The sequence below is a fragment of the Vibrio sp. B1-2 genome (assembly GCF_963888445.1).
GTDB lineage: Bacteria > Pseudomonadota > Gammaproteobacteria > Enterobacterales > Vibrionaceae > Vibrio > Vibrio anguillarum.
In genome coordinates, this window is the sequence record NZ_CAWPJH010000042.1 from 115,344 (window position 1) to 173,014 (window position 57,671).

General features: G+C 44.4%; 43 protein-coding genes and 1 pseudogene (2 of these 44 cut by a window edge). 17 read left to right on the forward strand and 27 right to left on the reverse strand.

Annotated features, from left to right (window positions below; all coding sequences use genetic code 11):
- The 5 genes and pseudogenes from fruB to AACQ75_RS15325 form a co-directional block, all read left to right on the forward strand.
- Positions 1-1,045, forward strand: the 3' portion of a protein-coding gene (gene fruB / locus AACQ75_RS15305) for a fused PTS fructose transporter subunit IIA/HPr protein (RefSeq protein ID WP_170888981.1). 98 nt of this gene lie to the left of the window's left edge; only the last 1,045 of its 1,143 coding nucleotides appear in the window; its start codon lies off the left edge, out of view; its stop codon occupies positions 1,043-1,045.
- 10 nt (positions 1,046-1,055) lie between these two features.
- Complete coding sequence (gene pfkB, locus AACQ75_RS15310; RefSeq protein ID WP_013868484.1) at positions 1,056-2,009, forward strand: 1-phosphofructokinase; 954 nt, start codon at positions 1,056-1,058, stop codon at positions 2,007-2,009.
- Between the two features lie 18 nt (positions 2,010-2,027).
- Positions 2,028-3,770 (forward strand): PTS fructose transporter subunit IIBC, encoded by a 1,743-nt coding sequence (gene fruA, locus AACQ75_RS15315; protein WP_170888982.1) that lies wholly within the window; start codon positions 2,028-2,030, stop codon positions 3,768-3,770.
- A 572-nt stretch (positions 3,771-4,342) separates the two neighbouring features.
- On the forward strand, positions 4,343-5,026 hold the full coding sequence (locus AACQ75_RS15320; protein ID WP_029189833.1) for a DedA family protein: 684 nt from the start codon (positions 4,343-4,345) through the stop codon (positions 5,024-5,026).
- 403 nt (positions 5,027-5,429) lie between these two features.
- A pseudogene (locus AACQ75_RS15325) lies at positions 5,430-7,847 on the forward strand (M16 family metallopeptidase); the annotation flags it as partial.
- 75 nt (positions 7,848-7,922) lie between these two features.
- On the opposite strand, the gene AACQ75_RS15330 reads toward AACQ75_RS15325, so the two are convergent.
- From AACQ75_RS15330 to AACQ75_RS15345, 4 genes are all read right to left on the reverse strand, one after another.
- Entirely contained in the window at positions 7,923-9,017 is a 1,095-nt protein-coding gene (locus AACQ75_RS15330; protein WP_176429692.1) for a S1 family peptidase, read from the reverse strand.
- Between the two features lie 128 nt (positions 9,018-9,145).
- Positions 9,146-10,129 carry a trypsin-like serine protease gene (locus tag AACQ75_RS15335; RefSeq protein WP_170888984.1) on the reverse strand — a complete coding sequence of 328 codons (984 nt, stop codon included), beginning with the start codon at positions 10,127-10,129 and terminating at the stop codon, positions 9,146-9,148.
- A gap of 77 nt (positions 10,130-10,206) precedes the next feature.
- Entirely contained in the window at positions 10,207-11,340 is a 1,134-nt protein-coding gene (gcvT, locus tag AACQ75_RS15340) for a glycine cleavage system aminomethyltransferase GcvT (protein WP_170888985.1), read from the reverse strand.
- Between the two features lie 291 nt (positions 11,341-11,631).
- The gene (locus AACQ75_RS15345; protein WP_010320321.1) at positions 11,632-12,255 is read right to left on the reverse strand and encodes a helix-turn-helix domain-containing protein; all 624 of its coding nucleotides are present in this window, start codon (positions 12,253-12,255) and stop codon (positions 11,632-11,634) included.
- Positions 12,256-12,652: 397 nt separating this feature from the next.
- Between AACQ75_RS15345 and AACQ75_RS15350 the strand changes: the two genes are divergently transcribed.
- The 3 genes from AACQ75_RS15350 to gcvP all read left to right on the forward strand — a co-directional run bounded on the left by AACQ75_RS15350 (position 12,653) and on the right by gcvP (position 17,359).
- Positions 12,653-13,960: a serine hydroxymethyltransferase gene (locus tag AACQ75_RS15350; RefSeq protein WP_088729426.1), complete on the forward strand. Its 1,308-nt coding sequence runs from the start codon at positions 12,653-12,655 to the stop codon at positions 13,958-13,960.
- Between the two features lie 57 nt (positions 13,961-14,017).
- Positions 14,018-14,398: a glycine cleavage system protein GcvH gene (gcvH, locus tag AACQ75_RS15355; protein ID WP_013868476.1), complete on the forward strand. Its 381-nt coding sequence runs from the start codon at positions 14,018-14,020 to the stop codon at positions 14,396-14,398.
- A gap of 81 nt (positions 14,399-14,479) precedes the next feature.
- Positions 14,480-17,359: an aminomethyl-transferring glycine dehydrogenase gene (gene gcvP / locus AACQ75_RS15360; protein WP_170888986.1), complete on the forward strand. Its 2,880-nt coding sequence runs from the start codon at positions 14,480-14,482 to the stop codon at positions 17,357-17,359.
- 215 nt (positions 17,360-17,574) lie between these two features.
- On the opposite strand, the gene AACQ75_RS15365 is transcribed toward gcvP, so the two are convergent.
- Complete coding sequence (locus AACQ75_RS15365; protein WP_170888987.1) at positions 17,575-18,210, reverse strand: LysE family translocator; 636 nt, start codon at positions 18,208-18,210, stop codon at positions 17,575-17,577.
- A gap of 78 nt (positions 18,211-18,288) precedes the next feature.
- Positions 18,289-18,999, reverse strand: a complete 711-nt coding sequence (locus AACQ75_RS15370) for a type 1 glutamine amidotransferase (protein WP_094165532.1) — start codon at positions 18,997-18,999, stop codon at positions 18,289-18,291.
- A gap of 106 nt (positions 19,000-19,105) precedes the next feature.
- Here AACQ75_RS15370 and AACQ75_RS15375 point away from each other — a divergent pair, with 106 nt between their 5' ends.
- The 3 genes from AACQ75_RS15375 to AACQ75_RS15385 all read left to right on the forward strand — a co-directional run bounded on the left by AACQ75_RS15375 (position 19,106) and on the right by AACQ75_RS15385 (position 22,112).
- Positions 19,106-19,876 (forward strand): helix-turn-helix transcriptional regulator, encoded by a 771-nt coding sequence (locus AACQ75_RS15375; protein ID WP_094165533.1) that lies wholly within the window; start codon positions 19,106-19,108, stop codon positions 19,874-19,876.
- Positions 19,877-20,298: 422 nt separating this feature from the next.
- Positions 20,299-21,021 carry a ParB-like protein gene (locus tag AACQ75_RS15380; protein ID WP_170888988.1) on the forward strand — a complete coding sequence of 241 codons (723 nt, stop codon included), beginning with the start codon at positions 20,299-20,301 and terminating at the stop codon, positions 21,019-21,021.
- 266 nt (positions 21,022-21,287) lie between these two features.
- Complete coding sequence (locus AACQ75_RS15385) at positions 21,288-22,112, forward strand: TerC family protein (protein WP_017048214.1); 825 nt, start codon at positions 21,288-21,290, stop codon at positions 22,110-22,112.
- 67 nt (positions 22,113-22,179) lie between these two features.
- On the opposite strand, the gene AACQ75_RS15390 is transcribed toward AACQ75_RS15385, so the two are convergent.
- From AACQ75_RS15390 to AACQ75_RS15440, 11 genes are all read right to left on the reverse strand, one after another.
- Positions 22,180-23,880, reverse strand: a complete 1,701-nt coding sequence (locus AACQ75_RS15390; protein WP_170888989.1) for a methyl-accepting chemotaxis protein — start codon at positions 23,878-23,880, stop codon at positions 22,180-22,182.
- Between the two features lie 404 nt (positions 23,881-24,284).
- Entirely contained in the window at positions 24,285-25,136 is an 852-nt protein-coding gene (locus AACQ75_RS15395) for a helix-turn-helix domain-containing protein (RefSeq protein WP_170888990.1), read from the reverse strand.
- Between the two features lie 92 nt (positions 25,137-25,228).
- Entirely contained in the window at positions 25,229-26,050 is an 822-nt protein-coding gene (locus tag AACQ75_RS15400) for a GNAT family N-acetyltransferase (protein ID WP_170888991.1), read from the reverse strand.
- Between the two features lie 398 nt (positions 26,051-26,448).
- The gene (locus AACQ75_RS15405) at positions 26,449-27,642 is read right to left on the reverse strand and encodes an acetate/propionate family kinase (protein ID WP_026028183.1); all 1,194 of its coding nucleotides are present in this window, start codon (positions 27,640-27,642) and stop codon (positions 26,449-26,451) included.
- A 329-nt stretch (positions 27,643-27,971) separates the two neighbouring features.
- Positions 27,972-28,733 carry an iron chelate ABC transporter ATP-binding protein VctC gene (gene vctC / locus AACQ75_RS15410; RefSeq protein ID WP_013868453.1) on the reverse strand — a complete coding sequence of 254 codons (762 nt, stop codon included), beginning with the start codon at positions 28,731-28,733 and terminating at the stop codon, positions 27,972-27,974.
- 6 nt (positions 28,734-28,739) lie between these two features.
- Positions 28,740-29,720, reverse strand: a complete 981-nt coding sequence (vctG, locus tag AACQ75_RS15415; protein WP_170888992.1) for an iron chelate uptake ABC transporter permease subunit VctG — start codon at positions 29,718-29,720, stop codon at positions 28,740-28,742.
- Positions 29,713-30,648, reverse strand: a complete 936-nt coding sequence (gene vctD / locus AACQ75_RS15420; protein WP_026027432.1) for an iron chelate uptake ABC transporter permease subunit VctD — start codon at positions 30,646-30,648, stop codon at positions 29,713-29,715. Before vctD ends, vctG begins: the two co-directional genes overlap by 8 nt.
- A gap of 27 nt (positions 30,649-30,675) precedes the next feature.
- Positions 30,676-31,587, reverse strand: a complete 912-nt coding sequence (locus AACQ75_RS15425; protein WP_202599578.1) for a siderophore ABC transporter substrate-binding protein — start codon at positions 31,585-31,587, stop codon at positions 30,676-30,678.
- A gap of 195 nt (positions 31,588-31,782) precedes the next feature.
- Positions 31,783-32,964, reverse strand: coding sequence for a DUF3103 domain-containing protein (locus tag AACQ75_RS15430; protein ID WP_017045107.1), 1,182 nt, complete (start codon positions 32,962-32,964; stop codon positions 31,783-31,785).
- A gap of 239 nt (positions 32,965-33,203) precedes the next feature.
- Positions 33,204-35,648 carry a M9 family metallopeptidase gene (locus AACQ75_RS15435; RefSeq protein WP_170888993.1) on the reverse strand — a complete coding sequence of 815 codons (2,445 nt, stop codon included), beginning with the start codon at positions 35,646-35,648 and terminating at the stop codon, positions 33,204-33,206.
- Positions 35,649-35,835: 187 nt separating this feature from the next.
- Positions 35,836-36,597: a class II glutamine amidotransferase gene (locus AACQ75_RS15440; protein ID WP_170888994.1), complete on the reverse strand. Its 762-nt coding sequence runs from the start codon at positions 36,595-36,597 to the stop codon at positions 35,836-35,838.
- A 506-nt stretch (positions 36,598-37,103) separates the two neighbouring features.
- Here AACQ75_RS15440 and AACQ75_RS15445 point away from each other — a divergent pair.
- Both AACQ75_RS15445 and AACQ75_RS15450 read left to right on the forward strand, forming a co-directional pair.
- Positions 37,104-37,349 (forward strand): hypothetical protein, encoded by a 246-nt coding sequence (locus AACQ75_RS15445; protein WP_017043657.1) that lies wholly within the window; start codon positions 37,104-37,106, stop codon positions 37,347-37,349.
- A 195-nt stretch (positions 37,350-37,544) separates the two neighbouring features.
- Positions 37,545-40,301, forward strand: a complete 2,757-nt coding sequence (locus AACQ75_RS15450; protein ID WP_170888995.1) for an immune inhibitor A domain-containing protein — start codon at positions 37,545-37,547, stop codon at positions 40,299-40,301.
- 73 nt (positions 40,302-40,374) lie between these two features.
- Here AACQ75_RS15450 and AACQ75_RS15455 read toward each other — a convergent pair whose 3' ends face one another.
- The 3 genes from AACQ75_RS15455 to AACQ75_RS15465 form a co-directional block, all read right to left on the reverse strand.
- Positions 40,375-41,235: a lipase secretion chaperone gene (locus AACQ75_RS15455; protein ID WP_170888996.1), complete on the reverse strand. Its 861-nt coding sequence runs from the start codon at positions 41,233-41,235 to the stop codon at positions 40,375-40,377.
- 69 nt (positions 41,236-41,304) lie between these two features.
- A complete protein-coding gene (locus AACQ75_RS15460; protein ID WP_170888997.1) occupies positions 41,305-42,246 on the reverse strand; it encodes a lipase family alpha/beta hydrolase in 942 nt (313 codons plus the stop codon).
- A 267-nt stretch (positions 42,247-42,513) separates the two neighbouring features.
- Positions 42,514-44,736, reverse strand: coding sequence for a leukocidin family pore-forming toxin (locus tag AACQ75_RS15465; protein ID WP_170888998.1), 2,223 nt, complete (start codon positions 44,734-44,736; stop codon positions 42,514-42,516).
- Positions 44,737-45,242: 506 nt separating this feature from the next.
- Here AACQ75_RS15465 and AACQ75_RS15470 point away from each other — a divergent pair.
- Positions 45,243-46,493 carry an SGNH/GDSL hydrolase family protein gene (locus AACQ75_RS15470; RefSeq protein ID WP_094143499.1) on the forward strand — a complete coding sequence of 417 codons (1,251 nt, stop codon included), beginning with the start codon at positions 45,243-45,245 and terminating at the stop codon, positions 46,491-46,493.
- A gap of 38 nt (positions 46,494-46,531) precedes the next feature.
- Here AACQ75_RS15470 and AACQ75_RS15475 read toward each other — a convergent pair whose 3' ends face one another.
- Positions 46,532-46,987 carry an Lrp/AsnC family transcriptional regulator gene (locus tag AACQ75_RS15475; protein ID WP_026027548.1) on the reverse strand — a complete coding sequence of 152 codons (456 nt, stop codon included), beginning with the start codon at positions 46,985-46,987 and terminating at the stop codon, positions 46,532-46,534.
- 149 nt (positions 46,988-47,136) lie between these two features.
- Here AACQ75_RS15475 and AACQ75_RS15480 point away from each other — a divergent pair, with 149 nt between their 5' ends.
- Positions 47,137-48,090 (forward strand): DMT family transporter, encoded by a 954-nt coding sequence (locus AACQ75_RS15480; protein ID WP_170888999.1) that lies wholly within the window; start codon positions 47,137-47,139, stop codon positions 48,088-48,090.
- On the opposite strand, the gene yegD is transcribed toward AACQ75_RS15480, so the two are convergent.
- Positions 48,081-49,433, reverse strand: coding sequence for a molecular chaperone (gene yegD / locus AACQ75_RS15485; RefSeq protein WP_017045097.1), 1,353 nt, complete (start codon positions 49,431-49,433; stop codon positions 48,081-48,083). The genes AACQ75_RS15480 and yegD overlap by 10 nt on opposite strands.
- Before the next feature lie 107 nt (positions 49,434-49,540).
- Positions 49,541-49,798, reverse strand: coding sequence for a hypothetical protein (locus AACQ75_RS15490; RefSeq protein WP_170889000.1), 258 nt, complete (start codon positions 49,796-49,798; stop codon positions 49,541-49,543).
- A gap of 345 nt (positions 49,799-50,143) precedes the next feature.
- Here AACQ75_RS15490 and emrD point away from each other — a divergent pair, with 345 nt between their 5' ends.
- Positions 50,144-51,349 carry a multidrug efflux MFS transporter EmrD gene (emrD, locus tag AACQ75_RS15495; protein ID WP_013868437.1) on the forward strand — a complete coding sequence of 402 codons (1,206 nt, stop codon included), beginning with the start codon at positions 50,144-50,146 and terminating at the stop codon, positions 51,347-51,349.
- Between the two features lie 100 nt (positions 51,350-51,449).
- On the opposite strand, the gene AACQ75_RS15500 is transcribed toward emrD, so the two are convergent.
- Positions 51,450-52,418: an ABC transporter substrate-binding protein gene (locus tag AACQ75_RS15500; RefSeq protein WP_019282669.1), complete on the reverse strand. Its 969-nt coding sequence runs from the start codon at positions 52,416-52,418 to the stop codon at positions 51,450-51,452.
- A gap of 112 nt (positions 52,419-52,530) precedes the next feature.
- Between AACQ75_RS15500 and AACQ75_RS15505 the strand changes: the two genes are divergently transcribed.
- Positions 52,531-54,501 carry a PAS domain-containing sensor histidine kinase gene (locus tag AACQ75_RS15505; RefSeq protein WP_212755040.1) on the forward strand — a complete coding sequence of 657 codons (1,971 nt, stop codon included), beginning with the start codon at positions 52,531-52,533 and terminating at the stop codon, positions 54,499-54,501.
- A 22-nt stretch (positions 54,502-54,523) separates the two neighbouring features.
- Here AACQ75_RS15505 and AACQ75_RS15510 read toward each other — a convergent pair whose 3' ends face one another.
- From AACQ75_RS15510 to AACQ75_RS15520, 3 genes are all read right to left on the reverse strand, one after another.
- Complete coding sequence (locus tag AACQ75_RS15510) at positions 54,524-55,297, reverse strand: transporter substrate-binding domain-containing protein (protein ID WP_017045093.1); 774 nt, start codon at positions 55,295-55,297, stop codon at positions 54,524-54,526.
- Between the two features lie 50 nt (positions 55,298-55,347).
- Positions 55,348-56,895, reverse strand: coding sequence for a DUF3369 domain-containing protein (locus tag AACQ75_RS15515; protein ID WP_017048193.1), 1,548 nt, complete (start codon positions 56,893-56,895; stop codon positions 55,348-55,350).
- A gap of 236 nt (positions 56,896-57,131) precedes the next feature.
- Positions 57,132-57,671, reverse strand: partial view of an AraC family transcriptional regulator gene (locus AACQ75_RS15520; protein ID WP_029388320.1) — the 3' portion only. The gene runs 303 nt beyond the window's last position; 540 of the gene's 843 nt are visible here — the last part of the coding sequence; its start codon lies off the right edge, out of view — the gene reads right to left on this strand; it ends in the stop codon at positions 57,132-57,134.

Sequence of the window (57,671 nt, forward strand, 5' to 3'; positions counted from 1 at the left end):
GTTCGTCGAAGCAGGTTATGTCGATGGCATGCTTAACCGTGAAGCTCAGAATTCGACCTTTCTTAGTAATGGTATCGCGATCCCACACGGTACAACCGATACACGTCAACTGGTTAAGCAAACGGGTGTTGCTGTTCACCACTTCCCCAACGGCGTTGACTGGGGTAACGACGCAACCGTTTATGTCGCGATTGGTATTGCAGCGAAATCCGATGAACATTTGGGCATTCTGAAGCAACTGACGCAAGTGTTGTCCGCCGATGGCGTTGAAGAGAAACTGAAACAAGCGTCCAGTGCCAATGATGTGATTGCACTCCTCAATGGCGAAGTGCAATTTGAGCCTGATTTTGATGCTTCGTTGATCCAACTGCTTTTCCCTGCCAGTGATATGGTACAGATGAGCGCCGTCGCTGGCGGTTTGCTACGCAATACCGGCTGTGCTGACAATGAATTTGTTGCCGAACTGGTCACGAAAGAGCCAACCCACCTAGGCAAGGGATTGTGGTTAATCAGCAGTGACAAAGCGGTCAAACGCACGGGCATTTCGTTTGTGTCAACCGCCAATGCGTGTGAATACAATCAACTCAACGTCAAAGCCTTGATCGCGATTGCCGCTTGTAATAATGCCCACCAAAACATTCTGGATAAGCTCACGCAGCTTGTGCTTCAGCAACAACAAGAAACCTTGCTCAATGCGAATGCTGCCCAATTATTGGCTTTCTTCAGCAATGACAATGAGCAAACTCCAGCAAATGATGAGAGCGCAGCAAGCAAGGTTGCGATATTCAAAATCAAAAACGCACATGGTCTGCACGCTCGTCCAGGAGCGATGTTGGTGGCCGAAGCGAAGAAATTTGAAGCCAATATCAAAGTGTCTAACTTAGATGGCGACGGAAAAACAGCTAATGCGAAAAGCCTGATGAAAGTCATTGCGCTGGGCGTAAAACATGGCCACCAGCTGCAATTTTCAGCTGAGGGGCCAGACGCCGAGCAAGCATTAGAATCGATCGGTAAAGCGATTGCTTCTGGTCTAGGTGAAGGGTGAGGATTAAGCCATGACAAATAAAGTCGTCACTATCACGCTCAACCCAGCGCTTGATTTAACAGGTAGCTTGGATGTGCTGAATGTTGGCTCAGTGAGCCTAGTCAAACAAGGCTCGCTTCACGCCGCAGGTAAAGGGGTTAATGTTGCGAAAGTACTGAGCGATCTCGGTGCAAAGGTGACTGTGACCGGATTTCTTGGCCGTGATAACCAAGAGTTGTTCTGTCAGCTATTTGATCAGATGGCCGCAATTGATGAGTTTGTTCGTGTTGATGGTGCAACCCGTATTAACGTGAAATTGGTGGAGCAATCGGGTGAAGTGAGCGACATCAATTTCCCCGGAGTTGAAGTGACGCCGCTTGCCATTGAGCAGTTTGAACGCACTCTCGAGAGATTAGCCGCTGATCACGACTATTTTGTGCTCGCTGGCAGCTTGCCACAGGGCATCTCCCCAGCATTATGTGCTTCGTGGATCGAAAAACTGCACTCCATGGGTAAAAAAGTGCTGTTTGATAGCAGTCGTGATGCCCTCAAAGCGGGTCTTGACGCAAAGCCTTGGTTGATTAAACCAAACGATGAAGAGCTTTCTCAGTTTGTGGGGCGTGAACTACACACTCCTGAGCAATGCCAAGCTGCCGCCGCGCAACTGGCCGAAAAAGGCATTGAAAATATCGTGGTGTCGATGGGAGCAAATGGCGTGATGTGGTTGAACCAACATCAATGGCTGCATGCAAAACCACCACGTATGCAGGTCGTTAGCACTGTTGGCGCAGGCGATACTTTAGTCGCGGGCCTTTGCTGGGGACACATGCAGCAGATGGAAAAAACAGAACTGCTTACTTTTGCCACCGCCCTCTCTGCGTTAGCTGTTACGCAAGTCGGCGTGGGTATGTCAAACCGAAAACAACTCGAAACCCTACAACAACAAATCCAATTACAACCCGTTAGCTTAAGCGCTAACTCATAAGGACAGAAGGTCGTAACTATGAAGATTGCTATTATTACCGCATGCCCCAGTGGTATTGCAAACAGCATCATTGCTGCCGGGCTGCTTGAACAAGCGGCAAAATCGCTCAATTGGACCGCTGTGGTTGAATACCATTCCAGCATCATTCAAGGCCATACGCTCTCTAGCAGTGAAATCGACAACGCAGATGTGGTGGTTATTGCTCGTAATACACCAATAGATACCACCCGCTTTATCGGCAAAAAAGTGTACCAAAGTGACATTTCAGCCTGCACGTCTGATCCCGTTGCTTTTTTAAACAGCGCGATAAATGCAGCGACTATCCTAACTGAGCAAGAGGCAAAAACGGTGTCTGCGCCAGTCGTAACGCAAGCCGCTAAAAAAATCGTGGCGATTACCGCTTGTCCAACGGGTGTTGCACACACCTTTATGGCGGCAGAAGCGCTAGAAAACCATGCAAAACGCCTTGGCCACCAGATCAAAGTAGAGACACGTGGTTCTGTGGGCGCGAAAAACCAACTCACGGCGCAAGAGATTGCTGATGCGGATTTGGTGATCATTGCGGCCGATATCGAAGTGCCACTTGATCGTTTCAACGGTAAAAAACTGTACAAAACCAGTACAGGTCTTGCACTGAAAAAAACCGAGCAAGAGATCACCAACGCGTTTAACCAAGCGTCTATTTATACGCAATCGTCAGCGTCTAATAACAATCAAACCGAAGAGAAAAAAGGGGTGTACAAGCACCTGATGACTGGGGTATCTCACATGCTTCCTGTCGTAGTCGCGGGTGGTTTGATCATCGCACTCTCTTTTGTGTTTGGTATTGAAGCGTTTAAAGAGCAAGGCACATTGGCGGCAGCGCTGATGACCATTGGTGGCGGTTCAGCCTTTGCATTAATGATCCCTGTCATGGCGGGTTTTATTGCGTTCTCGATTGCTGACCGTCCGGGGCTTGCTCCTGGTTTGATTGGCGGGATGTTGGCAAGCTCTACCGGAGCCGGTTTTCTTGGTGGTATTGTGGCCGGTTTCATTGCAGGTTACGCCGCTAAATTCATTGCAGATAAAGTCTCCTTACCTCAATCGATGGAAGCGCTAAAACCAATCCTCATCATTCCATTTGTGGCGAGTCTCTTTACTGGCTTGGTGATGATTTACATCGTCGGTGGCCCTGTATCGAGCATCATGGCTGCAATGACTGAGTTCTTAAACAACATGGGCTCAGCCAACGCCGTACTTCTGGGTGTAATCCTAGGCGCGATGATGTGCTTTGACTTAGGTGGGCCGATTAATAAAGCAGCGTATACCTTTGGTGTTGGTCTACTTGCTTCGCAAACTTACGCACCAATGGCCGCTATTATGGCTGCGGGTATGGTGCCAGCGTTAGGTATGGGCCTTGCGACTTTCCTTGCCAGAGACAAATTCGAAGCCGGTGAACGTGAAGCGGGTAAAGCCTCATTTGTACTAGGTTTATGCTTTATCTCTGAAGGGGCAATTCCATTTGCAGCGAAAGATCCAATGCGCGTTATCCCAGCTTGTATGGCAGGCGGCGCGTTAACGGGTGCACTGTCTATGCTGTTTGGCGCGAAATTAATGGCTCCGCACGGCGGCTTATTTGTCCTACTGATCCCAAATGCGATTACACCTGTACTGATGTACCTAATCGCGATTGCGGCTGGTACGGCGGTGACTGGCTTTGGTTACGCCTTCCTTAAAAACCGCGCAAAAGCGAGCGAGAGCTCAACTGCGGCAGCAATATAATTTGCATCATTAATATTTAACTATCATGAGTGAGCAGCAGCGCTGCTCACTTTTTCACGCTTTTCCAGGGCTAAAATTCCTTTACACGCACCGCTGACACGCCGCATACTCACCCTCAGTTTAAGTAGCCTCGCGATAGTTATGATCCAATCATTGATGTTTGCCTTCTTGTTTAGCTTATTGAGCCTGTTCTCCTCGCTCAACCTCAATGCTACACAAAGCTTTTCGGCGAGTGAGTCTACGACAATCCAGCATGTTCATTTTTCCAGTCATACATTTTTTGTTGATCGTGATGCAGCGATATTAACCACAAGGCATGAATCGCCACGAGTCAGTGGGCTTCGGTTAATCTCAGATGACGACGAAGAGACGAGCGCAGAAACTACCCTACTTTTTTACACTCTCAGTACCACTGCGCTTGTCGTCATTTGTTCTCTGTATATAGGTCAATCAACTCACGTTTTTGTGCGTAAAGCACTGCAATTTTCCAACCTGTATTCACGCTTCGCCCACGCTTAACACCTTTTTCAATCGGACCAATTATTACTATTTACTGATTGAGGAAGCTTGTTATGAATACTTTTTTGTCTATTTTTTCTGCCTTATGGCATCAAGATCTGTTTGCGCTACAACAGGTCGATCTGTCGTTACTTTACCTCTGCATTGGATTACTTATCTTCGTTGAAAGTGCATTTATTCCAGCAGCGCCGCTGCCTTGCGATAGTGTGATTGTACTGTGTGGTAGCCTTGCGGCCGTTGGGGTACTCAACCTTTATGCTATTATTGGCGTGCTGGTTTTTGCTGGTTGGCTGGGCAGTGCGATCGCCTTTTATCAAGGCCACCAACTTAAAGAGTGGCGATTAGTCTCAACTTGGCTCAACAAAGTCTCAGAAAAACAGTGGCGCACTACCGATAACTTGATCCAAAGGTATGGGCTACTGGCCATGTTCATGGGGCGCTTTCTGCCGGTAGTTCGTTCTTTGCTGCCTATGGTAATGGGGCTGCGTAATGCAGTAACACCAACACGCTTCCTGCTCGTCTCACCACTGAGCGCGCTGGCGTGGATTCTGTTTTTGGTCGGCTCAGGCTTAGGTATTTCTCTTTTGCCCGATAAGCTTGCCAAAATAGCCAATCATGCGTTGATATTAGCACCACTGATGACACTGTTGATCGCTATCTCAACGGTACTGGTGGGTTGGTTAATGCGTAAACGTTCACTGCAAAAAGCCCCTCGTATCAGTGAAGAAAACCAGTAGATCACCGAACTAATCTCTCAGCAGTGTGAAGCTAATGCTTCCACTGTTGAAGAAATTAGCCAGCCTCTGTTTTATGGTGCTAGCTGACGTGTTAGAGATATCCAATACAAAGGTGGGTAAACTATTCAAAACCTAACACTACCGTTACACAATGTAATTAATAACATTCATTGTTACGAAAAAATTGAAACTTCTTTCTCAAAACCTGAGTTGACAGTCACATTCCCCAAAATAATTCAAACCTCATGACGTATATTGCCACCAAATACATGTCGAGGTTGTTATGAAAATATATCGTCTACTATTCGTTAGTTGCTTATTTCTGTTGGGATGTGCTTCAAATCAAGCGTTCACTCCGATCAAAGAAGATCCCTATTGGGCGAGCGCCGAGCTGGCCAATGGCATGAAATACCACATTTATCCCAATCAAAAAGAACCCGTTTCCATCCGCTTGATTGTTCACGCAGCCGCATTTCAAGAAAACAATCAGCAACAGGGCTACGCTCATTTTCTTGAGCATATGGCTTTTAATGGCAGCGCTCATTATGCCGGAAATGATGCGATCAAAACCTTTGAGCAATCAGGTGTCAGTTTTGGCCCTGACATCAATGCTTATACTGCTTATCAAGAAACGGTTTACAAACTGGATTTACCCGATAACCAAGCGGTAGAGCCAGCTCTAGTCTGGTTTAGAGATATTGCCGATGGTATAGAGCTTACTCCCACATCGGTTGAAAATGAAAAACGCGTGATCATGGGTGAGTTTCGTTTTTCACGTAAAGAGGAGAAGAGCTACGCTCAAAACGTTTATGAGCACATGATTGCTAATACTTTATATACGCAGCATGATCCCTTGGGCACCAAAGAGAGCGTGAACCAAGCGACCCCCGAAGGGATTGCCGATTTTTACCGCACTTGGTATCAGCCACAACTCACCGAAATCGTTATCGCTGGCAATATCACATTAGAGCAAGCCACGGCATTGATAGAAAAACATTTCGCGAGCTGGGAAAAAGGCAGCACGCCAATGCCGACTAGAAATCACAGCATTACGGCCAATAATACAGATTTTGTGGGTTACATTGGTGCCAATGACTCACCGAACATTAGCCTATTCATCGACCGTGGCGAGCAAAAAATAGCCAGCCGTGAACAACAAGCCCAGTGGTGGCTCGATGATATCGCCCAGCAACTGATACAACAGCGGTTATCCAGCAATTTTAGTGACGCCAACCTTCCGGCACTTTGGATTTATTCCCAAACTATCCCGTTTGAAACCCAGCGCTATTCGTTTGCAGAGGTCGGGTTTCCAGTGGACTCAAGAGAAGCATCGCAAAATCTCTTCTTCTCCACACTTGCTGCACTGCGTGATCATGGTGTGAGTGAGCAAGAGTTTCAGGCGATTTTCCGTCAGTATCAAGAGATGCTAGCGAACTTCGATAACAATTGGCAAAAAGCCACCGCGATAGATTTAGTCGAAGAAAAAACGCTGGCGAGCACGTTAGATCAACCGATCCAGTCACATTTAGACCGACGTTCGACGTTAACCGAATTTATCTCGACCACCAACAATGCCATACTCGATGAACACCTTCGCAAATTATTGTCTAGCGACTACCAGATCAATATTGGGTTGGATAAAAGTGAAGACAAAGAATCCGTCGTCGCGACACTGCCAACACTCAAAACCCTGTTTGCCCAAAAAGGGCAGCCACCGCTATTGCAAGAGGTCAATCAAGCTTTTGTAACACCTACGCAGATAGGTGCTATTTTGTCGGAATCTCAACCTCAAGAGCCGATGGATATCACCACTTGGATGCTAAGTAACGGTGTTGAAGTGTGGTATCGCAGAGACATTAACGCAGGGGAAAAAGTGTATGCCTCTTTGGCAAGCCTTGGTGGTAAAGCAAGCTTAGAGCCCGATTTGCGTAAAGCTTCTGAAGTGCTTATTCCGAGTGCCATACGCGGTGGAATTGGTAACTTTAGCGGCTCTCAGTTGGATAATCACCTGAGAAGACACGGCATCATATTGAATCCCTACATCGACTTTACGTCGCATGGTATCAGCCTTGAATCATCTAAAGATGAGTTAGCCGAAGCGTTTGCGGCCCTTTATACGGCGATGACAGCCATCAACATCGACGACAGCCATCTGCAGTTAACAAAACAAGAGTTTAAGCAAAATCGTGATTCTTTTCTTCGCTCACCCATTGGCCAGATGGCGCTCGCCATTAATCGCAATAGCTATCTGCCGGACACCACTCATTGGTTATACGAAGGATCGGACATCAATACGGTGAGTGTTGAGCAACTGATGCAAACCCATGATGATCTCTTTAAGAAAAATAGAGGCTTTAAACTCTTTATTACCGCAGACATTAAACCTGCCGAACTGAAACCGCTATTGCGTACCTATGTAGCGTCATTAACCTTCAGCTCTGCACCTGAGGTCGATTATCGCATTGATTATCGCGCAGACTTTCAGCCTCGAATCGACATGGCGATCAACGATGAAAAAAGCAGTGCCTATCTTGCCAGAGTGATCAGTAACGACCCGGAACACAAATCGGCTACTACTATCTTCATGGATGATATGTTGTGGCGTGTGGCAAACCGCCGCATGGTGAGTCAGGTGCGTGAACAGCTAGGGTTGGATTACGCTCCCAATGCTTTTTCGGTTTCAGCCGATAGTGAACCACATAACGATTGGCTATTTAGCGTGGATATTTCATCCAATGATGTCGATACCGCAGAGCAAGCCATTGATAAGCTGATTGACGGTTTATCCGTCGAAATAACGGAAGAGGAAACGCTCACCGCAGCAAAACAGTTGATTGCCGATCTCAAACCACTCAAAGACGACCCCAAGCAGATGAATTGGTTTATTCAACGTTATTCACTGCACGGGTACGGCATCGATGCGTTGTTTAACATAGAGCAAACGGCAAACCGAATCACCGCACAAGAGATGACGTTGAGAGCCAAGCAAATTTTTAATCACCACAACAGACGAACCAAAATTATTATGCGCCCGAAAGCGAAATAACAGCAGTAGAGTCAACCCTAGGATACTCAAACTGCCACCGCTCTCCTCTTGAGGGGCAACAGTTTGAGTATCAATCAGAACACGTACCCCATTTTGAGTGGCAACATAATATTTAGGCGCCTCTGCCCCTGTAAGAACGCGCTGAATCCAGCTCTGATAATCATAAAGCTCCGTAAATACCGAGGTGATCGGTTGGTTAGTATCGCCACATAGTGAAGGCCCAAAGCTGGTTAAACCAATTTGAATGTATTGCGAGCCATTAAACCAATAGACAGGCCCACCGGAATCGCCAGAACAGGTGGAGTTTTTATATGCACCGCTTACCGCACCATCAAAACAGATCTGCTTTGAGGTCAGTGCCGAGCCATAAAAAGCGCTACAGACGGCATTACTAACAAAAGTGAGGGTCGTTTCTTGCAACTGCTTATTAGCATTCGGGACATTACCCGCCACGTAGCCATGCCCAATCGCTTTGTAATTATTGCCAGCAGGGTAATCATTATTTAACTGAGTATTGAGTAGCGCAGAATAGTCCGCCACATTGAGCGGTGTTTCGAGCTTGATAATCGCAATGTCATCACGCCAGAGTGCGCTGGACGAATTGATGTAAGTACTGGGGTAATAAAAAGCCGCCGCGCGCGATATCTGAATATTCCCGTAGGGGAAATCGGCCACATTATCCAACTGAGGCACTACCACTGTGTAAAGCATGGTATCTTTTTTACCGTAGATACAATGAGCTGCCGTCAAAATAAACTGTGAATTGATAATACTCGCCCCACAAAAACTGTTGGTACTATACTGAGCGCTGCTTTGATATAAAAGGCTAGCAAAAGAAGGGTAAGTGGCACTGCTGGTATCCGAACCATTCACAATGTAAGGCTGGAAATCAACCGCATAAGCATTTGCTGATAGCATCGCACTGAACAGTATCCATTTGTACATCCATCACCTCGTCACTCATCTAGAAAGATACGCGTGTATCACTTTCAAGTTTAGCGCCCTAAGTGGAACCTGCTCAAAAAAGGCAATAAAAAAGCGACCTAAACAGGTCGCTCGAGATCAATAAGGGTTCAACGTCTACGAATGAAGCGGATAAACATCAGCAGTAAAGACCACCAGCCGAATGAACCACCACTGTCAGAAGGTGGGTTTAAATAAGCTTGGCGTTTCGCTTCTGTTGCGACAAATTTTGGTGGTTCAGAACCAAGCAGAACACTCTCTATCCAAGTAGAATAGTCAAGGATTTCCGTAAATACCGATGGAGCAGTAACCAGTGGGTCTCCACACTTGGTATTTGGCCCGAAGCTGGTTATACCAACTTGGATATAGTTACCGCCAATATGCCAAAATAACGGCCCCCCAGAATCGCCCTGACAGGTTGCATTTTGCAGCCCCGTAGAACCTATCGCCCCTTCCATGCATAAATTAGTGTCCGGTACACCAGTCCCATAATGACAAGAACTGTTAGGTACATAGGTTAACTCTGTTTGTTGTAGAGACGTTTTAGTATCGAGGTTAGAAGAGGTATTACCATGCCCAACGGCAATAAAGGTTTCACTTGATGAACGATAAGTGCTATCAGAATTTGCGGTAGGCCGCGTTAAGTAGTCAGCAGACGACACCATTGTCAAAGGTGTTTCAAGCTTGAGGATCGCAATATCATCCAATAAAGTGGTGTTGTTATAAGTTGATGGGTAATAGATCTCCGCCACTCGCGCTTTTTCTAATATGTTGTATGGAAAGTTTGTTTCAATTTGCAGCTTAGGTACAACAGAGGTGAAAAGCTGATTTGCACTATTACCATAAACACAGTGCGCAGCCGTCAATACGTATTGGTTATTGAGCAACGAAGCACCGCAATAGCTTCCTCTTCCATACGAACCGTTATAATCAATTTGATCAAAAAACAAGCTCGCTATAGAAGGAAACTCCGTCACGCTTGCATCCGTACCGTTTACTATGTAGGGCTGAGCATCAACGGCGAACACATTGCCAGAGACGGCGAGCGAAGATAAAAGTACTACCCATTTGTTCATCATGTCATTCCTTATCACTTTGAACCCAGATAGTACTTAATCCGTTATCGATATGAAACATCTTTAAATGCGCTTTTATTACATTTTATGATGCTTTAGCCGCGATAATAACGCTGAGCCACAAACGGCATTTTCTCAACCACCATAGGCAGCATTTTTCCGCGCACATCAGCAAAAATTTCTGTGCCTATCGCTGATAAATCAGCTCGGATATAGGCCATAGACACGGGCTTGCCAGCCGTCGGTCCCGCTGTACCACTGGTCACTACGCCTATATGCTGGCCATCGGCATCAAATAGCTCAGTGCCTTCACGTACTGGCGCTTTAGTTAAACCCACTAAACCTACACGTTTACGTGCAACATCTTTGCTTTCGATCTGCCCAAGAATAATGTCTGCACCCGGAAAACCACCCGCACGCTCACCTTCAGCACGACGCACTTTGCTTATCGCCCATAACAAGCTCGCTTCAACTGGCGTTGTGGTGGTATCAAGATCATGCCCGTAAAGACATAAACCACACTCTAAACGCAGTGAATCGCGCGCGCCCAGACCAATCCATTCCACTTCTTCATAAGAGGTCAGTTTACGCGCCAATGATTCGGCCTGCTCTGCTGGTACAGAAATTTCATAACCATCTTCACCGGTATAACCACTTCGGCTGACAATGCATTGAGCACCGTCGATGTCCATTAGCTGAATATCCATAAAGTGCATCGTCATCACTTGTGGTTGCAGGCGAGCTAACACTTCAGCGGCTTTTGGCCCTTGCAGCGCTAACAGCGCGCGATCGTCAATGACTTCGAGCTCAACACCTTGTGGCAAATGTGCTTGTAGATGCGTGATATCTTGTGCTTTACAAGCCGCATTAACCACAACAAACAGATGATCATCAAGGTTAGCAACCATCAAGTCATCCATGATGCCACCTTGTGCATTGGTGAAAAAGGCGTAACGCTGCTTGCCTGCTGGTAAGTCAATAATATCGACCGGAACCAATGACTCCAATGCTTGCGCGGCATTGGCTCCATGCAAACGAAGTTGGCCCATATGCGAAACATCAAACAAACCAGCCGCCTCGCGAGTATGCAAATGCTCTTTCTTTACCCCTAATGGGTACTGAACGGGCATGTCATAGCCAGCAAATGGCACCATTTTCGCTCCAACTTCGATGTGCAGCGCATGTAAAGGAGTAGTGAGTAATGTTTGATTTGCATGTTCTTGAGTCATTTTTATCTCCATTTCAGCCGACCCAGCAGGGAATTCACCACCAAATTTTGGCTATTATGTCCAAAGAAGAGGAAACCATGTTTCCAATAGTGAACAAGAATGCGCCCGTTCGGACGGATTAACAAGTTCAAAACAAGATGAATTGTCAAATTTAACAACCCAGTCACAATTAAAAGTCGCGAGATGCTTACCATCGCCTGAGCTAAAAGTGATTAAAAGCACACTGTAGAAGGTAAAACCAACAAATAGCAAACGATTGCTGTCACTATAAGAAACTTCGCGTTTTCACACTCATTTTGCCGTAACCCACAAAATCAATGCATCCTCTTCGCTGACAGAGACCAGCATGTGCCCCATGTTAGCGTCGTAATAAACGCTATCACCTTCCGCCAATCGAACCGGTTCATAAAATTCGCTATAGAACAAAACTTCACCCGTGAGGATCAACAAAAACTCCTCACCATCGTGACGAACCCAGTCACTGTACTCTTCAAATGCACGAGCTCGCACTCGGCTTTTAAACGGCATCATTTTCTTATTAGAGAGCTGCGTGGCGAGCAATTCATGCTCGTAAGTTGGGGTGGGATGCGGTTTGCCCTGACCAATACGAGAAATATCCCTACGACCTGTTGCCACAATTTTCTTTGGTGGCTCAAATAGTTGAGGCATATCTATCTGCAATCCATGAGCGAGTTTTTGCATCGCTTGGTAGGTTGGAGAAATCTGTTCGTTTTCGATTTTACTCAATGTAGATCGAGCTAATCCTGTCCGCTGACTCGCCTCTTCTAGCGTAATCCCAAGCTTAGAGCGGATCTCTTTAATACGTTGCCCAAGCTTAAGCGGCTCGATCGTTTGTTCACCAGTTTCCTTGGCCAAGGTCAACGATGGGTACTCATCATAAATGTCTTCAGACATGCTTTCCCTCGATTGTTATCTTCCTGATTTCGGCCATCATTGTGGCATAAAGCCAACGCAAGGTTAAAGAGGCTGCACGTAAATAAAACGTGCTCTTGCTTACAAAAAAAGAAACCATGTTTCCTATAGGAAATTTTTGATTGATTGTTTATAAGTCAAAGAGTATGTTACTGACTTGTTAGATAAAGAGATGCAGTTTACCACTTATTGTATTGCGGTTAGGGATTTAACAAGGTTTAAGTGGCTTTTCACCCCGTATTGTTGGGGTTGCAATCCAGTTTAAGGATAACTGACACTCTGCTTTGTTGTCGCCTAACGGCTTAACGATAAGGCAGCCACTAAAAAGGAATGACGGAATGTTTAGCCAATCCGTCGGATTATTGGAAGGTCATCTACCATGAATGCCAACGTGAACAAAAGTTACCCCAACCACTGCCTTGAGAGCTTTTTCTCAACCAACCTTGCTGCCACTGATGATGCTGTCTTTGCGGGTATTCAAGCCGAATACGTGCGCCAAAATGAACAAATTGAGCTGATCGCCTCAGAAAACATCGTTTCAAAAGCCGTTATGCAAGCGCAAGGTACTTGTCTCACCAATAAATATGCAGAAGGCTACCCCGGCCGTCGCTATTACGGTGGTTGCGAACACGTTGATACCGTCGAAACCATTGCGATTGAACGTGCAAAATCCCTATTCCATTGTCAATACGCCAACGTGCAGCCGCATTCAGGCGCACAAGCTAATGGCGCGGTGATGCTGGCTTTACTGCAACCGGGTGACACGATTTTAGGTATGTCTCTGGATGCCGGAGGCCACCTCACTCATGGCGCTCGGCCTGCTCTCTCTGGTAAGTGGTTTAATGCTATTCAATATGGTGTCGATAGCACGACCTTAGAAATCAATTATGATGATGTACGCAGCCTCGCGTTAGAGCATCAACCAAAAATGATCATTGCGGGCGGCTCTGCCATTCCTCGGGTGATTGATTTTGCCAAATTCCGAACCATTGCTGATGAAGTGGGCGCGCTCTTAATGGTCGATATGGCGCATATTGCCGGGTTAGTCGCCACTGGTGCTCACCCAAGCCCATTGCCGCATGCCCACGTTGTCACGACCACCACACATAAAACCTTGCGCGGCCCACGAGGCGGTATGGTTTTGACCAACAGCGAAGAGATCAGCAAAAAAATTAACTCGGCGGTTTTCCCCGGCCTGCAAGGTGGCCCGTTAATGCACGTAATTGCGGCCAAAGCGGTAGCACTAGGCGAAGCGTTAGGCCCTGAGTTTCATCGTTATATTGATTCGGTGATCGATAACGCAAAAGTTCTCGCCGAAGTATTGCAAACTCGCGGTTGTGACATTGTGACTGGCGGGACTGACACTCATCTCATGCTTGTTGATCTTCGCCCTAAAGGGCTGAAGGGGAATATCGCCGAACAAGCATTAGAGCGTGCAGGAATCACATGTAACAAAAATGGCATCCCATTTGATACCGAGAAGCCTATGATTACTTCGGGTATTCGTTTAGGTACGCCAGCTGGAACCAGCCGTGGTTTTGGTCGTGAAGAATTCAAACTCATCGGTGAGTGGATTGGCGATGTTCTCGATGGCCTTGTTGTGAGCCCAGAAGGAAACAGTGATGTTGAGCAACGTGTGCGCAAACAAGTTAAAGCGCTGTGCCAACGCTTCCCACTCTACCAATAGCCTTTTTAAATTAAACACAAGTTCAAATCAATACGATACTTTTTTGGAGATAAAGCAATGGACAATACACTGAAGTTTGCAGATAGCCACGAGTGGGTGCGCGACAACGGTGACGGCACAGTGACCATCGGTATTTCTGAGCATGCGCAAGAGATGCTTGGTGACGTCGTGTTTGTTGACCTACCTGAAGTAGATACAGAAATTGATGCTGGAGACAGTTTTTCTCTAGTTGAATCTGTCAAAGCCGCTTCAGATATTTACGCACCGATTACAGGTGTCATCGTTGAAATCAACGAAGAGTTAGAAGATAGCCCAGAACTCATCAACGAAGAACCGTATGAAGGTGGCTGGATTGTGAAAGTGAAGATGTCTGATGCTTCTGAACTCGACAATCTAAAAAATGCAGAAGAGTACCAAAACTCTATCGAAGAAGATTAATTAGCCCATCACGGATCAAAGCTGCCCAGCATGGGCGGCTTTTTTTTAAGGTCGCACACGATCTTTGAAAAGGTAAAGGAAATGACTGAATTACTTCACAGCCCACTGCTTAGCCAGTTAAGTACCGAAAATGAGTTTGTTGCACGCCACAACGGACCCAACCCAGCCGATCAACAAAAAATGCTCAACGCGATTAACGCCGAAAGTTTAGCCGCGTTAATCGAACAAACCGTTCCTGCGCAAATTCGTTTAGAAAGCCCAATGTCTCTTGCTGCGCCTAAAAGCGAAGCCGATATGCTCAGCGCGATAAAAGTATTTGCCAATCAAAACCAGATTAAACGCACGTTCATTGGTCAAGGTTACTACAACACCTTCACGCCGAACGTCATTTTGCGTAACGTACTGGAAAATCCGGGCTGGTATACGGCTTACACGCCCTACCAGCCAGAAATCTCTCAAGGTCGTTTGGAGTCGCTGCTTAACTACCAACAAATGGTGATGGATTTAACAGCAATGGATATTGCCAACGCGTCGCTGCTCGATGAAGCAACGGCCGCTGGCGAAGCAATGACACTGTGTAAACGCGCAGGAAAAAGCAAAAGTAACGTCTTTTTTGTGGCGGACGATGTTCATCCACAAACCATTGAAGTGGTAAAAACTCGCGCTGAATTTATCGGTTTTGAGGTACAAATCGGCGCACTCGACTCATTGCCTGAGCAAGATGTGTTTGGCGCGCTGCTGCAATACCCAAGCACCACAGGTGAAGTGCGTGATTTAAGCGATCTCATTGCTAAAGCGCAAGCCAATAAAATCTTGGTCACTGTTGCCACGGATTTACTGGCCAGCACCTTGCTGAAACCAGCAGGTGAAATGGGCGCGGATGTCGTGATTGGCTCAGCTCAACGTTTCGGTGTCCCTATGGGTTACGGCGGCCCACACGCCGCCTTTATGGCCACGCGTGAAGCGCACAAACGCACTATGCCCGGCCGCGTGATCGGAGTGTCGATTGACGCTAAAGGTAACCCAGCACTGCGCATGGCAATGCAAACTCGCGAGCAGCACATTCGCCGCGAAAAAGCGACCTCGAACATCTGTACCGCGCAAGCTCTGCTGGCTAATATGGCATCGTTTTATGCGGTCTATCATGGCGCAGAAGGGTTGCGCACCATTGCGCGCCGTACTCATCATATGACAGCAATTCTAGCGGCAGGCTTAACTCAAGCGGGCTACGAATTGGTGCATAACAGCTTCTTTGACACGATTACCTTAAAGAGTGCCGCTCAAACTCAAGCTCTGTACGCAAAAGCGCAGCAAGCCGACATCAACTTACGCCGATTTGATGACCAATTAGGCATCAGTTTGGATGAAACCACCACCACCGCTGATCTTGAAACCCTGTTTGCGGTTTTCGATATTAAGCAATCGGTAAGCGCGCTGTCGGCAGAAATTGCCGCCAACGAATTTGCAGCGATTCCAGAACACTGCCGTCGTCAATCTCGCTTCCTAACGCATCCTGTGTTCAACACCTATCACAGTGAAACGCAAATGATGCGTTATTTGAAAAAACTTGAGAATAAAGACTTTTCATTAACTCACGGCATGATCCCGCTTGGCAGTTGCACCATGAAACTGAACGCCGCAGCCGAGATGATCCCTGTCACTTGGCCTGAATTTGGTTCAATCCACCCATTTGCACCGAAAGAGCAAGCCGCAGGTTACGCCGCTCTCGCTAAGGATTTAAAAGAAAAGCTCTGTGAAATCACAGGCTATGATGCCTTCTCGCTACAACCAAATTCCGGTGCTTCTGGCGAATATGCAGGACTTGTAGCGATTCAGCGCTACCACAAAAGCCGTGGTGAAGGGCACCGTAACGTCTGCTTAATTCCGAGCTCAGCACACGGTACCAACCCTGCAACCGCTTCAATGGTTTCGATGAAAGTAGTGGTCGTGAAATGTGATAATAACGGCAACGTTGATATCGCAGACCTCGCAGACAAAATTGAGAAGCATAAAGAGAACCTCTCTAGCATCATGATCACTTATCCTTCAACGCACGGCGTTTACGAGGAACAAGTTAAAGAAGTGTGTAACATGGTTCACGCCGCGGGCGGCCAAGTTTACCTTGATGGTGCCAACATGAACGCGCAAGTTGGTTTAACCAATCCGGGCTTTATTGGCTCTGATGTTTCTCACCTCAACCTGCACAAAACATTCTGTATTCCTCATGGCGGTGGCGGCCCAGGTATGGGACCGATTGGTGTAAAATCTCACCTAGCGCCTTTCCTACCGGGACATATTGAAGGGGGAGTTGAAGGCAGCGATCACGCCGTATCTGCGGCCGATTTAGGCAGCGCTTCTATTTTACCTATCTCATGGGCTTATATTGCCATGATGGGTGCAGAAGGCTTAACCACGGCTACTCAAGTCGCTATTTTAAATGCTAACTATGTGATGGAAAGACTGCGCCCACACTACCCTATTCTTTACCGTGGTAGTAACGGCCGCGTAGCGCACGAATGCATTATTGACATTCGTCCGCTTAAAGAAGCGACAGGTATCAGCGAAGAAGACATTGCTAAACGTTTGATGGATTACGGTTTCCACGCACCGACGATGTCCTTCCCTGTTGCTGGTACCTTGATGATTGAACCAACCGAATCGGAAGACTTAGCCGAATTGGATCGCTTCTGCGAGGCGATGATTGCGATTCGCGCCGAAATGGAGAAAGTTCAATCAGGCGAATGGCCATTAGCCGACAACCCGTTAGTGAATGCGCCGCATACACAATCGGATCTCGCAAGTGAAGCATGGGCTCATCCATATTCTCGTGAAACGGCTTGCTTCCCATCCGCTCATACTAAGGCATCAAAATACTGGCCAACCGTGAGCCGCGTCGATAACGTATACGGTGACCGTAACCTTGTCTGCTCATGCCCAAGTATCGATAACTACCAAGAGTAGGTGCTGATGTTGATGGCTCGTCGTCACAGCTTATGATCATCTTTTAGATTGTGACTGACTTTGTTATCAATATTCAATAATAAAGGCGAACTGAGAAGTTCGCCTTTTTGTTATGCTGTAAAACGATTTTTGGACATTTGTGAGCTATCGGTTTTGCTAAATTAGTATTTTATGCATTACTTAAAGTATAGCAAAGTGCTCATTAGTAACATTTATTAGCGACTGATGATTAATTTCAATCCTAATCCTCCCATTACTGACCCAGACAAATAATCAATAAATTTTTTAAATTTTAAATACGCTTGACGAGGGCGTGAAGCAGATAAAACTAAAGCAGCAATAAGATACCATCCTGCATTACTCAAAAATGTACAGATTGGAACCGCAATAAAGAAATACATAGGTATGTTTTGCGGAAGCAGTGTTGTAAATACGCTGGCAAATACGATGGCTGTTTTTGGATTACTGAGTTGGATTCCTAAACCTAATAAGTACGAACGAAATAAGGGAATGTCTTGGCATCGAGTAGCATCTATGGTCTGTAACGGAATTAGAGCTGATCTCACAATTCCAAATGCCAAAAACAAGAGATAGCATCCGCCTGCAATTTTAAATATTAAATAGCTTACCGGAATCAGGCTAAAAATTGTTTGTAATCCGAGTAAGGCGGCAACCGATAGAACTAAAGCACCTGTCCCCATACCTAACGCGGTAAAAATCCCATGCCGTCTTGAAAGTGAAATTGCTCGTCTGGCAACAAAGATAAAGCTGGGACCCGGACTCATAGCGCCGAGAGTAAGCGCTCCAGTGATTGCCAATATTGGCATGTATGTTTGCAAATCAATGTCCATGTGTTTGCTCACTAACTATCTATAAAAAACCAGCTCAATGAGCCGATGATAAAATAAAAAGCAACCAGAAACTTAACTTTATGCTTGATAGGCTTTCGCTAGTTTATCCAAAAATTCGTGTAGCTTTTGGTTCATCTCATCATAGTCATGATTCATTAGTACTTCAGGGGCATCAACGAAACGATAGTTTGCTGCCTTGCTGAGATCATCATTTTCGATCAGCAACGCTACAACATCTTTAGTCAATTCCATATGACACTGAAAACCAAACACCAAATCGCTATAAGCAACGATTTGTCGAGGACAGCCTTCACTGTACGCGACAATTTTGGCGTCTGGAGTCAGTCCCGGCATGTCGTTGTGCCAATGGCCCACTTCCAGAACGGAGCCAAAATGGTCAAACAGTGGATGGGTACTGCCGTCTTTGGTTAGCGTGATAGGGAACTTACCAATTTCGCGTTCAGGGCTATGCGCATAGTGAGCACCTAATGCTTCACCAATGAGTTGAGATCCCAAACAAATACCAAGTACTACTTTTCCTGCATCAATCGCTTTTGTTATTACTGCCTGTTCACCTTTGGTATCGAAATGAGCACATTGCTCGATGGTGGTCACAGGATCTTGTGGGCCGCCCATGACAATCAGAAAATCAATATCATCTACTTTTTCCGGAAGAGAGTCACCGTCATAAACCCGAGAGTAAGTCGTTGTATAGCCGCGAGCTTTGGCCCAAGACTCATAAGCTCCCGGAGCTTCAAAATGTTCATGGATGATAAAGTGAATGTGCATCATTTGGCCCTTTTGTTTTTTGATAACAATTGAATGATGATGTTATATCAAAACAAACTGGCGTAATTTATAATAACTGACAATTAATGTAGATAAGCCGCCATTTATGCAAGCTAACAATTTAATCAGAGATTTTCCAGATAAACAATTTATAACTAAAACGACTATCATGGCCTCTGGTTATATTGATGATTTCCATTCACATCCATGGCACCAAATCGTCTTCCCACGCCAAGGTTTGTTACAATCAGACATTAGTGATAAAAGTGGAATAGTCCCTCACAATGGTATGCTCTTTATCCCCGCCAATACCATTCATAAGTCTGTTGCAATTACAGACACACAATTTTTAGCGATTTACCTCAACCCTAACAAACATGTGCAGTATGGAAGTGAGCCTAAATCCTGTCAGGTAAACTTCTTCCTCAAAGAGTTGATATTGCTTTTGTTTGAAAGTGATACGCTTTCACAGCCGGAATCCAACTTGGCACATTTGTTAACGGTCTTACGAGATCAGATCGAGGCAGCAAAAAGTTATGAAATACCACTTCTCATCCCTACGGACAAACGCCTTTTATCTATTTTTCTACAGCTTAAACAGCAACCTGACTTACCGTTTACGTTAAAAGAATGGGCAAAAAAAGTCGGAGCATCTGAGCGCACATTGTCCAGATTATGTGCGAAAGAGTTCTCTCAATCATTTGCTCTGTGGCGACAAAATATAAGGCTGGTTTTATCTCTGCCATTATTAAGCTCGGAAATGAGCATACAGGAAGTTGCTATGGAGTTGGGGTACGCATCTGATTCATCCTATGTACAGGCTTTTAAAAAGCTGTTCAATCAGACACCAAGAAAATACCGCACTGCAAACCTATAAACGAATACAGACTCTCTAATACACGGATTACACCACTTTTGGGATTATTTTTAGTATAGCAAAATCAAGAACCATCTCTGATGCACTATCTGAGACGAAACTCACTTTGGGGCAAAAGTGTGTTGACGGCTCGCTAATCACTCTACTCTGAAACACACTCCAAATGGTAAACGTTAATGCATTCATTCAAAGTTATAACTTTACACCTTCACTGTAACCCTATGATTTTTTATTAAACTATATACCGACATACCGACTGATAAATTCTCCAACACCTTATCGATGTTTTCTGTACCGCTAGGCTTCAAACTCCTACAATGCAAGGCAGAGGATCGGTGAAGGCTAAACTTTCACTTTTACATATTGAATACTCAACAATGCATTTGATTGCATTGGTACCGTCATCATTCAAAAGGAATAGTATGTTGAGCAAAGGATGGATATTGCTTGCCGCCGCAATCATCAGTCAGGGAGCATGGGCACTCGCTCCTTGCGGGACAGACAGTGGCATCGGGGACTGGTGCAACCTAGATATTAATCAGCTACACCCCACTCAGGCCGGGGTTGGTCAACAACAAGTTGATAAAACACAAGCCAAACTGGCGACAAAAAGCCCAGCACAACTTAAAAAGTACATGAAAAAGAAAAAGATCCCGGTAATCGTAGATGCTGATGGCCAGTATTGGTTGGTTGACCGACATCATCTGACTAAGGCGCTTTGGCAGCAAGGTGTGAAAGAGGTGACCGTCCACATCCTTGCTCACCTCGACAACAAGGAGAGTTTTTGGCAAGACATGCAAGGCAACCACTGGACATGGCTGCGCGATGAAAAAGGAGCCCCGCTAACTCCCGATCAATTACCTTCACACATAAGTAAGCTACCCGACTACCCCTACCGCTCTTTGGCAGGTGAACTACAAGATGCAGGTTATTACAGCAAGCATGAACAGGTTTATTTTGTTGAGTTTGCTTGGGCTAGCTGGCTTGGGGAGCAAATGAATTGGGTGCCAGTCAATGCGAGTACGCTCCCAGAACGACTCGAACAAGCGGCACAACTGGCATGTAGCTCAGCAGCTAAGGCTCTGCCTGGTTACCCCGGAGAGCAGTGTTCAACTATGCGCCACCTCATCAACACGACAAACTAAGGTTCTATCGCAAAGCGCGATTTAAATAAGACTCATCATTTTGAAGATAAAATTAGCCTGCGAGCGAACAAATCACTCGCAGGGCGTTGTTCGATAAGATGAATATGTATTTTGTTACAAATCGCCCTCTTGTCTTGTGGTTCAGTCAATGATTTACTGTCGCTTCCTTAGCAACAGAGGCTTTTATTGACAATGGACGACCCCTTCAGGCGACCAATATTTACTGATCCCCCCCTTCACCGTGCCCCCTTATTTAAGGAGGCCACATGTTAGAACTCTTCCTACTACCCGAAACTTGGGCGATATTTGCCACACTGCTTGCTTTAGAAGTGGTTCTTGGCGTTGATAATGTAGTGTTCATTTCCGTCTTATGTGAACGACTCCCCGTTCAGCAGCGGCCGCTTGCGCGTAACTTAGGCATTTTGTTAGCGGTTACCGCTCGGATTGGTTTGGTTTTTTCTATCAGTTGGCTGATGTCGTTAACTGCACCGATAGTCGTTTGGTTTAGCAACGAATTATCTGGACGAGATTTTATCCTCATCTTCGGCGGTGCTTTTCTGTTATTCAAAGCAGCAAAAGAGTTGTGGAACTGGCTGATGCCTGATGAGCATTCACATACGACGACAGTAAGTGCTGGCCTTGCGGTCGTATTACTGCAAATTGTCGCGGTTGACGCGGTATTTTCCATGGATTCGGTAATCACTGCGGTGGGTCTAACTAACGACATTCCTATCATGGTCGCGGCCATTTTAGCGTCTGCGGTGATCATGATATTAACCGCAGCGCGCATTAACGCCTTAGTCACCCGTTATCCGGGTTTTAAAACGCTGGCATTACTGTTTTTAATGATGCTGGGCGGTTTGTTAATCGCGGAAGGTGTTGAGCTGCACATCAATAAAGGCTACGTCTATTTTGCGATGGCGTTTGGTTTGGCAATGGAGATTTGTCATATTCAATGGGCGAAGAAACAAGCAATCCAGATTAAGCAGCTACGTCCTTTGAAGCTATATACGTCAAAGCTACATACATCAAAACCATATTCGTTAAAAAGACCCATGCCTTTACTAAGGTCAAAGTCCTCAGCGCATTGAAGAGATAATTAATATCAGAAGGGCGAACAGCAACCTCGCCCTTTCTTCTATCCGAATACTATTGACGTTAAGCTAATTTACGCACACTAAATTGGCTCATTAACGCTTTTAAATCATTGGCTTGCTGTGATAAATCATTACTAGCGTTAGCGGTTTCTTCCGTGCTCACTAATACTTTGTCGCCTGAATCACGAATACCTAACAAATTTTGGCTGACTTCTTCAGCACTCACGGCTTGTTGCTCGCTGGCGGAGGCGACTTGCAAGTTCGATTGCATCAGTTCGTCTAACGCTCCCGCTATCGAATAGAGCTGAGCTTTTGCACTATCGACGAGTGTTGATGATTCGCTGATCTGCTGGTCATTATCTTCTATCGATTTTGCAGCAATTTGAGCTTTATTCACCAACACTTGGATCAAACTGCTGATTTCATGAGTCGCTTCTTGGCTGCGAGACGCCAAAGCGCGCACTTCATCAGCCACAACCGCAAATCCTCTTCCTTGTTCACCCGCTCTTGCCGCTTCAATTGCAGCGTTGAGTGCCAACAAATTGGTTTGCTCTGAAATCGAATCAACTACTGAAACGAAATTCTGAATTTTATGTGTGCTGTCTTGTAACTCTAAGATCATTTTCTGTGAGTTAGCCGCGTTAATCACCAATTGATGGGAGATTTTTTGTGTCACATCTGTCGTTTCACAAGCCGCTTTAACGCTGTTATCTGCACGAGTAGTCGACTCCGCGGCACCTTCAGCATTACTCGCCACTTCTGTGATCGTTGATGCCATTTGCTCCATTGCAGCCGCAACTTGCTGAGTGCTCTCTTGCTGTACAAGCATCGCTTTACGGTTATTCTCTGCCAACACATTTAATTCCGTCACCAGCCCTGCAATGCTGTTTGCTCTTTGAATCACCTCACCAACGGTTTTACTCAACGAGTCCGCCATGGTGTTCATACTTTGCGTCAACTGGCCGATCTCATCTTTTGACTCTGGCACAATGTGCTGATCAAAATGACCATTTGCCATTTTCGCCGCTATATTTCTCACCTTTAGCACAGAGCGAACAATTTGACGGCTGAGTAACGTCCCCATCACAAGGCCAAGAATTATCGAAACGACAGCTAATGTTATTGTGCCCTGCAATGCTCTGTGTTCTTCATCTTCAGTAATAAGAATAGAGATTGCTGTTTTTTGCTCTAAATCGCGTAGAAAATGTTCAATTTCGGTATTAAATGCCTCTTGCATTTTTTCTAGCACGAGCACTTGTGGCGCAAGTTGTTCTACTGGCTCATTACTATTTAAGCGCTTGAGCAACTCAAACAAAGCCGCCTCATACTGATAGTAATGACTTTCTAACGCTTCAAATGTTTGATATCGGTTTTGGCTCTCTTGATCAACACCCTTCGCTTGACGATGCTTCTTTGCATCACTGAGTATTTGCTTCGCTTGTGCCAATTCAGACTCCAACACTTTTGCGATGCTTTCTGTCTTCTGAGTAAGGTCTTTCAGCGCTTGTGAGTTGCCTTCGACAGGAATTTTAGCCAGTCGAAAAGCCTTTTCTAACACGATCGAGCTTTCCAACTGTTTGATGGTGATATCCGACGTCAACCGGATTAAAGGGATACTTTCATCCGCGATTTCTTCAATTTCGAGCGCAATACGATTCATTTTTAAAGCGCTAAAACTTGCAACACCAACAATTAGGCACAGCATTAGCGTAATTAGCGAAATCATTTTTTGGGTAATCGATAAGTCTTTAATCCACTGCATAAATGCGCTCTCCAAACACAATCATTAAAGCCATTCGTTTATATGAATATTGTTATGCTGTTAAAGATAGTTTAGTAAAACCTAAAACACACTATTTCTAATACTAAGTAACTAGAGGTCATATCTGTTCAAGCGAGTAGAAAACTCTGCTTTTACTTATCAGTCAGTGTGTTAAAGAAAAAGCCCGAACGCTTGGGTTCAGGCTTTAAGATAGGGAACAAGGTCTACGGCGTTAGATGCGCTCTACACATTCACGAGCAATTACCAGCTCTTCATTGGTTAGGTTTATATTCGTATCGCATCTGCTAACAGGAATTTGGACAGAAGCGAGCTAGAATAATTACGTCAATACTTTCACTTTAAATTAAGTTCTGTAATGCGTTAGTGCCCATTGAATAGTTCCATCAGCCTAACTTTGATTTTGAACTAACACCACCATAGACATCAATCGTCAACCCTCGCTCTTTCTCATAAGTTTTAGGTGTAAAGCCAAGCTGTTTTTTAAGGTGGCGGATCAAGTGAGGTTGATCACTAAAACCAAATTTGAAGACAACTTCACCCCAATCTAGTTCAGTCGATTCACGTTGATAGAGATACTCTAGCATTGCTTCTAATCTATTCATCGACTGGCACTGTTTAAGGGTAAGCCCTGTGGTGCGTTGAAAGCTTCTTTCTAGGGTTCTTTGTGAACAATACAGTTTTTCACCCAGCTCAGATATCGTACTCTGGTCTAGATGTTTAAGTACATTGCGAGTGATTTTACTGTGCTGATCTTCGGTGCACTGTTCCAACCAAGGCGACAGCATCGTATCTAACTGCTCTACACACTGCTGTGGATTAGTTCGAGCCTGTTCAATCAGTTTGCTTTCATCCATACCTAATTGCTTGAACAATGTTGAGTCTTCCACTGACTCCACTTCATCTAGTGCCAAAGGATTGGCAGAAAAATCGGGTAAACAGTAAAGAGCGCCGACACGAAACTTGATACCAAGATGAACAAATGGCTTAGAGTGATCTAATTCAAAGGTCTGCCGATGTGGATAAAGCCAATGGCTGCCTTCTCCCTTCGCTATGCTCGGGTTCAGGTCATAAGAGTAGGCTTGATTGTGAGGTGAAAGAATCAAATGTGCCGATGGGTCAGGGTTGAGCTTTGGGAATTGATAAGTCTCTGAATCAGGGCACTTATCAATCAACCAATAGCATTCTACATATTGGGAAACACATGGTGAGTTTGGCGACTTTAGCCAATGGATCATAACCATTTCCGTTAGGTTTATTGATTAAGGGTACTATAAGTCAGATCGTCGTAAACAAAAATCCCCCTTACCACAGCAAGAGGGATAACAAGTTATTTGTTGTTAAATTCAACCTGAACAATGCGGTTTGAAGATGATAAACCCGCACGTTTAATAGCTTTTTGTGCACCTACATTGCTGCTCTCAGTAGAACAGATAGGCGTTAAACCACGCTGATTAGCTGAGTTAACTAACCATTTAAGCAGTTGAGTAGCAATGCCTTTTCCACGTTGTGATTGAGCGACAATCATACCAAGGTCTGCATATTCCGTTTGGTACTCATCAGACAGACGGCACTCGCCCGTTGCAATAAGTTCATTCTCGCTCCAGTAACCGAATAACTCTTTACGATTAATCAGGTTACCAAAGTAGCCTGTAAGCCACTGCTCTGGTGCGCCAATAGTAGTGGCTGCAAACTCAACAAACTGCTCCAGTTGCTCTGACTCTGCTAGCTTTAGTTCAAACTCAGGGATAATGCTTTGCTTACTCGCCTCTTTTTGCTTGTACATCAGAGAATTAACCTTCACTGCTGATGCGTTATCAAGGCTAAGTGACAGATACTGTGGCTCTGCTGTACTGACAAATGCACCATTTACAACCCCAATGACTGAGCTATTTTGTTCTGCGATAAGCGTGAAAAGTTCTTTTGCATCCATTTTAGCATCATTACTCAAGTAGAACTGCAACATATAACCTTCGCCATTGATGCAGCAGTATCCAACTAGAGTTCCTTGCTCATAAAACCCAAAGTGTGTAGACATGGGCACAAATCCAAAGTGCCACATACCATCAAGCGGTGCTGTTGATTGTGCAAAATATGCTTGCTTTAGTGTGCTGATTTCTTCTAGATTTTCGATTGGTTTAATGTCTAACATCGCTTTTTACCTAATTTTTTTGATTTACCGGAAAGCCTTCCACCTTTATCTAAGAAGTGCCTCGCTTTCGGATGCCACACATAATAAGCAATGTCCGCTCGCTAAGATTGAACAAAAACGACAATGTTTAAATCGGTTTTTTAGATGTTGGGCTAAGTTCGAACTAAGTGACTCTCATAAGCAATTAATAACTTATTGAAGGTGTTTTCAAATAAGGATTAGTAAGCGATTACTGCTGCTAATGAAACATGCTGTGGGGCACAAAATGAATTGTAGAAGTCAATAGAGCTAGTAATGGGTGTGTCGCCATGCACATCCTTAGCGATGGTCTATCCAACATATGAGTACAAAAAAAGCGAGCACTAAGCTCGCTTTTATCTATTTGATTTTAAATTTAATTATAGCAACTCAACCGACTGTTGGGCGATCACGAATTCTTCGTTGGTTGGTACCACAAGCGCTACTGCATTTAGCATGTCTGATTTTGCGATAATGCCAGCATTACCGAATCGAGCTTGCTCGTTGCCTTGCTCATCTTCCACAAAACCAAGAATTTTCAGGTTGCGTAGAATTTCACGACGAATAGGCAATGCGTTTTCGCCAATACCACCAGTGAAAATAATACCGTCGAGCGAATCAAGCGCTGCAAGGTATGACGCGATGTATTTCGCCACACGGTAGGTGAAGACTTGGAAGGCCAATGTAGCGCCTTCATGACCTTGCTCCATGGCTTCTAGAATGCCACGTGCATCGCTGGTTAAACCAGAAACACCCAAGAAACCAGAGGCTTTGTTCAATGAATTAAACACTTGTTCTTGCGTCCAACCCTTCTTCAATAGAAATTCAATGATACCGGGGTCAAGGTCACCACAGCGAGTGCCCATCATCAAACCGGAAAGCGGTGTAAAACCCATACTGGTATCGACACTCTGGCCATCTTTAATTGCGCACACTGACGCACCATTACCAAGGTGAACAGAAATAAAGCTGCTTTCTTCAACTGGCTTGTTGATCATTTTTGCCGCTTCACGGCTCACAAAATAATGGCTGGTTCCGTGGAAACCATAGCGGCGAATACCAAACTCAGTGTATAGCTCTTTTGCAATCGCACCTGTGTAGGCTTTTGCTGGCATGGTTTGGTGGAAAGCGGTATCAAAAACAGCAAACTGCGGTAACTCAGGAAACGCTAGCATTGCCGCGCGCATACCAATCGCGTGTGCTTTATTGTGTAGCGGTGCTAAATCACTAAGCGCTTCAACTTCGTTGACGATTTTTTCGTCTAACTTAACGGTCTTAGTAAACTTCTCGCCACCATGTACTACGCGGTGTCCAATTGCAACGACGTCATCAATCAAGCCGTAGCTTTTCACAAGCTCAACCAGTTTTGCAACCGCCAACAGGTGGTGATTCGCTTCACCTTGAATCGCACAATTGGCTTTTTCTCCGTTAAACTTCCAGCTCATACGGGCATCATCAAGCCCAAAGCATTCACCTAGACCACTCAGTACGGCATCCCCCGTATTTGAATCAATCACCGCAAACTTCAGTGATGAGCTGCCAGAGTTAATAACCAAAACAAACGAGTTCGACATGGGGTAAGTTTCCTGTTTTAGACTAAGTGTTGAAGTATACAACTTCTTGGTTTACGTGACCCTCATTATTCAATAATTTTTTAATCTTTCAACTTTGTTTTAGTTTCAGCATCATGCCAAACGATTTTTTCTTGATCTGAGGCAAGTTATTATTTCTTTTGAAGTGAGAAATATATCAATATTTAAGTCCATCCTGTAGCGCGCAGTAAACATCTGCGCTTCCACCATTTTGCGTTGACAACATTAGGCAGTAAAAAGGGGGCTTACGGTGAATCGAAAGCGTTCTGTTCAGTACTCGTAACGTTACGCACACCGGCAGTTAAACCGCATCAATGGGTGTAATACATACAAATACGCTTGCTTTCTATTTCTAATACGTTGAACGGCGTTTCATAGATATCGCTCAAAACCGACGATTGAATCACCTCTTGTACTGTGCCAGTTGCTACTACTTGGCCTCGTTTCAGCGCAATGATGGAATCGGAGTAACAGGATGCAAAATTGATGTCGTGAATCACCACGACTACCGCTTTATTCAACTCATGTGCCAAACGCTGAATAGTGGCCATGATCTGCAATGAGTGTTTGATATCGAGGTTGTTTAACGGTTCATCGAGAAAGATGTAATCGGTATCTTGGGCGATCACCATGGCAATAAAGGCCAGTTGGCGTTGGCCGCCACTCAGTTCGTCTAGGTATTTATCTTCTATCGCTTTAAGATCAAGATATTCGATCGATTGTTCAATCATCGCATGATCGTTGGCCGTTAATTTACCTTGCGAATAAGGAAAACGGCCAAAAGCCACCAGCTCTTTCACGGTAAAACGCATGGTCAGAGTATTGGCTTGACGCAGAACCGACAGCTTTTTAGCCAACGCCTTAGTATCCCACTCAACCAGCTCTTTGCTTTCAATCCAAACTTTACCGCTATCACGGCTGACCAAACGGCTGGCCATTGACAGTAAGGTACTTTTCCCTGCGCCATTAGGGCCAATAATTGAAGTGACCTTGCCTTTTTCAAACTGCGCACAGGCCTTATCCACAACGGCTTGTTGGCCAAACACTTTAGTCAGTTTATCTAGCTGAATCATATGAAATTAAACCATTTTATTACGTAAAAGGAGGGAGAGAAAATAGAGACCTCCGATGAAATTGATCACCACACTCAGCGTTGTTTCAAACTGGAATACTTTTTCAACCACCCATTGACCAGAAAGCAATGCACACACCGCCATCGCGGAACAACCAATCAATAAGGTTCGGTGTTGGTATGAACGAAACCACTCGCGCGTTAAGTTGGTGACCAATAAGCCAAAAAACATCACGGGCCCAACTAAAGCTGTAGAAATAGCAATTAATACCGCACTAAGCATCAACACATGGTGCGTCACTCGGCGTACATCCACCCCTAAACTGACCGCGTTATCGTTATCCAACCATAAAACATCCAACACGCGATGCAGGCGAAACAGGCCAAAGCAAACCAACAGCAGTAACGGTGTTACCCAATACACAAGTTCCACTTTCACGTTGTTGAAGCTCGCAAACATATTGGACTGTACCGATGAAAAATCATTCGGATCCATCAGCATGACCAAAAAGGAGGAAATGCTGGAAAACAGTTGTCCCAGAATGACTCCTAATAGCAACAACACCATTAAGTTGCTCTGCTGCTTACGAAAATAAAAAGCGAACAACAAACTAGAACACAGCAACATGGCAGCAACGGACAACGAAAAATTGAGATAAGCATTGAGCGCGTAGCTACTTAGGCCACCAAAAAGAGTCACCACTAACACCTGCACAAACAGGTAGAGTGAATCAAACCCCATGATGCTGGGCGTTAAAATTCGGTTGTGGGTAATGGTTTGAAACGCTAGAGAGGACTGCGCAATGGCAATGCCCGCTAACACCATCGCCAATACTTTGGGTACACGACGAGAAAGAAAATAGTGATAGTTGTCGGCGTTCAATCCAACACCAATAAATAACCCAGCAAAAAGCAGAGAAGCCAAAACCAGTAACCACAGTTTGGTATGATCACGAAAAGTGATGCTCGCACATACAGACTTACCCATGGCGTTGGCCTCGCAACAGCAACACAATAAATACACTGCCACCGAGAATACTGATGATCATCGAAATCGGCACTTCATAGGGGAAAATAATCAAACGGCCGCCCAAATCACATAGCAGCACCAATAATGCACCGAAAATGGCCGTACGAGGGATATTTTTGCGTAAGTTGTCGCCGTAATAGTGGCTGACTAAATTAGGCACAATCAACCCTAAAAAAGGCAGTTGACCTACAATCATCACAACCGTCGCAGACATCACCGACACTAAACAAACGCCAATCACCAGCACTTGCTGATAGTTAAGCCCTAAGTTCACAGCAAAATCTTTACCCATGCCGACCGCCGAAATTCGCGCCGCATACAAATAGCTAAAGAGGGCAACCGGAATCGCAATATAGAGCAGTTCGAAATCCCCTTTCAGCAAATTGGCAAAATTGGCTACCGTCCAGCTAGAAAGGTTTTGTATCGCATCGTATTTGTAAGCGATGAAGGAGGCGGCGGATTCCACCACATTACCAAAAATAATGCCGATCAAAGGGACAAAAATGGCATTTTTAAACTGCACGCGCTGAATCAGTTGGACAAACAGCAAAGTGCCCGCAATCGAAACCGAGAAAATAAGCCACAAGCTTTCACCGTGACCAAAAAAGACTAAGCTCAACACATAGCCCAGCATGGCGCATTCAATGGTACCGGAGGTAGAAGGCGCGGCAAATCGGTTTTGACTGATTTGCTGCATAATAAGACCCGCGATACTGAGCCCTGCCCCGGCTAAAACAATCGCCAACAAACGTGGCAAACGACTGGTAAAGAGCAGTTGCCAAGCATGGGCATCTCCTTGCAGTAATGCCATTAGTGATAGATTGCCTACCCCCACAAACAGTGAAGATAGGCTGACTACCAACAAAGCAAGCAATAACTTTTTCAAAGCTAACCTCAGCTTGTTTGTGGCAAATTAGTGAATGTGTACAGCATTTCTAACGTCGCTGATCATCTGCTCTGTAGCAGTCACACCAGAAATGGATAGGTACCAAGCATTAAGGTCTAAAAAGGCCATACTTTTATTTTTGTAGGCCGCAGTCGCTTTGATCAGGTCATTTTCAAACTCTTGGCGAGTGTGACTTTGCCCTTTGTTGACCAACGTATCACGATCAATGATCAATAAGGTTTTAGGATCATGTTCGCGAATAAATTCATAAGAGATTAGATCGCCATGGCGTGTCGCTTTGATGCTATCGACAGTCGTTTTGAATCCAAAATCTTTATACACCGCCGAGAAACGTGATTCAGGCCCAAAAGCGGTAATGTTACCGCCAGAGCTCATCACTGTGAGCGCATCGATTTGGTTGTTCTGATTAAAGCTACGAAGTGCTTGAAACTGCTTATCTAAATCTTCAATTTTGGCTTCCACTTGGTCTTCAATAGCAAAGACTTTGCCTAGATTACGCCACTGCTGTTGTGTACTCTGCCAGTAGCCTTGGCTTGCATCGGCTGCAAAAACGATAGTTGGTGCAATTTTAGATAGCTCGTCATAACTGGTTGCAGCGCGCGGCCCAATCACAATCACATCCGGTTTTTGCATATAAATGGTTTCGAAATCAGGCTCAAATAAAGAACCGGCAGGTGCGTATGTATCGCTGTTGTACTTCGCTAAATAATTCGGCAGTTCAGTCACTTTAGATACCGCGACAGGTTCAATACCAAAGCGATCTAACGTATCTAACGCACCCAAACCAATGACAACCACACGTTGCGGATTTTGCTCGATCGTCGTGGTACCGAGTTGATGATCCACAGAAACGGTTTTAGCACTGAGAGTAAAAGAGGTAAGCAAGCCAAGTGCTGCCAAACTAAACAACGATTTCATATAGGTTCCCATTTAAAATAACTGCGACAGATTTTGATAAGCATTCGCATTAAGTTCGAGTAATATAATCGTTGACCGTCGTTCAAGCAACCCTATTCACATCAAAATCGGCCATGATGATCAGAAGCAGCAAGAATGACGAAAAAGCGAGCGCTAATAAGAGATTCGCGCTCGCTTTGTAGGGGGAGAGAAATGTTATGGACGTGTCGGGTTAATCGTCAAAGGCTCAAAAGTGGCCACTGCGTTACCACTCGCTCCAGGATGATCAACATAGCTGGTGTCTTGCATCAAGGTGTAAAAGACATCGACATAATCGTCGTCGTTGACCAGTAAACCATCGGGAATCGCATCAATGATCTTGCCCGTGATTTGCGGAATAATCGCATACGCCTGCACTTCTGGATCAGGGATAAGCTTCAGCACTTCTTCCGCTACTTTGACGAGTAGTTTAGCCAGCTCTTTATAATCGGTACCATCATCTTGCTCCATCAAGATAAGATCGGCTGCGCCCCAACGGTAACGAGACCATTGGATCATCACTTGATTTGGGAAGTAATCTTGCTTGTCGTAATCCAAATAAGGCATTTCAACTAAGTCAATGGTCGGTTCATCTCGGCTTGGATTGATGCCTGTAACAATCGCATAAATTTCAGCCGCTCCAGAGATCCACGGTTCTTTGTCATCCGCTAAACGAATTTTTTTCAGCACTGTGGTGGAAATAGGCTCAGCGCTATTATCGCTGCTGCGGGCCATCGCTTGCGCGGCGACACTACCACTTTCTACTGTGGTCAATGTGGTCGATTGACCCAATGCGTTCATCTGTGCACGCATTGCTTGTAAGCCTGCGCGCAATTCTACTTCGCTATTACTATCAACCACGAAAACGGGTACATCTGGCATTTGATATACGTCCAGTTGATGCACCTGTCCGTACACATCAAACGCTTCAATATATTGCCAAGACGCATCATTACCTTTGGGCTCAAAAGCAAACAACGGGCTTTGCCCTTCTTGCCACTCTTTAATCATCGACGCATCGGCAATACGCAGTTGCAGCAACTGCTCAGTAAAATCCTCAATGCCTTTCATTGAACGAATTTGCGCGTCTGCTACAACCATCTGTTGACTAAAATCGGAATCAGGCTGCTCTTCAAACAAAGTGGAAACAGAAATGGATAGGTTTTGCGCGCTGATTTCAGTTTTAAGTGTGGTTTCAAGCTCGGCGTAACTTTCACTCAGTTGCAGTGCTAACGCTCTTTTTTGCTGTGCAATCGCATCAGCATTGGATTGGCTGGTGCTACTGGTTGTCGCTTCTTCTGAATTGCACCCCATAATAGTGGCCACAAGCAGTAATGAAACGGGTGTTATATATCTCATAATGAACCCTTAATATTTTTAATTACAACATAGAGTAATAACTCTACATAAAAACACAATATCACCGAATGCTATTCTTTCAAGAAATAAATAGAGTGTTAATTTATATTCTTCCCACAAGATCAAATTATTATTAAGTAAAGATTAAATTAAAAAATGTTAATATAGCTATTACTTTTCTGGCTAATTATATGATTTTAATAAAAAGAAGTGCTTTTACACTTCTTTTTATTCATTAGTTATTCATAAGTTGCATAGAGCTCGACTTGGCTATTGGCTTGCTGTGCATTAAGCATGAAATGGACATAGCCCGCTTGTGTCACTGGCAGTTCGATATACTCATAACTATCAGAGCGCTTAGACGCTTGGTCAAAATGAGTCAATGTAGGCCAGTGCTCGCTTTCTGCATAAAGATCAACATTGTGGGCTGCCATCTCATCAATAGGCTGGAGCCAAACTTTGACACTGCTCATTCCCTCTGGTACATAAATCGCTGCATAGCGAGTTTGATGAATACCCAACGTCATTGGCTGACGATTTTCGAGAACAACAGGTGCTAAATCATCACTAGGCTTTTGCGTATTATCGGTCATGGCGTAACTTACTTTCGTATTTAATTCAACACGCTGATAAGCTTCTCTACCCGTAATACTAAAATAATAGCGACCCGGTAAAACGGTACCATTGGCTTGTTTCTCTAGTGCAATTGTTTCATTACTATGCAGTTCAAAATTTGTTATTTGATAATCATAATAATGCGCAATTTTTTCATAACTTAAATAAAGATCGGCGTCACCATCACCGCTAATATTAATCGACAATTCACTGATATTATCTGGAACATCAATATAATAGAGTTGTTCACTGTACTGCTCACCCGACAAGGTAACGCTCTGCCCTAACGCTAAATGATTCATCGTGTCTTCTGGTTGAATTGGCGGTACAGTCGGATCGTCTGGATTACCACTGTCCGTTGTCAAAGTGTCTAACCAAGTTGAAAATTCGCTGTCTAGGCTTTTGCCGATCCGTTTCACTTGCTCAGCCCATGCTTTGAAATCACCACTACGTGATAGCGCTAGCAGTTGATCCACTTCATTCGGATGGTTTTCCAGCATAAAACGAACCGCTAAATAGCCCCAGCGATAAATTTGATTGGTGTCATTTTGATAAGTAGTGGCTAGCACTTGCGTGAGGCTCAGTTTTTTCTCGGCAATTAAGTCTACCGCCGCTTGATAGCCTTTTTTATAGTGCATGTATTCAGCGAAGCCTTCCAACCACCACACGATATGGCCTTCACTTAAATTGAGAGAAAATGAACCGTATTGATTGTAGCGTCCGTCCAAATAATGCACATATTCATGCTCTAAATTGAGAATAGACAACGCCTCATCCTGCGCATATCGATAAGCGACAAAGCGCGCTGTGTTGTTGGCATCAGCCGGGTTGCCTTCAAGGTATTGCCCGCCGTTGTTAGTGGTATTGCCAAACAAGAAGTTGGAATAACTGACATAACTTTCGTTGCTATCAAATACTACCACTTCCACTTGTTGATTGAGATCATCGGCTACGGGCGTGAAACCGGTATTCGCGACGGCATGGAAGTCGGCTTCTTTCTCATTCAAAATTTCACACGCTTGCTCTGCTTGTTGTGGTGTTAAGCCTTGCGAACGGATAATGGCAGGTCCATCACATTGATGACGATTTGGCATGATACGCTGTTCAAGTTGCTGCTTAGCTTGCGTTAAATTAAGCGCTTCCAATGTCTCTGGCGCGTAGTAAGAAAGCATTTCAACCGCAGCAATCCAGAGTTTATCGCTACGTCCACCCAGCGGGTAACGTTCCAATACTTTTTCTAAAATCGCAATGACTCGAGTTTTGGTGTTTGGGTAAGGGCTAACCAGTAAGCGCCCCGTTTCACGCACCGCATTGTACAAAATGAAATCGGCATCGGTTCCTAACGCCCAATCATGCTCAGTGGCAAAACGATACAGTGTCTCCAAATATTCTGGATGGGCTTCAATGTCTTGATAAAAATCATCACGCGAAGCATGGCCGCTCATGGATCGAAATAAGTTATTTAAACCATCAACAAACTGCACATCTTGCGCCGTTTGTGGGTTAAAGGCGTCCAATAGCACGATGAAATTCGCCATCGTTGAAGGTAGGCGTTTCACGTTATCGACCATTAACGTTAAGCTCGACATGGCCGCCACTTGTTCACGACCTAAGCTCAAACTATAAGGCGATAACATAAACTGGTTGATCGTATCCGCAATCGCATTACTCAATTGATCCGAATAATCACCAAAATCTTGTTTTACACCATAGCGCACATAATACGCGGCACGGATAAACTCCCCCAGATTAGCAATAGATTTGGCTTGCGCTTCTGTTCCTTGATATTGCGAAACCTCTAACGCCAGCGCTCGGTTAATGCTGTCTATACTATTTTCACTGTATAGACCCAAGATGGCTTTACTATCGGTATAAAACCACGAGTTATAACAGGCTGGTTGTGCATTTTTAATCGCTAAAATTGGCTCTTGTGCTTGGGTGATATCATTAAACTGGCAGGCATCTAATGCATAAGAAAAAGACGGTAATCCTGCTAACGATAATGCCAATAGCAAAGCATTAGGTTTGGGACGAGGGGAATGAATAGATGGAACCGGAGCAATACGCATAGTAACGACTCTCTATAGATCATAGAAATGAATGAGTCGCGATTTATATCAGAATCACATCAACAAAATGAAACTTAATGCACAGAAACCAGGATCTTACTTCAAAAAAGAATTGCTCTCATGAGAGAGCAATCGATTAACCAATAGATCTTATATATCAATACATTACTAATTTTTCCACCACTAACTAAGTGATCGGATACACAGTACATTGAGTGCCAATCACATGAGTAATGGTTTGCGGCTCAATCATTTGCCAACCACTTTCACTATCAAGGGGTTCTGACGCAACCACCATATTATCGTCTTCGCTTTTACTAAACACGGTCGGCGGATTACCATCAGAGCTATAACGCACTAACCAAAAATCTTGCCCATCAGAGATACAAATCGAAGCTTTAAAAGGTGTGACTATCTGTTTCTCCGCCAAAGCCTGCGCAATTTGACCAATCGTGGTCGTAATGGCTTGTACTGGCTGACTGCGTAACCCATTACTCATCATCAATAAAAAAATCAATTCACTATCCGTTGTCCCAACACGCTTGACGTATAGCGATTCCGGTAGCTGCCGTTCTAAGGCGAATTTCACTTTTTCAAACTCACCAATTTGCCCGTTATGTAAAAACATCCAGTGATCCAAAATAAACGGATGACAGTTAGAACGGGAAACCTGCGTTCCGGTGGACGAACGCACATGTGCCATAAAACGGTGAGAACGAATGTGATGCGTTAAGGATCGCAGGTTTTCATCTCCCCAAGCGGGTAAGACTTCATGAAACTGCCCGGGTGTAGTGCGTTCGGTATACCAACCCAGCCCAAACCCATCAGCGTTGACACGGGTGACCGCTTTACGCGCTTCTAAACTTTGGTGCACGAGAGAGTGTTCCGGTTGATAAACCAGTTGATCGAGGTAGATAGGAGTTCCTTGGTAGGCGAGCCAGCGGCACATAATGCAAACATTCCAAAATAATCAGTCACTGATTTCAATAAAGCACGTTTGCTCAATGGCTGCAAGGTGTCCAGGCAACGATACCTTTGCCACTTGGCTCATCAACGCCACAAGTTAATGACTCTTAAATGCAGGCTTAAATGATGAATTATTTATTGAACTAAGATCATCTTTTAGCAAAGTTCATATTATTAAAAATACTAAACCTATTATTAGTCATTGTTGGTTTTGACCCAACATTTACTTTCGATTGAATTCTAACCTATCACTTTATTTATCTAAAGAATTTCATCTTTATCACTAAGAATAAAATACAAATCCATCAATTATTAATTCTAAATTTAAGAATAAAGAACCGACATATTTATCAATTAAAAACAAACCAAATGTTAACTAGTTATGTTTAAAATATGATGTTATTTCAAAACAACAATTATTTACACTTGCTATGCGTATGACTGATATATAGATTGTTACGAATAATTCACACATTATATGGATATACTGTGAAACATTTAATTTATTTTTTATTAATTAGTTACTCATCAATTAGCCTTGCTCAATCTTCAGTTGATGATGAACGGTTGCTCGCCTCATTAATCGAACGAGGTGTGATATGTGAAGGGCTGACATCAGAACAGCAACAACAAGCACTTGCCCTTTATCTACAAAGAAAACACCACAAAGAAAAGTCTCTCAATTCGACAACTCATCAAGAAGAAGCGTGTATTTCTCCGCCGAAGAGCGACTAAATCACCCGTTCAATCTTCACTGAATAACACTCAGAAAACTTGCCTAGATAAGAATATACCAGCCACTCATTGCGTCCATGAATTCTATTTTATGGCGATGAAAGCCATTTATTCTCTATAGCGCTCAGTCGTATGGAAATCAGTTCAGTGAAATTGTTAATACCATAAATACAGAAAGAAAAATAAGGAAAGCAGATGAAACACATAAGGAAAACCTTGCTTGCGTCAGCAATGGTAACACTATTTAACGTCAGTGCTTATGCGCACACCCCGATTGATTTAGGGGTAGTCAATGAAGATAAACTCATTGAAATGTTAGTGCGTAACGGTGTTGTGGATGCCAATGCTACCGATGCAATCAAGCGCGATGCCTTGGATCGTTATTTAGAGCAGAAAATCAAATCGGGCTTCCACGGCGATGCGCAATTTGGTAAGCAAGCTCTTGAGCAACGCGCACGGGTATTAAAGACCATTGAAAAACAAAAAGGCCACCAAAAAGCCAGCGTTTTTGCTCTCGATATCAGCACCAAACGCACCGATAAGGTATTAGCGCTTTTAATTGATTTTCCCGATTTACCTTGGAACGATAACCGCCTGACCAAAGAGCATACTGAAATGCTCTATGCCAGCTACAATCCACCTCACTATCAAGATCTGCTTTTTTCCGATGCGGGCTATGCAGGCCCTAATGGAGAAAATTTCATCTCGATGCGTCAGTATTATGAAAGCGAGTCTGGGCAAAGCTACAGTGTGGCCGGGCAAGCCGCAGGTTGGTATCGCGCGTCTAAAAACGCCGCGTTTTACGGGGGCAACTCTGCAACAACAGACAAAGATATGAATGCGCAAGAGTTGGTGCGCGAAGCACTGAACCAACTGGCGCAAGACCCTAGTATTAATCTGGCCGATTACGATATTGAAGATCGTTACGATTACAATGGTAATGGCAACTTCCGCGAACCGGACGGCGTAATCGATCACTTGATGGTGTTCCATGCATCCGTTGGTGAAGAAGCCGGCGGCGGTGTGCTTGGACCTGACGCCATATGGTCCCACCGTTATAATCTCGGCCAACCTTATGTCCTTCAAGGCACAAAAAGTACGCTTCCAGATCGCTTTAACGGCCAATATGCCGCCTTTGATTACACCATGCAACCGATTGATGCGGCCGCTGGGGTTTGCGCACACGAGTATGGCCACGATTTAGGTTTGCCTGACGAATACGATACCCAATACACAGGTAAAGGTGAGCCAGTTTCCTATTGGTCTATCATGTCTTCTGGCAGTTGGGCCGGAAAAATTGGCGGAACACAACCGACGGCATTCAGCTCTTGGTCTAAACAGTTCTTACAAAAAGCGGTCGGTGGTCGTTGGATCAATGACGATCAAATTTCGATTGCAGAGTTAGAGAAAAATCCTCGCGTATTTACCCTATTCCAAACCACTGACAATGCTCGACCAAATATGGTGAAGATTGATTTACCACTGAAGCGTGTTGATGGGGTGAAGCCTTATCAAGGTTCGTCCGCTTTTTATTCAAACCGAGGCGATGATCTGAAAAATAGCATGTCTCGTAAGCTTTCTATCCCTACAGGTGAACAAGCTACGCTGAATTTTAAAGCATGGTATCAGATTGAAAAAGACTACGACTTTGCACGCGTACTGCTCAATGGTAAAGCGATTGCAGGTAACATCACCACCATGGATGACCCGTACAATACAGGGCTTGTACCTGCTATTGCTGGTCAGTCGGATGGCTGGGTTGATGCGATATTTGACGTCTCCCAGTGGGCAGGCCAAGAAGTGACACTCAGCTTTGACTATGTCACTGATGGCGGCTTAGCCATGGAAGGTCTTTACCTTGATAACCTACAGTTAGAGGTCGACGGGCAGCAGACCCTTATTGATGATGCCGAAGGAACATCTACCTTCGCCTTTAAAGGTTACACCACCAACAATGGCTTCCATGAAGCGCCACACTATTATTTACTGCAATGGCGTAGCCACAATGACGTCGACCAAGGCTTAGCCAATATCAAACGCATGGGTCAGTTGATGACTTTCGAACCCGGCCTACTGGTATGGTATGTGGATGAATCTTACACGGATAACTGGGTAGGTAATCACCCAGGTGAAGGTTGGTTAGGTGTCGTCGATGCGGATCAAAACGCATTGGTTTGGTCAAAAACCGGTGAAGCCGCACAAACGCGCTTCCAAGTGCGAGATGCAACCTTCTCATTGCAAGATCAAACACCTCTACGTTTAGTCGCTGCCGGTGGTGATGTACTCGAAGACACAAGCTTAATCGGTAATGGTAATTTCTCTGATGGCGTGGATTACAGCTCACCATTAGTACCAGATGCTGGGCGTAAGTTAACGGAATTTGGCTTGATGATCGACATCCTCAACCAAGGCCAAGACAATGAGTACGGCGTAATTCGCTTATCAAAAGTCAGCGAACAAAACCAAGCTCCTGTCGCCAACTTTGAGCTTAAAACCGACGGTTTATCTGTCAGTGCTCTCAACTACAGCCATGATGAAGATGGCGAGCTAGTCAGTTACGCATGGGATTTTGGTAACGGCCAAATGAGCAGCGAAATGGCGCCAAGCTGGAGCTACACCAAAGCAGGGCAATACACAGTAAGCCTAACCGTAACGGATGATAAAGGCGCAACCAACACCACTACGCGTACAACACAGGTTGAAGTGCCTAACGCATTACCGCAAGCCAGTGCTAAGTACATCCACCTTGGACGCTGGGTAACAATGTGGTCGACCAGCAGCGATAGCGATGGGCGTATTGTCGATACGGAATGGACCCTGCCGAATGGAAAAATAAAACGTGGCAAACTCTTCACCGCCATTTTCCCAAGCTCTGGAAAACATGAAGTGAAAATTAAAGTGATGGATGACAAAGGTGCAACAGTGACTAACACCATTGTGGTGAATTTGTAACCACCTATTCTATTTTCTCTTAGAAAACTTGAGCGCGGCTTCGGTCGCGCTCTTCTTTATTGGATAAACAGAATTAAAGCGATTGATCACTTAACCTTTCCAACGCCTCGACGCGTTTGAGTTGTTTGACCTCAAACGTTTGGGTACGCAGTTGCGTAATTTGCTGATTTTTTTCATCTTGGCTCAAGCGCGTATTTTCAAGCACCGCCGAACGCTGTTGTAGATAGTTTTCGAGATGCTGAGAAAACTGCTCTCGTTGTTCACTAAGCTGCGTTAACCGCTGTGCTCCTTGTTCGCCAACCAACTCGTTCCAAGCTAAGTATTGCTCTTGCGTGGACAAATGGCGACTCGCGTTGAGTGCTGGCAGTAGTTGTACATTGCGTTCACTGCGCTGAATGTATTCTGGCTGCTGCGCTAATAACGTTTGCCACTGCAACTGCTCATCATATGAATCTACTGCTTGAGCTTTAATGCGCAGCTTTTCTAATGCTAAATTTCGCAACGCATTCTCTTCACCAAACAGCATACTTTGCTGATCAACGTTAAAAAATTGACTTTGTATTTTCAGTAACTGCTGATTGATCTCAGCTAAGGTAGCAAGATCGAGATTGGCGATGGAAGAATTAGCCTCTAACTCAGCTAATGCTTGTTTGTATTGGATAAACTGTTCAAAAAGCATTGGATCGATCACCACGCCCTCATCTTGCTCAGCATGCTGGGCAATGCGCAGCTCAACCTCAGGCAATGAGCTCTCTCCTAACGTAGAGATAAAATAGTGAATTAAATCAAGACTCGATGCGCTGTCTATCTGCGTATCTTGTTGAGATGGCGTTTGTAACGCGCTCTGTGATGATACTGGCTTTTGCAGAAAAAGCACCGCACCGATGCTCCCCAAGATGATCACGACAAAACCAAATAGTGCGGGCTTTTTCATAGCCAATCCTTATAAAGTTTGATGTTACAAAACTTGAAGTTATAAACCTCGAAACTATAAACCTCGAAGTTATAAACCTTGAAGCTTCAATCGATTAGCGTGCTGGCGATACAAGGTAACGGGGTCAGTTTCAAAAAGGTGGTGTATCCCAAGCAAGCCGTTGATTTCATCTAAGTGGTTCATTTGGTAATCATCGCGGATCACCTTACCCAAGTGAGTACTGCATACGCCGACTAAACCATCATTAGGGCCATTAAAGACAAGCCCAGTCAACATCATCGCAGCATCAGTTGGGTCAAGGAGGTTGGTAAAGGTCGAAGATCCTGTCCACGAATAGTAATAAACACCATTGTCAGCCAGTAATTCACCATCACCACATTCACTGCTTGGAACGCCTTCTGGGTAGTATTGATTAAACGCTAGCGAACCTTGGGTAGTTAAGGCTTCTAAGGAGGCTAAAGGATCTTGCTCTAGGTTACTTCCCCCAGAAAGAAGGCCAACCAAACCCGCCAATCCTTGCGCCATTTTGACGGTAATCGCTTCAGAAATGGAGCCCTCTTTAATGTGCCCACGCACTAAATCTGCCACGATTGAGCCTTTATTCACGCCACCAATGCTAGTCACAGACGCCACAAGATCGGGCCGAACTGATGCAACATAGCGAGCCGTTGGTCCGCCATGACTATGGCCAATCAAGTTAACTTTTTGAGCGCCCGTGGCAGCTAAAAGCGACTCCACTTGTTGCAATAGTTGTTCACCTCTTAGCTCAGAGCTGTTGGTTGCAGAGACTTGAGCCACGTAGACCTCTGCACCATCTTTCGTCAGTGATTGCGGAATGCCGTAGAAATAATCGACTCCGGCCAGCGTATCAAAACCAAATAAGCCATGAACTAACACAATAGGGTACTGGGTTTGGGTATAGCCTGTCTTACTTAACGCCACCGTGCTGGTTGCCGCCAGCGCCGTGGTACTCAGCAGACAAAAAGCAGCAATAATAATCGTTCTTTTCAAAGTAAATTCCTTCTTATTGTAGTGTCTGGTTTAGGCGCGGCATACATCTAGCCTACCGTTACCACACCAGAGATTAGACCTCTGATGAGCACCCTAACTGTAGAAGAAAAGCACTTTATTTCATGTCATCTTGCCAGCTTCGTGAATGAATCGAAAAAAACAACAGATAAAATTAACATTAAATCAACAAAAAAAGAGCACTCGCTTTTTAGCCAACTAGGCCAAAAGCATGAGCGCTCTTTACTACTCAATCATGAACTGATTGCGCTATTTTATAATAAATTGAATACCATCGGCTAACCAACCTTCAGACCAAACCTTGACTTGCCGAATTGCCGATCCGGCTGGCAGCTCAAACACTTCATCGTGGGTACTGATTGCGTAGTCTTTTGACCCCACTACTTTGGTTGAACCATCATCAAGCTTAAAAGTCATACGGAGTAAATGGCTGCCACCGTACTTGAACTCACCGGAAGTAACGGTTATTTGCGTAACGCGTTTCAGATCAATTTCAGTCAAACTACCACTTTCACCGCCTTGCATCGCATTGGCTTGCGTACCAATTGCATCAATCGCAGCACCATGGCGAATATACAGTGTCCCCGATTGACCAACATCTTGTAAGGCCAATGAACCCGATGTAAACCCAAATACGGCCGATTCACTATCTGAATGAAATACGTTGGTGTAAGCGGTAATGGTGCGCACACTTACCTGATCATTGCCATCAGCATACAAACCTAACTCACCGCTGGTTTTATCATGACCAAGTAACTCATGAGAGAAAACATTACTCAGCTTATCGCTGTTTTCTATCCATTCCCAACGCTGACTTAAACTCGAACTACAGGTTTGTAATTGACCCAGTGATTGTCCATCCAAACATTGATGGATGTCGTTTGCACTCACATAGCGACCTAACTGATCATAAATAAAAGATTGTGAGTTTTTGGTTTCATCACAGCTTGAGGCAGAGAGCGCGCCATTATCAGCCACATCAACGCAACGATTATTAAAGCTGCCCAATTGCAAATTCACTGGACGACCGCCCGTGAATACTGGGTGCTCCCAATCGACAGTAAAGCTAGCACTTTTGCTCACTCTGCGGCGCGTCGTATTTTCAAAACCATGGTAGGACTGATGCGCACCTACAACATAATAATGCTTATAAGCACCGTTATAAATGGGACGAATATTGACCGAAGAATCAATGGTAAATTCCGTTGTCCCTGTTGCATTAGGAGCGGCTTTATAGATCACATCCATTTTGGGTACGAAGCTCGCGTAACCAATCGGGTTAATGCGGTTGGTATCCACAGGATAAGTATTGACCCACAGCGCATCCGTAGAGCGATTCATCATCGATTCGGCAGTCGCGTATTGGCTACGATTCCATTTAAAGCTGACGTTTTGTGCATTATTGGTGCTACGTTCAACACGATAATCGTGCGTTTTAAAGGTTAACCAACGGCTTTGGTTGTAGCTGGCATTGGCTTCTAGCTTGCCTTTAGGTCCATCAGCACTAACCTCGACACCACCACTCACTCCTAGCTGGAAGCCGGATACCTCTTTGACTTCATATTCGGCATTGAGATTTTCTCTCGGGAACGTTTTTAAGATCTGCGCTTTGTTGTTCGAAGAGTTAAATACAAATTGGTAGTCTTGGGCGATGGCATCGGTCGACCAGTCTCGGAAATAAGCATCTAATGTCACGTAATCAGCACCTGATTGACGATAATCAAGACGGTCATTGAGATGGATCCCCGCACCCGTTGTATCATCATCTAAGCTGATGCGAACAATTTTCGCGTCCGGTGTCGCAGAGCCAATGGTGCCATATTGTAATGAACGCTCTAAATTAACTCTATAGATCAAAGAGATATTGGGGTTATCGCAAAACACTCGCGTACCTCGATCCCAAAGATGTGAGTTATTAAACGTACATTCATTATCAGTAATAGGCCGATTGACATTCAAATAAAACGCGACGTGTGGCAAAGAGTTCGTTTCCGAACCACTATTTGACACCATACTGGCCGTACTACGGCGCTGACGAGAATGGGCAATTGGGGCGGCTTCCAGTAGACGAATGTTGGCATCATTCTCGTCATCTAACGGTGTGAACAACAATTCTCCTTTGTGTTCACTGATGATCAAAAAGTCACTGGCAAACGCTAAGCCCAGTTTTTTCCTGAGCAATGCTTTCGCCTCTGTCTTTTGCGACTCACCTTCAATCGTACTGAAATCGACAAAATAGCGCATATGTTGGTTCAGTACATCGTCACGCATCTGCATTAGTGTCGGGGGCTCAACCTCTCCTTGTAACCAATAGCTCGCATTGAAGTAATTGATTTGGCTGTCATCCTGAAGCTCACTGAACATTTCAATGGCCAAACCTTGCGGCTGATTCACGTCAGCTTGAGCGGTGTTCCATACCAAGCCTGACATAATGGCAATAGCGCTAAGTGCTTTTCTTCTGTTTATTGACATATAAACCTCGTAAGCATTTTTATTGTTATCACGGTATTTAAAAGAAAATGAATACCCATTTTTTATTTTTTCAGACCACAAAATAAAAGAACATTGGTTTTTTGGCACCTTTGTGGCGAATTATTAATAGATCTTAAAATAACAAACACAAAGAGAAATGATTTTTAATGTGGCTTAAAATCACAATAAAACTGTTTGATTTTTACACACATTGACTGGCTCTAATTTTATTGATATTTTTATTAAGTCACTAAGATTTAACATTAGGATAAATTAATAAAGTAAAACCTTATTGTTATTTATCTAAATTAGGATTTATAAAAACCCCTTCGTATTTTCTTCACTGACAGTTCATTGTTTGATCTTAATACCAAATAATGTTCAACATAGTCGTTTATTGATTGACGCTTAACACCATAAACCCAAAATAGGTCTGACCAGTTTGTTAATTTCACTTTTGCACTTATTCTTTATTAGATACGTGCCTAAACCAATAAGAAAAAAATATGAAACTAATGACGTTATTGATGACCGCAATATTGCCACTCTCCATGGCGATTGCAGAAAATACGGATACCACCTCAGAACCAGTTACCGCTTATGGCGTAATGAATACGCAAAATAAGCAAACCTACACTTATGTACGCTGTTGGTATCGGCCCGCTGGCAATCATGATGACCCAGCAACAGATTGGGAGTGGGCATTGGATGAACAAGGAAATGACTACACCATTAGTGGTTACTGGTGGTCGTCTGTGCGCTTTAAAAATATGTTTTATACCGACACCTCACAATATGAAATAAAACAGCGTTGTGAAGAGACGCTCGGCGTCAGTCACGATTCTGCAGATATTACTTATTTCGCAGCAGACAATAGGTTCTCATACAATCATTCGATCTGGACTAACGATAAACAAAATGCCAAACCCGTCATTAATAAAATGGTGACCATAGGTGACAGCCTTTCGGATACAGGAAATATATTCAATGCGTCACAATGGAAATTTCCCAATCCTAACTCTTGGTTTTTAGGACACTTTTCCAATGGTTTGGTGTGGACAGAGTATTTAGCAAAAATGCACAATTTACCTGTATATAACTGGGCGATTGGCGGTGCCGCAGGGCGTAATCAATATATCGCGCTGACGGGTGTGAACGATCAAGTCAGCTCTTATCTAAATTACATGACAATGGCCAAAAACTACCAGCCAGAAAATACGCTCTTTACCCTTGAATTTGGCTTGAATGACTTTATGAATTACAACCGTGAAGTATATGAAGTCAAAGCAGATTTTAGCAGCGCGATGATTCGTCTTGTGGATTCAGGGGCCAAAAATATTATTCTACTCACCCTACCCGATGCAACCAAAGCCCCGCAATTTAAATATTCAACAGCAGAAGAGATAGCGAAAGTCAGCGCTAAGATCACCACCTTCAATGCGTTTATTCAGCAACAAGCACTGTATTATCAGATGCAAGGGGTAAATATCATCCTGTTTGATGCTCATAGCTTGTTTGAAAACCTCACAGCCAATCCACAGCAATACGGCTTTGAAAATGCGACCGATGCATGCCTCAACATCAATCGCAATTCAGCTTTAGATTACTTATACCGTCATAGCTTAACCAATGATTGCGCTTACCATAGCTCTGACAAATACGTATTTTGGGGCGTCACGCACCCTACCACGGCCATCCATCAATTGATTGCCAACGAAATCAGTAAAAACTCTCTCGCGTCATTTCAATTTGAATAAGCACGTCTGACCCTGAAGACAGCACGCAAGTGCTGTCTCTAAACCCAAATAGGCATCGCGGTAGCGGCTTTCACTTGACGCATGGCGAGGTGGGTATGCATATCTTTTACATTGTTGAGCCGCTGTAACTGACGCGTAAATGCTTCATACCCTGATAAATTGGCACTAACGACTTCCAACAAGTAATCATACGCACCTGAAACCACATGGCAGCTGATCACCTCTTCCATCTCTTTGATTGCCTCTTCAAAACTATCAATGGAAGCGGCTTGATGATTATTCAGGCTAACTTCAACAAAAACCGTCATACCAACTCCGACAGCTTGCCGGCTTAAGCGAGCTTGATAGCCATCAATGATCCCGCTCTCCTCTAATCGTTTCAAGCGTCTTGCGCAGGGAGAAGGGGATAATCCAACCTTTTCTGCAAGCTCTGCGGTGCTTAAGCGTCCCTCTGTTTGTAATAAGGTCAACATGCGGCGGTCTATTCTATCCATTACTCGATCCTTGATGAAATCCACTAACATTTTGCTAATTTATAGCGGATAAGTGCTAAACCATCTAGCAATAAGGGTGAACTTGCCGGATAAAAGTAAGCCGAACCATAGATAATGGTGAGAAACCATCCATTGATGTGAATGAAATTATGATTTATGGCTACCTCGCGATAGGCACCACGCTGTTATTATGGTCCGGCTTTTTCCTCTCTTTAAAGGCAGGAGCCAGCGGCCTATTAACCCCTGCGGATATTGCATTAACGCGCTTTTTACTGCCCGCTTTGTTGCTCTCTCCATTGGTTTGGAGAACTCGACATCAATTGCAAAATGTACCTATACGTTACTTAATTGGTCTATTTATTGGCTGTGGATTGCCCTATTTACTAGTGACAAGCCATGCGATGCACTACGTTCCGGTTTCTGATGGTAGCGCGCTTGTTCCGGGCGTGCTGCCGCTGTTTGTCTCGGGTATAGCGGTGTTGCTGTTTAAACAGCCGTTAAGTCGCCATCGAGTCGCTGGGCTGACTTTAGTAGTGGCAGGGGTTGGTATTTTCCTCTATTCAAGTGCCACTGATTTTGAGTCAAACCGTTTGACCGGACATTTGATGTTTTTAACCGGCAGCCTGATGTGGGCAATGTTTACGATTTGTGCGCGGGTAGCGAATTTGCATGCGCTCGTCAGCGCGGGATGGGTTGCTTTACTTTCTACTATTTTATTGGCCGTTCTAATCACTTTAGGCATCGTCGATAGCTACTTAGCCACACACTATTTTGCACATTGGCCGTGGAAAGAACTGGCGGGACACACACTGCTGCAAGGTGTCGGGGCAGGGCTCATTGCAGCATTTACCTATTTATATGCAGTTTCAACACTCGGCGCAGAACGCTCCGCTGCCTTTGGCTCTGCAACACCAGTCGTGGCAACCTTGTTGGCGATTCCCGTTTTTGGTGAGATGCCAACGCCTTTGACTTGGATCGGATTAGGGTTGATAAGCTTAGGTAGCTTGGTTGCCAGTAATGTTTTAATGAAGCACGATCATTCGCAACATTACCGGCCCCCAACGCATCAAAAACGAAGCGCTAAGCGCTCATATCAGCGGTAGCAAATCTCAGCCCAACGAGCCAAACCAGCAGTCACTGAACCAAAGTAGTTACCGCTGACAACGGGTACGTGGGGCAGTTGCTGCTCTACCGCTTGGCGTAATATTGGAGAACGAGCAGATCCGCCCGTCATAAAGATAACATCCGGCTTTACGCCACCTTGTTCAACCGCTTCTTTGACCAATTCCACCATTTTCGCTTTAGGGGATTCAATGGCGTCGATCATTTGCTCACGCTCAATTTGCACTTCGATCTGCTCAGAAAGAAGATCGAGCACCACCTGACATTGTGTAAGATCAGATAGAGCAATTTTTGCCTCTTCTGCACGGCGTACAATTTGATAGCCGAGCGTTTCAAAATAGACTTTCAGCAAACGCGCCAACTTTTCTGGTTGCTGCGCCTCTTTGTGTAGCAATTTCAATGCTGCCAAGTTTTGCTGAGCATAGAAGTCACGTTGCGCTTCCACGTTGTTAATTGCAATCGGGTTCCAAAACTGCGTGATCGGCATATCAATGCCAGAAATGGCTTTACTTCCTAATCCAAAAGAAGACATCAACTGTTTGAAAGCAATATAGATATCAAGATCATTGCCTCCGACCCGTTGGCCACTATGCGCAAGCAAACTCGCGGTGCGGTCGTCACGACCTCGCCAACTCGGCCCCATTTTTAGCAATGAACAGTCGGTGGTTCCACCACCGATATCAACCACCAGTACGGTTTGATCTTGCACCAGAGTCGCTTCATATTCTAAACCCGCCGCAACGGGTTCAAACTGAAAACTGATGTGCTGAAAACCTGCGCGTTTCGCCGCACGTTGTAAAATAGATTCCGCTTGTCGATTGGCCTCTTCACCACCTCGGCCATGAAAGTTAATAGGACGACCAATCACAGTATCTTGGATGGTGCGCTGAAGGTGCTGCTCTGCATTATGCTTAATATTGACCATCATGGCGCACACCAAGTCTTCGAAAAAACTGACCTGCACATCACGTAAACCTGCCGCGCCTAGAAATGATTTAGGGGATTTAACGTAATAAATATCGCGCGGATCCTGCAGATAAAGATCGAGCGCCGCTTGGCCAAAGGCAATGTCTTGCGCGGCAAGTTCAATACTCTCTTCTCTATTCACATTGATCGCGCGGCGAAGTACTTGCTCACCAATTTTATCGCTTGGCGTAATATTATGATGACGGAACAGATGCTCAGAAATGGACTCTCGCGTCGGGGCGCATATTGTCGAAGGAATGTAGTGGCTTTTACCTTCTATGGGTAACAATGTTGGCTGCCCATCTTGCATCATTGCGACAGAACAGTTCGCCGTTCCATAGTCAAAACCAATAAACATCGCTACCTCCTAGCATCAGAAAAAGGCCGGCGATCCTACCTTATGATTTTCACAAATACTATCCCCAAACTACTTGGAATGTCTGGCGAGAAAAGACATGGATTGGTTTACACAAGCCAAGAGACGAAAAAAGACAGCAGCAGACAGCCCACATAAGCCATTTTAATCGCCTTGATATGTCGATAGTGGATAAGACAAGGTGACAAGATAAACAACGGGATCAGGACAAAAATGGGGTTCATACTGAATAGCCAGCTTAACAATACAACAGAAAGTGCATAGTAGAAGAGCCACGCATTTGGAACCGACAACTTTTTGCCAAGTCCCACTATAAATAATAATGCAGCAAGTAAAGGTAACATCATTAATCACACCTTTATGATATTAATTCTCATTTACATCAAATATTAGTCACTGTTCAGCGCAAAAGCAATAGAAAAACTAAGTACATTATCAGGCACCAAGAGCCATACTCAGCACAGGCATTGGAACCGTCTTTCATTTCTCTTTAACCACCCGAACAATGATTAGTTTTTCTAATTCAAATCATAGATTTTTATCTTGCTCAACTTCACACTTTTAGATTGATAAAAGCGCCTAGCCTCACTAATATCTCGCGCCGAAAGAGCGATACTTTTAACGCTGGTCATTAGTTTCATTATTCATATTAATTATATTTCGTAGTTGCACCATTGTGCAGGAGATAGACCATGTCCGCATCGTTTCCGTTAGTGAAACTCACATTTTTAATTGCGATTTTGACCGCTGTCGGCCAAATGACACAAACGATGTACGTCCCTTCCATTGGCCATATGGCGGGAGAATTTTTAGTTTCTCCTGCATCACTGCAGGCGGTCATGGCATGTTATTTAATCCCTTATGGACTATCACAATTTGTCTATGGTCCATTGTCAGACCGTCTAGGACGCAAACCGATTATTATCGCTGGGTTGCTGATTTATATTGCAGGATCGCTACTCGCATTATTTGCTCACCAATACGATTGGTTTTTGGTCGGTAGTTTTATTCAAGGGCTTGGCATTGGGTGTGGTGGCGCAATGTCTCGAACCCTTACTCGAGACTGTTTCTCAGGAGCAGAATTGCATAAGGCCAATAGCCTTATCAGCATGTGCGTTATTTTTTCGCCACTCATTGCTCCTGTTCTTGGTGGGTACTTAACAGAAAGTTTTGGCTGGCGCTCTAGTTACTTATTTTTATCCCTATTCGCGATTGCCGTGGTGATCACTATGATGACGAGTATGGTAGAAACATTGCCTAAAGCGGCTCGCAGACACGAATCGGTTGCAAACAGCTATCGCTATGTGTTGAGTGACAAACGTTTCCAAGGGTATTTAATTTGTCTCGTGGCGACTTTCTCTGGCGTCGCGGTGTTTGAAGCCGCTGCAGGTGTATTACTTGGTGGCGTTTTGCAACTGCCTGCCACCACCGTCAGCTTATTGTTTGTCTTACCGATCCCTGGTTATTTAGTTGGTGCGGCGCTATCGAGTGTTATTGCGTTGAACTTCAACGAAAAAAGCGCCTTGTATGTGGGCTTGGTAGCGATAGCATTAGGTTCATTGGTGGTGTTTGTTCCTGGAGTGTTGGGACAAACCAGCGCATTGACATTAATTGGTGGTGCCACCGTCTATTTTCTCGGTGCAGGCATTCTCTTTCCCGCAGCGACCACTGGAGCGTTAACACCTCTGCCTTACCATGCAGGAACAGGAGGTGCTGTGTTAGGCGGTATGCAAAACCTTGGGGCTGGTTTAGCCACCCTTTTAGCGTCGGCTATTCCAGCTCATGACCAGATGCCACTTGGCGCATTGATGCTGTTGATGTCTGTGTTTGCTGTGGTTGGTTTGATTCGTGTTTACAGTAAACATGATCCATCAAATGAAATGCCATTGGCTGTTTAATAAACTGTAATGAAGAAAAAGCAGACAGGTCACCGCCTCTCTGCTTTTTTTATTTTAGACGTAATGCTGAATTCGACAATTCAATACAATCCCATCAAAGTCAGTCAATCTTCATCCATCCTTCCGGCACGCTTAACCCCCAACGAGACATTTCTCCCTGATGGTAAATAGCACGACCTTGTTGGCCGATTTGGATAGGAATGCGGCTTGCGTCTTCATTATTATTTAAAATACGTAACACCGTTTTGCCCGCCATTTCGCCTTGATCACGACCAGCTAACACAACACCTCCAGCCGCTTTGCCCGCACCGATCGAAAAATCCCAAAAACCAAATAAAGGAACCTCTGTATGTTGGTTTGTCCACGTTAATACAGTATCCGCTGGCACATTATTTTCGCTCTCATCGACCAAAGTTTGGTAAAGCCCCACGACTATGGCGCCAAATCCTTGCTCTTTAGCTGTGCTTATTCTTGTCTGCCATTCTTTCTCTGTCGCCACCGAAGCTATCTCTGTCGCAATGCCTAAATTCTTTTCAATCATACTCGCTTGGGTTTGCATAAATTCCAACGCAATACTCGCCGTACTACCCGAATCAAATAACACCAATACTTTACGTTTATCTTTATCGAGCATCCGGCCAATTTCTCCCATGGTTTTCACATAGAGGGGGCGCTCTAAAACACCGGTCACTTTGGCTTGCCCTTGGTATTGAGCCATGAATTTTCGTGGGTTTGAATTAATACCCAGAAACACGATTGAGATTGGCTCGTTGTAGAGTTTCGGCAACATATGAACCAACGCATTGTCGTCTCCTAAAACCACTACCTGTGGTTTCAGTTGCTGATATCGGCTAAAGGCTTGTTCGGCGATTTGTGAATAACGGCTCGCTGGTACACGTTTGGTGTCCATCTCAAAGGTATGCAGTTCATGCGCAGGCGTTAACGACTGCTTAAGGGCGGATACATAGCTAGCGTCCCATTCATAACCTTGCTCGTAGCTCTCTATTAAGAGTACTTTTCCCGCCATCACGGGCGCACTTATCACACACAATATCCATATCCAACGCATGAACTGCCTCCAATGATTCGGCTATTTTTTATAGTGTAGTCAATAAGATGTTATTCACACTTCCCATGTGACATCTATACTCAAATTATCACTCAAAAAAATGAGAAGCAGGATGAACAAAAGCCGAACATTTAATGAAAGCATAGATAACCCACTATCGAGTCGCATTGGTCGCAGGATCATTTTTTTCCTTGTCATTTTGAGTGGTGCTGTCACCTTGATGACAACGTTAGCACAAACGTATTTCGACTATGACAGAGAGTTCGATGATGTGGCTCAGCGTCATCACGAAATAGAATTCGTTCATGCCGAACTGCTTGCCACTTCTTTATGGAATTATGATCTCGTGACGCTTCAACAGCGCTTAGATGGCTTAGTGAACTTGCCTAAAATTGATTATTTGGAAATCACGTCTGGCGGTTATCAATTCAGTGCCGGAGAAAAAGTGATGGAGCAATTAGTCGCACACCGTTATCCCATGCTTTATATCAACCCAAAAACGGAAGCCAAAGAGCAGATTGGTGAGATCTACGTTGAGTCTAATGCTCAAGAAATCTACAACTACTTAATCAAGCAGTTTCTACTGATATTGGTCGTGAACGCGATTAAGACTGCCTTTATTTGTTACGCTATTTTGATGATTTTCCATGAGAGCGTAAATCGACGAGTCTTCGCCATTGCTCAATACTTGCGCAAGTACAACCCTCGCCATCCGCCAAAACCACTAAAACTTCCCCATAAGAAATGGATTATGGGGCATAACGATGAACTCACTTGGCTGGCCGATGAGACTAATAAAATCACCGGAAATGTAACTACGTTGTACAGCAATATAAAACTTGAACAAGAACGATTAGCCGATTTTACGGACGTCTCATCAGACTGGTTATGGGAGACGGATAGTACTGACAGATTGATTTACACTTCCGAATCCATGCGTCAAGCTTTAGAGATCAGTGAAAATAGCAAGCCACTACTTTCAGAGATTGACTCACTGCGAGATATGAAAAAATTACTCCAATCCATTACTAAACACTGCTCGTTTTCAATGTGTGAAGAGACAATTATCATCAATGATTGTAAGCACTATTTGATGTTTCAAGCAGTAGCACGATATGAGAAGGATATGTTTCTCGGGTTACGGGGCACAGCTATTAATATTACCGAGCTAAAACTGGCGCAGCTTGAACTACAAAAACTCAACCAAAACTTAGAGCGTCAAGTCGCCAAACGAACTTGCGATCTGGAAAACAGTATTGAGCAACTAAAAGCCACGCAAACACAGTTGATTGAATCTGAGAAATTAGCGGCTTTAGGTGGTTTAGTTGCAGGGGTGGCACATGAAGTCAACACGCCATTAGGTATCGCGGTGACCGCAAGTTCGGTAATCATTGAGGTAACACAAGAGCTAAATAGCGCCTTCGCCAACCAAACACTCACAAGTCAGCAGTTTTCTGAATTGATGCAGAGAATGAATGAAACCAATACGATGCTTGAAAGCAACTTAAATCGTGCTGCCAAACTGATCCGAGACTTTAAACAAACAGCGGTCGATCAGGTATCTGAGAGTCGTAGTCAATTCTCGATCCACCAAGTATTAAGCGCGCTTATCGCTAGTCTTCATCCCGAGACCAGGAAAATCCCTGTTACACCCGTACTAGAGGGTGATGAAGGACTAACCATGAACAGCTTACCTGGAGTATTGACTCAAATAGTCTCTAATCTAGTGATGAATAGCGTCAACCACGCTTTTAGTGATGAGCAAAACCCCATCATAACTATTGCGTTCAAACAGGAAGGAGAGAATATCCTCTTAGAATATAAAGATAATGGCTGTGGCGTCGAACCAAAACTGCACCATAAAATCTTTGAACCCTTTTTTACCAGCAAAAGAGGCCGTGGCGGATCAGGGCTTGGCTTGAATCTTGTCTTTAATCTAGCGACTCAAAAATTACAAGGAAAACTAGATTTTAGTTCTAATGTTGGCCAAGGTGTTCATTACGTTTTTACTCTCCCTAAGGCTCTTGAACTTGTTAATGATGATGCTGCAATAAATGATGCAGTAATAATAGACAGAAAGTAATAATAGATAGAAAGTAAGAGGGTCAAGGTTGCCAATCATCGTAAGGACGGTGAATAGCATCATAGAGTATTTTCAACTCTCCACTTTCCTCTAGTTGAGAGAGTATTCGCGTTAAGTATTGATCAACCTCATCGCCTTTAGAGCCGTGAGCAATGACAAATACATCCTTGAAATCGGCAAAGTGTTGGCGTGAAACATTCTCTAAACCTAAACTTTTCAGCGCAATATCCGCTTCTTCTTGTGCCCAGACAAATCCATCAATACGTCCAGCGGCTACTTTAAGTAGTGAAGCATTGATGCTATTTGAGCGCGCAACTTCAAAAGGTATATAGCTAGGAACGGCCTCAACGTAGTATTTATCAGGCTGGCTCCAAAGCTGTTCTGACGTGATTCGATTGGCTTTATTTGTATAAAGAACATGTGCCACTAAACCGAACGACTTCGTACTAAAACGAAATGGTAACTTTCCTTCAGGATCATCAACATAAATCGCGGGTAAGGCAAAGTCAGCTTGCTTATTAACGACCCCATGTACAGCTCGATGCAAAGGGAAAACTTCAATATGGATCTCTGTATCAGGGTCGACCTTATCCATGTACCTCACTAATTCGACAAATGGCCCCGAACCATCCGCATTAATCAGTCCAGGGAGTTCACCAAGGTGTGCGACCATTTGTTTAGGTTCATTAAGTTTGGGATTTGAAGGATCAATTTGTGCTTGTACAAAAGGAATCTGAACGATGGCTAAGCTAGACGTACACAAGCCAACAATCGTCTTTAATTGGTTGCTTTTCACTCTATCCTACTCCCTGAAAACGGATCTATTTTTCGGTTCCAAAAAAGATTCTAGTCTGGAAACTGTTCACGAATAGTGATGAAATCATCCCAATGCGCCAGCATCAGATCGACCAACATCGGATCAAAATGTTTTCCTTTTTGCGCGACAATTTCTTGTTTGATTGTCTCTTCCGGCCAAGCATCTTTATAACTGCGTTTAGAACCAAGAGCATCAAACACATCAGCTAATGCTGTGATTCTGCCACTGATAGGAATGCCTTCACCGGCTAATTGGTTTGGGTAACCGCTTCCATCCCATTTTTCATGGTGAGAACCGGCAATCTCTTTCGCTTTGATAATTAAACTGCGTTTTGAACGACTTAAAATATCAACACCGTATTCAACGTGTTTTTGCATGATCGCCCATTCTTGAGCGTCCAATTTCCCTGGTTTATGAAGAATACTATCAGGGATCGCCACTTTGCCTACATCGTGCAGGGGTGACGCATTTTTAATCATATAAATATCCTGCTCAGGTAGGGTCATTAATGTGGCTAATTTTTCACAGATCAGAGAAACACGCTGTACGTGAGCCCCTGTTTCTTTGCTTCTGGCTTCGACGGCATTGGCTAAGTTATAAACAAGCTCCCTCGATGTTTCGCGTAAATCAAGCTGTAAATTTAAGTTTTCAAAAGTTAACCCTATGTTATACATATAGATTTCAAGCAAACGTTCGTCATTTTCAGATAAGCGCTCAAGCAAATTAATATAGAGTAAATTTTCTACACCACGACTGTCTGTCATATAAAGTACAGAGGCATCATCGTAGCTATGAGACATTTTGCTTTGCAGTGCAAGCTGGCAGCGCTTAGCCACTTCCGAAGGTAAGCGCGAGAAATCACAGTCAGAATAAAAATCGACAAATCCTCCAATAGCCGCCAACGTTAAAGCACACGAACCTTCGCCTTCAGATTTAGGCTGAACGATACAATAAAATGCCGATGCATGGAGTTTAAGTAAAGAAGTGAGCTGGCTCAGTACCGATTCAGCATAGGTTTGTAAGGTTGTGGTATTTTGTACCTTCGCTGAGGCTTCAATCACGCGTTTAAGCCCCTCTTTTTGCTCTTCTATCAAACAAAGATCCCGATAAGATCGCAACATCGAATAGAGCAGGGTTCTGAGTTTTTGTGTGGTAAGTTCTGTTTTCTCTTTATAGTCATCAATTTCATACTCTTGGATGACCGTATCTTCGGGGGCTTGCCCTGCTTGCCCGGTACGTAATACCAAACGAATGATTCTATTCTTACACTCTTCACGGATATGCCTAACTAAATCTAACCCCGCGTGTTCCGTCTCCATAACTACATCAACGAGCGCTAAAGCTATATCGGGCTGAGTATTCAGCACTTCTCTGGCTTCAAGACCAGACATAGCAGACAGTAGCTCTAGTGGCCGTCCTTGAAATGAAAACCCTCTTAGCGCTAAACGAGTGATCTGGTGCATCTGCTCATCATCATCGACTAGCAGTACTCGCCATGGTTTATTTTCAACACTAAGTTCATGACTCTCCTGGCTCTTTGGTTGAGCCTCTTGTCGAAAATCCGCAAACAGATCCATCGCTTATCTCTCTATATTGACAATATTCCTACTCTTATAGGTTTAGCACATAACCGTTTTGTTGGTGGTTAGAATCTAATTAATGTGATGAATAAATTGATTTTTACAAGCCATATACTCAATGATATTGATATTTCAATCACCTTCATAAGCCGTGCTCGAGGTGCAATAATTTCATCGCGTTTAGTAGATAAAAAGTTTATGAATGAAGAGTGCCATTTACCAATGCCGTGGAATTAATCATTTCGTTTTTTACGAAATTCTCGTGGTGTGCAATGGCTCCATACCTTAAAACGAGTACTAAAGTTTGCTGGGTTAGGATAGCCGACAATGTCACCGACATGTTGGATTGACCAGTCGGTAGAAACAAGCAAACGAGCGGCGTACTCCATACGCATTCGCGTTAAGTGGGCTTTAGGGCTGTGGCCAAAGTGCTGCTGACATAAACGATGTAAATGAGCTTGCGAGCAAGGAAATAATGCGGCGAGATTTTCTATTGTCCAATCTTTATGCAGCTGGCTCTGGACTCGCTGAAAGACGCGATTTAAACGCAACGAAGTACGCGAGAGCGGTAGTTCAATCGGTGCTCGGAGCATGATTTCTATCTGTTCAACAATGCGTTGCCCGACCTGCTCACCAAGCTCAGCAGGCAATATTAAGGTTCGCAGTAGCGCTTGAATACTCGCATACATGACCGCAGCGATAGGCGTTAATGTGTAATGTATTTCTTCTTTTACGGTGTTTTTCCAATGACGCTGTGGTGCAAGAAAGATCCA

Coding starts and splice junctions, on each gene's coding strand:
- pfkB (WP_013868484.1), top strand. CDS start 1,056: ATGACAAATAAAGTCGTCACTATCACGCTCAACCCAGCGCTTGATTTA.
- fruA (WP_170888982.1), top strand. CDS start 2,028: ATGAAGATTGCTATTATTACCGCATGCCCCAGTGGTATTGCAAACAGC.
- AACQ75_RS15320 (WP_029189833.1), top strand. CDS start 4,343: ATGAATACTTTTTTGTCTATTTTTTCTGCCTTATGGCATCAAGATCTG.
- AACQ75_RS15330 (WP_176429692.1), bottom strand. CDS start 9,017: ATGTACAAATGGATACTGTTCAGTGCGATGCTATCAGCAAATGCTTAT.
- gcvT (WP_170888985.1), bottom strand. CDS start 11,340: ATGACTCAAGAACATGCAAATCAAACATTACTCACTACTCCTTTACAT.
- AACQ75_RS15345 (WP_010320321.1), bottom strand. CDS start 12,255: ATGTCTGAAGACATTTATGATGAGTACCCATCGTTGACCTTGGCCAAG.
- AACQ75_RS15350 (WP_088729426.1), top strand. CDS start 12,653: ATGAATGCCAACGTGAACAAAAGTTACCCCAACCACTGCCTTGAGAGC.
- gcvH (WP_013868476.1), top strand. CDS start 14,018: ATGGACAATACACTGAAGTTTGCAGATAGCCACGAGTGGGTGCGCGAC.
- gcvP (WP_170888986.1), top strand. CDS start 14,480: ATGACTGAATTACTTCACAGCCCACTGCTTAGCCAGTTAAGTACCGAA.
- AACQ75_RS15365 (WP_170888987.1), bottom strand. CDS start 18,210: ATGGACATTGATTTGCAAACATACATGCCAATATTGGCAATCACTGGA.
- AACQ75_RS15370 (WP_094165532.1), bottom strand. CDS start 18,999: ATGCACATTCACTTTATCATCCATGAACATTTTGAAGCTCCGGGAGCT.
- AACQ75_RS15375 (WP_094165533.1), top strand. CDS start 19,106: ATGCAAGCTAACAATTTAATCAGAGATTTTCCAGATAAACAATTTATA.
- AACQ75_RS15380 (WP_170888988.1), top strand. CDS start 20,299: ATGTTGAGCAAAGGATGGATATTGCTTGCCGCCGCAATCATCAGTCAG.
- AACQ75_RS15385 (WP_017048214.1), top strand. CDS start 21,288: ATGTTAGAACTCTTCCTACTACCCGAAACTTGGGCGATATTTGCCACA.
- AACQ75_RS15390 (WP_170888989.1), bottom strand. CDS start 23,880: ATGCAGTGGATTAAAGACTTATCGATTACCCAAAAAATGATTTCGCTA.
- AACQ75_RS15395 (WP_170888990.1), bottom strand. CDS start 25,136: ATGATCCATTGGCTAAAGTCGCCAAACTCACCATGTGTTTCCCAATAT.
- AACQ75_RS15400 (WP_170888991.1), bottom strand. CDS start 26,050: ATGTTAGACATTAAACCAATCGAAAATCTAGAAGAAATCAGCACACTA.
- AACQ75_RS15405 (WP_026028183.1), bottom strand. CDS start 27,642: ATGTCGAACTCGTTTGTTTTGGTTATTAACTCTGGCAGCTCATCACTG.
- vctC (WP_013868453.1), bottom strand. CDS start 28,733: ATGATTCAGCTAGATAAACTGACTAAAGTGTTTGGCCAACAAGCCGTT.
- vctG (WP_170888992.1), bottom strand. CDS start 29,720: ATGGGTAAGTCTGTATGTGCGAGCATCACTTTTCGTGATCATACCAAA.
- AACQ75_RS15425 (WP_202599578.1), bottom strand. CDS start 31,587: ATGAAATCGTTGTTTAGTTTGGCAGCACTTGGCTTGCTTACCTCTTTT.
- AACQ75_RS15430 (WP_017045107.1), bottom strand. CDS start 32,964: ATGAGATATATAACACCCGTTTCATTACTGCTTGTGGCCACTATTATG.
- AACQ75_RS15435 (WP_170888993.1), bottom strand. CDS start 35,648: ATGCGTATTGCTCCGGTTCCATCTATTCATTCCCCTCGTCCCAAACCT.
- AACQ75_RS15440 (WP_170888994.1), bottom strand. CDS start 36,597: ATGTGCCGCTGGCTCGCCTACCAAGGAACTCCTATCTACCTCGATCAA.
- AACQ75_RS15450 (WP_170888995.1), top strand. CDS start 37,545: ATGAAACACATAAGGAAAACCTTGCTTGCGTCAGCAATGGTAACACTA.
- AACQ75_RS15455 (WP_170888996.1), bottom strand. CDS start 41,235: ATGAAAAAGCCCGCACTATTTGGTTTTGTCGTGATCATCTTGGGGAGC.
- AACQ75_RS15465 (WP_170888998.1), bottom strand. CDS start 44,736: ATGTCAATAAACAGAAGAAAAGCACTTAGCGCTATTGCCATTATGTCA.
- AACQ75_RS15470 (WP_094143499.1), top strand. CDS start 45,243: ATGAAACTAATGACGTTATTGATGACCGCAATATTGCCACTCTCCATG.
- AACQ75_RS15475 (WP_026027548.1), bottom strand. CDS start 46,987: ATGGATAGAATAGACCGCCGCATGTTGACCTTATTACAAACAGAGGGA.
- AACQ75_RS15480 (WP_170888999.1), top strand. CDS start 47,137: ATGATTTATGGCTACCTCGCGATAGGCACCACGCTGTTATTATGGTCC.
- yegD (WP_017045097.1), bottom strand. CDS start 49,433: ATGTTTATTGGTTTTGACTATGGAACGGCGAACTGTTCTGTCGCAATG.
- AACQ75_RS15490 (WP_170889000.1), bottom strand. CDS start 49,798: ATGATGTTACCTTTACTTGCTGCATTATTATTTATAGTGGGACTTGGC.
- emrD (WP_013868437.1), top strand. CDS start 50,144: ATGTCCGCATCGTTTCCGTTAGTGAAACTCACATTTTTAATTGCGATT.
- AACQ75_RS15500 (WP_019282669.1), bottom strand. CDS start 52,418: ATGCGTTGGATATGGATATTGTGTGTGATAAGTGCGCCCGTGATGGCG.
- AACQ75_RS15505 (WP_212755040.1), top strand. CDS start 52,531: ATGAACAAAAGCCGAACATTTAATGAAAGCATAGATAACCCACTATCG.
- AACQ75_RS15515 (WP_017048193.1), bottom strand. CDS start 56,895: ATGGATCTGTTTGCGGATTTTCGACAAGAGGCTCAACCAAAGAGCCAG.